Source organism: Pedobacter polysacchareus, from assembly GCF_019802255.1.
GTDB lineage: Bacteria > Bacteroidota > Bacteroidia > Sphingobacteriales > Sphingobacteriaceae > Pedobacter > Pedobacter polysacchareus.
Genome location: NZ_JAHYSS010000006.1, coordinates 173,015 through 230,685, shown reverse-complemented (window position 1 = coordinate 230,685; position 57,671 = coordinate 173,015). Strand labels below are relative to the sequence as shown.

General features: G+C 39.3%; 55 protein-coding genes, 1 other RNA gene and 1 pseudogene (1 of these 57 cut by a window edge). 45 read left to right on the top strand and 12 right to left on the bottom strand.

Annotated features, from left to right (window positions below):
- Positions 1-995: the 3' portion of an aldehyde dehydrogenase family protein gene (locus tag K7X70_RS18485; RefSeq protein WP_222538469.1), read on the top strand. Its footprint begins 424 nt before the window's first position; only the last 995 of its 1,419 coding nucleotides appear in the window; its start codon lies off the left edge, out of view; its stop codon occupies positions 993-995.
- Positions 996-1,091: 96 nt separating this feature from the next.
- On the top strand, positions 1,092-1,886 hold the full coding sequence (locus tag K7X70_RS18480; RefSeq protein ID WP_222538468.1) for a helix-turn-helix domain-containing protein: 795 nt from the start codon (positions 1,092-1,094) through the stop codon (positions 1,884-1,886).
- 36 nt (positions 1,887-1,922) lie between these two features.
- Here the strand turns inward: K7X70_RS18480 and K7X70_RS18475 are convergent, their stop codons facing one another.
- Positions 1,923-2,345: a DUF6266 family protein gene (locus tag K7X70_RS18475; RefSeq protein ID WP_222538467.1), complete on the bottom strand. Its 423-nt coding sequence runs from the start codon at positions 2,343-2,345 to the stop codon at positions 1,923-1,925.
- A 108-nt stretch (positions 2,346-2,453) separates the two neighbouring features.
- Between K7X70_RS18475 and K7X70_RS18470 the strand changes: the two genes are divergently transcribed.
- The 3 genes from K7X70_RS18470 (at position 2,454) to K7X70_RS18460 (ending at position 4,891) form a co-directional block, all read left to right on the top strand.
- Positions 2,454-2,789 (top strand): hypothetical protein, encoded by a 336-nt coding sequence (locus tag K7X70_RS18470; protein ID WP_222538466.1) that lies wholly within the window; start codon positions 2,454-2,456, stop codon positions 2,787-2,789.
- 238 nt (positions 2,790-3,027) lie between these two features.
- Complete coding sequence (locus K7X70_RS18465) at positions 3,028-3,477, top strand: SMI1/KNR4 family protein (protein ID WP_222538465.1); 450 nt, start codon at positions 3,028-3,030, stop codon at positions 3,475-3,477.
- Between the two features lie 934 nt (positions 3,478-4,411).
- Entirely contained in the window at positions 4,412-4,891 is a 480-nt protein-coding gene (locus K7X70_RS18460; protein WP_222538464.1) for a hypothetical protein, read from the top strand.
- 157 nt (positions 4,892-5,048) lie between these two features.
- Here the strand turns inward: K7X70_RS18460 and K7X70_RS18455 are convergent, their stop codons facing one another.
- The 3 genes from K7X70_RS18455 to K7X70_RS18445 form a co-directional block, all read right to left on the bottom strand.
- Positions 5,049-6,134: an alpha/beta fold hydrolase gene (locus K7X70_RS18455; RefSeq protein ID WP_222538463.1), complete on the bottom strand. Its 1,086-nt coding sequence runs from the start codon at positions 6,132-6,134 to the stop codon at positions 5,049-5,051.
- Positions 6,135-6,222: 88 nt separating this feature from the next.
- Entirely contained in the window at positions 6,223-6,864 is a 642-nt protein-coding gene (locus K7X70_RS18450; protein ID WP_222538462.1) for a GntR family transcriptional regulator, read from the bottom strand.
- Between the two features lie 82 nt (positions 6,865-6,946).
- Positions 6,947-8,035 (bottom strand): NAD(P)-binding domain-containing protein, encoded by a 1,089-nt coding sequence (locus K7X70_RS18445; RefSeq protein WP_222538461.1) that lies wholly within the window; start codon positions 8,033-8,035, stop codon positions 6,947-6,949.
- 342 nt (positions 8,036-8,377) lie between these two features.
- Between K7X70_RS18445 and K7X70_RS18440 the strand changes: the two genes are divergently transcribed.
- The 12 genes from K7X70_RS18440 to K7X70_RS18385 all read left to right on the top strand — a co-directional run bounded on the left by K7X70_RS18440 (position 8,378) and on the right by K7X70_RS18385 (position 18,506).
- Entirely contained in the window at positions 8,378-8,689 is a 312-nt protein-coding gene (locus K7X70_RS18440) for a hypothetical protein (RefSeq protein WP_222538460.1), read from the top strand.
- A gap of 254 nt (positions 8,690-8,943) precedes the next feature.
- Positions 8,944-10,107 (top strand): glycoside hydrolase family 16 protein, encoded by a 1,164-nt coding sequence (locus tag K7X70_RS18435; protein WP_222538459.1) that lies wholly within the window; start codon positions 8,944-8,946, stop codon positions 10,105-10,107.
- Positions 10,108-10,283: 176 nt separating this feature from the next.
- Positions 10,284-10,442 carry a helix-turn-helix domain-containing protein gene (locus K7X70_RS18430; protein WP_222538458.1) on the top strand — a complete coding sequence of 53 codons (159 nt, stop codon included), beginning with the start codon at positions 10,284-10,286 and terminating at the stop codon, positions 10,440-10,442.
- Between the two features lie 372 nt (positions 10,443-10,814).
- Positions 10,815-11,174 (top strand): hypothetical protein, encoded by a 360-nt coding sequence (locus K7X70_RS18425; RefSeq protein ID WP_222538457.1) that lies wholly within the window; start codon positions 10,815-10,817, stop codon positions 11,172-11,174.
- Between the two features lie 16 nt (positions 11,175-11,190).
- On the top strand, positions 11,191-11,991 hold the full coding sequence (locus K7X70_RS18420; protein ID WP_255607409.1) for a helix-turn-helix domain-containing protein: 801 nt from the start codon (positions 11,191-11,193) through the stop codon (positions 11,989-11,991).
- A gap of 43 nt (positions 11,992-12,034) precedes the next feature.
- Positions 12,035-13,324 carry an amidohydrolase family protein gene (locus tag K7X70_RS18415; RefSeq protein WP_222538456.1) on the top strand — a complete coding sequence of 430 codons (1,290 nt, stop codon included), beginning with the start codon at positions 12,035-12,037 and terminating at the stop codon, positions 13,322-13,324.
- 120 nt (positions 13,325-13,444) lie between these two features.
- Positions 13,445-14,275: a helix-turn-helix domain-containing protein gene (locus K7X70_RS18410; protein WP_222538455.1), complete on the top strand. Its 831-nt coding sequence runs from the start codon at positions 13,445-13,447 to the stop codon at positions 14,273-14,275.
- Between the two features lie 218 nt (positions 14,276-14,493).
- A complete protein-coding gene (locus tag K7X70_RS18405; protein ID WP_222538454.1) occupies positions 14,494-14,967 on the top strand; it encodes a Dps family protein in 474 nt (157 codons plus the stop codon).
- Positions 14,968-15,080: 113 nt separating this feature from the next.
- Positions 15,081-15,902, top strand: coding sequence for an alpha/beta fold hydrolase (locus K7X70_RS18400; RefSeq protein WP_222538453.1), 822 nt, complete (start codon positions 15,081-15,083; stop codon positions 15,900-15,902).
- Between the two features lie 112 nt (positions 15,903-16,014).
- Positions 16,015-16,926 carry an alpha/beta fold hydrolase gene (locus K7X70_RS18395; protein ID WP_222538452.1) on the top strand — a complete coding sequence of 304 codons (912 nt, stop codon included), beginning with the start codon at positions 16,015-16,017 and terminating at the stop codon, positions 16,924-16,926.
- An 80-nt stretch (positions 16,927-17,006) separates the two neighbouring features.
- On the top strand, positions 17,007-17,441 hold the full coding sequence (locus K7X70_RS18390; RefSeq protein ID WP_222538451.1) for a RidA family protein: 435 nt from the start codon (positions 17,007-17,009) through the stop codon (positions 17,439-17,441).
- A gap of 270 nt (positions 17,442-17,711) precedes the next feature.
- A complete protein-coding gene (locus tag K7X70_RS18385; RefSeq protein WP_222538450.1) occupies positions 17,712-18,506 on the top strand; it encodes a methyltransferase, TIGR04325 family in 795 nt (264 codons plus the stop codon).
- 73 nt (positions 18,507-18,579) lie between these two features.
- Here K7X70_RS18385 and K7X70_RS18380 read toward each other — a convergent pair whose 3' ends face one another.
- Positions 18,580-20,001: a DNA/RNA non-specific endonuclease gene (locus tag K7X70_RS18380; RefSeq protein WP_222538449.1), complete on the bottom strand. Its 1,422-nt coding sequence runs from the start codon at positions 19,999-20,001 to the stop codon at positions 18,580-18,582.
- Between the two features lie 296 nt (positions 20,002-20,297).
- On the opposite strand from K7X70_RS18380, the gene K7X70_RS18375 reads away from it, so the two are divergent.
- From K7X70_RS18375 to K7X70_RS18345, 7 genes are all read left to right on the top strand, one after another.
- Positions 20,298-21,014, top strand: coding sequence for a DUF4397 domain-containing protein (locus K7X70_RS18375; RefSeq protein WP_222538448.1), 717 nt, complete (start codon positions 20,298-20,300; stop codon positions 21,012-21,014).
- On the top strand, positions 21,014-23,830 hold the full coding sequence (locus tag K7X70_RS18370; RefSeq protein WP_222538447.1) for a TonB-dependent receptor: 2,817 nt from the start codon (positions 21,014-21,016) through the stop codon (positions 23,828-23,830). Before K7X70_RS18375 ends, K7X70_RS18370 begins: the two co-directional genes overlap by 1 nt.
- A 14-nt stretch (positions 23,831-23,844) precedes the next feature.
- Entirely contained in the window at positions 23,845-24,624 is a 780-nt protein-coding gene (locus tag K7X70_RS18365) for a DUF4249 domain-containing protein (protein ID WP_222538446.1), read from the top strand.
- A 143-nt stretch (positions 24,625-24,767) separates the two neighbouring features.
- Positions 24,768-25,841 carry a sensor histidine kinase gene (locus tag K7X70_RS18360; protein WP_222538445.1) on the top strand — a complete coding sequence of 358 codons (1,074 nt, stop codon included), beginning with the start codon at positions 24,768-24,770 and terminating at the stop codon, positions 25,839-25,841.
- A 23-nt stretch (positions 25,842-25,864) separates the two neighbouring features.
- Entirely contained in the window at positions 25,865-26,572 is a 708-nt protein-coding gene (locus K7X70_RS18355; RefSeq protein ID WP_222538444.1) for a LytR/AlgR family response regulator transcription factor, read from the top strand.
- Positions 26,573-26,690: 118 nt separating this feature from the next.
- Positions 26,691-27,161 carry a DinB family protein gene (locus tag K7X70_RS18350; protein WP_222538443.1) on the top strand — a complete coding sequence of 157 codons (471 nt, stop codon included), beginning with the start codon at positions 26,691-26,693 and terminating at the stop codon, positions 27,159-27,161.
- A gap of 224 nt (positions 27,162-27,385) precedes the next feature.
- On the top strand, positions 27,386-28,459 hold the full coding sequence (locus K7X70_RS18345; protein WP_222538442.1) for a serine hydrolase domain-containing protein: 1,074 nt from the start codon (positions 27,386-27,388) through the stop codon (positions 28,457-28,459).
- A 113-nt stretch (positions 28,460-28,572) separates the two neighbouring features.
- Here K7X70_RS18345 and K7X70_RS18340 read toward each other — a convergent pair whose 3' ends face one another.
- Both K7X70_RS18340 and K7X70_RS18335 read right to left on the bottom strand, forming a co-directional pair.
- Positions 28,573-28,707 carry an alanyl-tRNA synthetase gene (locus K7X70_RS18340; protein WP_222538441.1) on the bottom strand — a complete coding sequence of 45 codons (135 nt, stop codon included), beginning with the start codon at positions 28,705-28,707 and terminating at the stop codon, positions 28,573-28,575.
- Positions 28,708-28,709: 2 nt separating this feature from the next.
- The gene (locus K7X70_RS18335) at positions 28,710-29,735 is read right to left on the bottom strand and encodes a hemin-degrading factor (protein WP_222538440.1); all 1,026 of its coding nucleotides are present in this window, start codon (positions 29,733-29,735) and stop codon (positions 28,710-28,712) included.
- 401 nt (positions 29,736-30,136) lie between these two features.
- On the opposite strand from K7X70_RS18335, the gene gatB reads away from it, so the two are divergent.
- From gatB to K7X70_RS18310, 5 genes are all read left to right on the top strand, one after another.
- Positions 30,137-31,600 carry an Asp-tRNA(Asn)/Glu-tRNA(Gln) amidotransferase subunit GatB gene (gene gatB, locus K7X70_RS18330; protein ID WP_222538439.1) on the top strand — a complete coding sequence of 488 codons (1,464 nt, stop codon included), beginning with the start codon at positions 30,137-30,139 and terminating at the stop codon, positions 31,598-31,600.
- A gap of 11 nt (positions 31,601-31,611) precedes the next feature.
- Complete coding sequence (locus K7X70_RS18325) at positions 31,612-32,718, top strand: AhpC/TSA family protein (RefSeq protein ID WP_222538438.1); 1,107 nt, start codon at positions 31,612-31,614, stop codon at positions 32,716-32,718.
- Positions 32,719-32,823: 105 nt separating this feature from the next.
- A complete protein-coding gene (locus K7X70_RS18320; protein WP_062549537.1) occupies positions 32,824-33,513 on the top strand; it encodes a response regulator transcription factor in 690 nt (229 codons plus the stop codon).
- A gap of 29 nt (positions 33,514-33,542) precedes the next feature.
- Positions 33,543-34,265 carry an RluA family pseudouridine synthase gene (locus K7X70_RS18315; protein WP_222538437.1) on the top strand — a complete coding sequence of 241 codons (723 nt, stop codon included), beginning with the start codon at positions 33,543-33,545 and terminating at the stop codon, positions 34,263-34,265.
- Positions 34,266-34,275: 10 nt separating this feature from the next.
- Positions 34,276-36,069 carry a chloride channel protein gene (locus K7X70_RS18310; RefSeq protein WP_222538436.1) on the top strand — a complete coding sequence of 598 codons (1,794 nt, stop codon included), beginning with the start codon at positions 34,276-34,278 and terminating at the stop codon, positions 36,067-36,069.
- Between the two features lie 64 nt (positions 36,070-36,133).
- On the opposite strand, the gene K7X70_RS18305 is transcribed toward K7X70_RS18310, so the two are convergent.
- From K7X70_RS18305 to K7X70_RS18295, 3 genes are all read right to left on the bottom strand, one after another.
- A complete protein-coding gene (locus K7X70_RS18305) occupies positions 36,134-37,537 on the bottom strand; it encodes a sigma-54-dependent transcriptional regulator (RefSeq protein ID WP_222538435.1) in 1,404 nt (467 codons plus the stop codon).
- 171 nt (positions 37,538-37,708) lie between these two features.
- Positions 37,709-38,084, bottom strand: an RNA gene (gene rnpB / locus K7X70_RS18300) — RNase P RNA component class A.
- Positions 38,085-38,179: 95 nt separating this feature from the next.
- Positions 38,180-38,335, bottom strand: a complete 156-nt coding sequence (locus K7X70_RS18295; RefSeq protein ID WP_222538434.1) for a hypothetical protein — start codon at positions 38,333-38,335, stop codon at positions 38,180-38,182.
- A 566-nt stretch (positions 38,336-38,901) separates the two neighbouring features.
- On the opposite strand from K7X70_RS18295, the gene K7X70_RS18290 reads away from it, so the two are divergent.
- Positions 38,902-40,275 carry a hypothetical protein gene (locus K7X70_RS18290; RefSeq protein WP_222538433.1) on the top strand — a complete coding sequence of 458 codons (1,374 nt, stop codon included), beginning with the start codon at positions 38,902-38,904 and terminating at the stop codon, positions 40,273-40,275.
- A gap of 9 nt (positions 40,276-40,284) precedes the next feature.
- On the top strand, positions 40,285-41,289 hold the full coding sequence (locus tag K7X70_RS18285; protein WP_222538432.1) for an SPFH domain-containing protein: 1,005 nt from the start codon (positions 40,285-40,287) through the stop codon (positions 41,287-41,289).
- Positions 41,290-41,446: 157 nt separating this feature from the next.
- Here the strand turns inward: K7X70_RS18285 and K7X70_RS18280 are convergent, their stop codons facing one another.
- A complete protein-coding gene (locus tag K7X70_RS18280) occupies positions 41,447-41,869 on the bottom strand; it encodes a c-type cytochrome (protein ID WP_062549530.1) in 423 nt (140 codons plus the stop codon).
- Between the two features lie 2 nt (positions 41,870-41,871).
- Positions 41,872-42,525, bottom strand: a complete 654-nt coding sequence (locus tag K7X70_RS18275; RefSeq protein WP_222538431.1) for an SCO family protein — start codon at positions 42,523-42,525, stop codon at positions 41,872-41,874.
- Between the two features lie 195 nt (positions 42,526-42,720).
- Between K7X70_RS18275 and K7X70_RS18270 the strand changes: the two genes are divergently transcribed.
- The 14 genes and pseudogenes from K7X70_RS18270 to K7X70_RS18205 all read left to right on the top strand — a co-directional run bounded on the left by K7X70_RS18270 (position 42,721) and on the right by K7X70_RS18205 (position 57,553).
- Positions 42,721-43,338, top strand: coding sequence for a GNAT family N-acetyltransferase (locus tag K7X70_RS18270; RefSeq protein WP_222538430.1), 618 nt, complete (start codon positions 42,721-42,723; stop codon positions 43,336-43,338).
- Positions 43,338-44,501 carry a M20/M25/M40 family metallo-hydrolase gene (locus tag K7X70_RS18265; protein ID WP_368388867.1) on the top strand — a complete coding sequence of 388 codons (1,164 nt, stop codon included), beginning with the start codon at positions 43,338-43,340 and terminating at the stop codon, positions 44,499-44,501. The genes K7X70_RS18270 and K7X70_RS18265 overlap by 1 nt, the downstream gene beginning before the upstream one ends.
- Positions 44,502-44,511: 10 nt before the next feature.
- Entirely contained in the window at positions 44,512-45,843 is a 1,332-nt protein-coding gene (locus K7X70_RS18260) for a sigma-54-dependent transcriptional regulator (protein WP_222538429.1), read from the top strand.
- A gap of 270 nt (positions 45,844-46,113) precedes the next feature.
- On the top strand, positions 46,114-46,191 hold the full coding sequence (gene kdpF, locus K7X70_RS18255; protein WP_082461871.1) for a K(+)-transporting ATPase subunit F: 78 nt from the start codon (positions 46,114-46,116) through the stop codon (positions 46,189-46,191).
- 9 nt (positions 46,192-46,200) lie between these two features.
- Positions 46,201-47,919 carry a potassium-transporting ATPase subunit KdpA gene (kdpA, locus tag K7X70_RS18250; protein WP_222538428.1) on the top strand — a complete coding sequence of 573 codons (1,719 nt, stop codon included), beginning with the start codon at positions 46,201-46,203 and terminating at the stop codon, positions 47,917-47,919.
- 92 nt (positions 47,920-48,011) lie between these two features.
- Positions 48,012-50,045, top strand: coding sequence for a potassium-transporting ATPase subunit KdpB (gene kdpB / locus K7X70_RS18245; protein WP_222538427.1), 2,034 nt, complete (start codon positions 48,012-48,014; stop codon positions 50,043-50,045).
- A 45-nt stretch (positions 50,046-50,090) separates the two neighbouring features.
- A complete protein-coding gene (locus tag K7X70_RS18240; protein WP_222538426.1) occupies positions 50,091-50,657 on the top strand; it encodes a K(+)-transporting ATPase subunit C in 567 nt (188 codons plus the stop codon).
- A gap of 231 nt (positions 50,658-50,888) precedes the next feature.
- Entirely contained in the window at positions 50,889-51,959 is a 1,071-nt protein-coding gene (locus K7X70_RS18235) for a porin (RefSeq protein WP_222538425.1), read from the top strand.
- 252 nt (positions 51,960-52,211) lie between these two features.
- Complete coding sequence (locus K7X70_RS18230) at positions 52,212-53,339, top strand: sensor protein KdpD (protein WP_222538424.1); 1,128 nt, start codon at positions 52,212-52,214, stop codon at positions 53,337-53,339.
- A 93-nt stretch (positions 53,340-53,432) separates the two neighbouring features.
- Positions 53,433-55,187, top strand: a complete 1,755-nt coding sequence (locus K7X70_RS18225; protein WP_222538423.1) for a HAMP domain-containing sensor histidine kinase — start codon at positions 53,433-53,435, stop codon at positions 55,185-55,187.
- 209 nt (positions 55,188-55,396) lie between these two features.
- A pseudogene (locus K7X70_RS24575) lies at positions 55,397-55,561 on the top strand (hypothetical protein); the annotation flags it as partial.
- 70 nt (positions 55,562-55,631) lie between these two features.
- A complete protein-coding gene (locus tag K7X70_RS18215; RefSeq protein WP_222538421.1) occupies positions 55,632-56,636 on the top strand; it encodes a beta-ketoacyl-ACP synthase III in 1,005 nt (334 codons plus the stop codon).
- 72 nt (positions 56,637-56,708) lie between these two features.
- The gene (locus tag K7X70_RS18210) at positions 56,709-57,095 is read left to right on the top strand and encodes an acyl-CoA thioesterase (protein ID WP_222538759.1); all 387 of its coding nucleotides are present in this window, start codon (positions 56,709-56,711) and stop codon (positions 57,093-57,095) included.
- 83 nt (positions 57,096-57,178) lie between these two features.
- Positions 57,179-57,553, top strand: a complete 375-nt coding sequence (locus K7X70_RS18205; protein WP_222538420.1) for a hypothetical protein — start codon at positions 57,179-57,181, stop codon at positions 57,551-57,553.
- Positions 57,554-57,671: the final 118 nt, after the last annotated feature.

The following is a 57,671-nucleotide window of genomic DNA, read 5'->3' as shown; positions in this document are numbered from 1 at the left end:
TTATCACTCCCTGGAACTCCAGCAATAGCTTTATCTGTAGTAAACTAGCCGCTGCAGTTGCTGCAGGCTGTACGGTAGTAGTGAAGCCCAGTGAAATGAGCGGCTTGCAGACCGCGCTGCTGATCGAATGTTTCCATGAAGCCAATTTACCAAAGGGTTTATTCAACCTGGTCAATGGATTGGGAAATGTAGTAGGTACAGAAATCGTCACACATCCTGATGTTGCCAAAATATCTTTTACAGGCTCTACGTTAACCGGAAAAAGAATTGCACAGATGGCAGCTGATACTGTAAAAAGAGTAACATTAGAGCTAGGCGGAAAATCACCTAATATCATATTGGAAGACGCAGATTTTGAAAAAGCCATTCCTCAAGCTGTATTTGGAGCTTATATGAATAGCGGACAGGCATGTATTGCACCTACGCGTTTGCTGGTGCCAAAAGCTAAATTAGAACTTGCGAACCAACTTGCCAAAGCGGCTGCCGAAAGTGTTGTAGTCGGCTTTCCTGCCCATGAAAATACAAATGTTGGGCCGATGGTTTCGGTAAAGCAATACGAACGTGTACAGCAATACATCGCGCTTGGTCTTGAGGAAGGGGCGAGTCTTTTAACAGGGGGAACAGGTAAGCCTGATGGCCTGGAAGAAGGAAATTTTGTGAAAGCGACCATCTTTACCAATGTGCGTAACGATATGCGTATCGCACAAGAGGAGATTTTCGGGCCAGTGCTTTCCATTATTCCTTATGAAAATGAAGCGGATGCGATCGCTATTGCCAATGATACGACTTACGGTTTGGCTGCCTATGTTAGTTCTGCGGATGAAAGCAGGGCATTGCGGTTGGCTTCACAGATTGATGCAGGCCGGGTTTGCATCAACGGTTTCAAGCACGATCCTTTAGCTCCGTTTGGAGGTTTCAAACAGTCTGGTATTGGAAGAGAATTTGGTGCTTTTGGTTTAGAGGAATATTTGGAACCTAAAACCATATTGATTTAAGTAAATGCAAAGATTCATATATTTAAGCATCTTGTCAGTTTTTAGGCAAGATGCTTTCTATTTAATGACGAAGGAATACAACTATGTGATATGATTATGGCAGAAACTATTAAATACATCAATTATTCCTGTCATTTCAATTCCTTTAGAGAAGGAGAGCAGTTTGTTTCTCAGCATAGCCTGGGAATGATTGTGTCTGGGGAAATGGAATTAAATGATGGTACAGTGCGTAGGACATTCAAAAAAGGAGATGTTTATCTGGCCAGGAAAAACCAGTTGTTAAAGTTTGAAAAGAAACCATTGGAGGAGGAAGAATTCAAATCGCTGTCGATTTTATTAGATGATGAATTGCTGCGTGATGCTAGTGTTCAGGAGGGTTTTGTATTCAAGCAGAAATTGGAAACGCCATCATTTATCGAGCTGTCTCAGGCTCAGCACCTGCGTTATTTTATGGAGTCCCTGTTGCAGTATCGTCAGCTTTTAGAGAATAATGCTCCTGAATTGCTGAAACTAAAGCAAAGTGAGGCGCTGCAGTTGCTATTTGCTTACGACAAGCAGTTAAAGGAGGTGCTTTTTGATTTATCAGCCCCCCATAAAATAAACCTGGAAGCATTTATGCAAAAGAACTACCATTTCAATGTGAACCTGGAACGTTTTGCTTTTCTTACAGGTCGTAGTTTAGCCACTTTTAAGCGAGATTTCCAAAAGATATTTCAGCTGTCACCTAGAACCTGGCTGCAAAAGCGAAGGTTAAAACAAGCTCATTATCTGATTACTCATGGTAAATCCCGTCCATCCGATATTTATATCGAACTAGGCTTTGAAGATTTGTCTCATTTTTCTTTTGCCTTTAAAAAAGAATTTGGAGTGGCACCATCACAGCTAGGATAGCCATTAACAACCAAAGTTCGTGAAATGATTAAGCGCTCAGGAGGGAGAAGCTAAGCAGGTGTAATTATAAATAGGCGCTGAGGAGATGAACTGACTACTGGTCCAGCGAAAGGATGTCAGTTCTTTCGGAGGTATTTGAGACGCTGGACTAAGGTCTGCTCGGGCTCCTGTTGTTCTGGTTCCTGTTGTGAGGGCATCCTGTTTTTGCGGAATCACAGGTGTTTTTAGTTTTTCTGGAGTTGTGGTTTTCTGGAATTCTGTTTCATTGTGGTTTAAAGATCCGGCAAGAACACTGTCTGAAATCTCAGTCCCATCCTCATTCATAAAGGAAATATAGGCCTCTATGCGGTTTTTAGTTTGGTTTTTTGGAATGTATACGACTTCTCGTCCTTCGTGTCTTCTCGCTCCGCTCAGCATATAGCTAGAGGTACCAGCTTCTGGAAAATAAATCAATAACATGGCGCGATCATTTCTACGTTCCTGCGGTAGATCTGCGGGAACTTCTATTTGAATTCATTGTAAAAGTTTTTATCTGTCCCGGCAGTGATGAGTTTAAAGCCAGAGTGGATGAAGTCTAAATTGGCTTTAAGGAAGTCGTTAACGACTGTCATCTGCTCACAATTGGCTTTCTTAGAATCAACAAATACTAATGATCTGACCGTCTTTTTTACGAATGAGTTATCTAACTCATCTATATTTACAAGTGAACAAGCTTTGAAAATCAGTAATGGCAAAAGAGATCAGTTTATCTTTTATGATTATGATCTGAATAAGAAAAGGTTTGATCAAATCTTATATAAGCCAGAGGCTAAAAAGGCTAGTGATATAAAAGATAATGCCAAATTGATGAATATATATATTCTTGAAAATTATGCTACTGATAAGCAAGGTAGGGTGTTATAGAAGGAAAACCTGGTTATTCTGTTTTTTTTATCTGTATGTCTACCTAGTTTTTGCGTCTTTGAATAAGTTATCCAATCTTGACCCTCATGGAAGTCAAATTATTCTTTATAACGGGATTAATTCACTTACTTTTAATGAATATGAAAAGAATGGAAGTTTGTTTGCCCCGCTTTAGCCACTTAATGTAAGTGTCAGCCATTAAATAAATAAAATATGAATCCGTCTGAATTACAAAAAAATGTGGAAGCAGTCTGAAATTGAGGTACTTGATTTAGCAACAAATGAGGATGTTTTGTCTTTTCAGAATAGAACGAGTTTAGTTTTTCCCGATGATCTACGAGATTATTTCAAAGAAATTAATGGTACTAATGAAGAGTATGAGCATAATTTTTTTAAATTCTATTCCTTAAATGGTTTTAGAAGTGTGAAAGATGAATTGTCTGATTGGGGTGGCGTGCCGGATTATAGAAACATTATAAATACAATGAACTTTCATTCTAGCTGTTATGTTTTTTCAGATTATTCTTGTCATCTGTTTACTTATTGTATAAGACTGTACGAACGAAAATCTTCACACAATGAAGTTTACATCATTGCAGGGGATAAGTTCAAATTAATTGCTAATTCTTTTTCAGAGTTTTTAGACCTATACTCCGAAAATTCAGAAACTCTTTATTTTTCTGATTAATAGAGCAGTGTATGTTGGTGCTCCCACTGATATCAAAAATGAGGATGAAGTGATTGTTGACTCCATAAAAATAGCCTCTTATCATTATAATAACCGAATAAAATGGCATATATAAAAGATAATACATTGTTGAAATGAAATTTCAGGTATTAGGCAAAAACAAAAAGTTATTGATTTTACAATAAGTGGGGTTACAGAAGTTAAGGATAGGCTATGAGAAAAGTTATTATCAAAAAATAACCCGGACTTCTATTTAAACCAACGATGGAAAAATAACCGAATGGGATAATACTCAGTAAAATGAAGATTCTAGGACTCGTATTTACTTTCGAGTTTTCATAGCTTAAGAGGACAGAACAGGCAATCAAAGCGCTGATGAAATAAACATTGAGGGGGCTTTATGGAGCCAGAAAACTTCTGGTCAACAGTTTAGTAAAGATGGAAAGTTTTCTTTAAAGCCTTTAAGCGAGTTGGTCGATCAATTGAAAACTGGTAAGGTAAGCGTTGCAGATGTTACAATTGATGTAATTTCTAGAAATGGTCAGACTTTGATTCTTAATACAAGATCATCAATTGCACTAACACAAGCTGGAATTCCAAGAAGCGCTTGGGCAGTGATAAATAGGACTGGTGACGGTTTTTATGAGTCAATGCTTAGTGGCCAAATGCTCAGGAATAGTTTGTTAAACGGGGTAAATACGGTAAGACAAACAGGTACAGAGATCAGGTTTTATACTCCCAAATAAAAAGACTGAAATATGCCATAACAGCCCTTTAGCTTGCCGTAAGATTTTAATTATTTTGTAATTTATTTCACTCGTTGAAAACTAATTTGATAGAGGTGATTAATAATGAAATGGTTCCTTTCAATGACCTGGAAATATATTAACAAATAAGGGTGGTTTTTTTAAAGCTACCCTTTTTTAATAAACATATGAAATTAAACGAAATTACAAATCTTTTTAGAATGGATTATGGAGGTCCAAATCCTCATGTTATAATAAATGAGGGTCATACATACGTTTCTTTCTACACCGATCTTGATGAGGATCAGCTTGTGAAACCAGATTTCTCTTCTTCTGAAGGAAGGATTGTTATTAAATTTAATAGTTGTACTTTTTCGAGATTTGGCCCTCCTTCGAATGAAACTATTTCCGGTCATCCTTATTATAAATATGGAATGAACTCAGGTGGTTTTTATGAATTAGAGGACTCAGATTTGATACAATCTTTAGTAAATGTAGATAAGATACATCCTTACCATAATTCAGAGAGGTGGAAGACCTATAAGCATTTTATCCTGACGTTTCATGATAATATTTTTGAATGTGTAGCTACTGAGTTTGAAGTAAATAATATGGATCTTTATAAACATGAAGAATCATTATTTGATAAGTTGAGTGAAAAATTCTAACAATTTTAAATGTGATTAACCCGATAAAATATCGGGTTAATCATTCTTTCATAGTCGAAAGAGAAATCTTCAGACTATTTGCTGTGTCTAGTCAATTCGGTGGAGTTTTGATGTTTTGTGCAAAGTTGGAAAGACTGGGAATGGTAAGCAATATTATTTAATTATGCTTCTTAAAAAAAGCTGTTAATGACTGATATAATTCTTCGGGAGCCTCATGTGGTACATTATGGGAAGCATTTTTAATATATACTAGTTCTTTATCTTTTTTGGGAATGTTTTTCAATGCTTTATAAATCATTTTGCCAGATTCTACGCCAATTGCATAGTCGAATTCTCCTTGAATAATTAAAATTGGTGTTTTAATAATAGCAATTTCATTTAAAACATTAAGATTATTGTAGGCTTCCTGACCGTGGAATACTTCATTAATGTACTCAAATCTTGCCATCGATTTTTCTAAAAGTTCGGGTGTATAGTTATTTCTGGTATAAAACCCTGGATCTTTTAATAAGGCATCAATTTTCTCTTTCTTTTTAGGTTGAGCCCAATAAACATCAAATCCTAAGTCTTTTGGGAATTCATATCTGATGGTATTCATATCGGCAAAGAAGTTTTTAAATCCACTTCTTTCTATAGTATCTAACTTTTTCAGAATTTCTTTATATCTGTTTGCTTTGTTGGAATCATTGGTTTTCTTGAGCAATTTTTTCGCTAATTGTTGTTCGTGTTTGATCAAAGCAAGACTATTGTGTTGGATATTTGCAGAACCTGAATTGCTAATAAATGAATTGATTTTTTCCTGATGTTTTATCAAATAAAGGAAGCCATACATTCCACCCCAGGAAGCGCCTAAAAGATTTATTTTTCGGTTTGGATATTTGTTTTTAATGTAGTCTACCACCTGGTCTAAATCTTTCACGAATTGTGTGGTGTTGAGCATTGTTTTATCCTTCCATTCCTCAGATTTACCACTTCCTCTTTGGTCAAAATAGACCATCAGGTAATCTTTTTCAAAAACATTTCTATAAAATTCGTGGTCTACATTAAAAGCACCTGGGCCCCCATGAAGTGTTATAATTATAGGTTTGTCAGGATTGCCAACAACTCTTGCATGTAGGTTTGATTTTTCAATAGGTATAAAAAACTCAGTGTCGATCTGCTCGTTTTGAGTTTGATTTTGTGCGTCACAAAAATTTGAAAATGCGAAAGAGAATATTAAGGAGAGTAAAAAGATTTTTTTCATTTTGGTTTGTTGTTATTTAGGGCGTGTTGGTTTTAGGAGATAGTGGAGAACAGTAGGTTTGATGTACCATGGATAGGAAATTATCGTGCTATTTTTCGGTAGATTTTAGCCAATTAATAAGCGCATCAATCCCGACTAAATTATTTTCAGCAAGCAGTTCTGTTGCTTTTTGGAGCTGTCCATTTTGTAAATGAAGAATAATACTCTCGTGTTGATTGCTGGATTTCTGAACCATTTTGTTCATGGACATATATGCATATTCATAACGCTGCGATTGGCGATGCAAAGTTCTTATGGATTTTAGTAATCTTTGATTGGGACATTTAGAAATTAATAATACGTGCCAACGCTCATCTAATTCAACCAGGTCTTTGGGCGATTTTGACTGAAGAATTTTTAAATTAATTTTATGGAGTTCATCCAAAACTCTTTTATCCGGAAGGCCAGATAACTCTAAGGCAAACGATTCTAACTTTGCTCTCAATGGATAAATTTCAAGAATATCAGCTTCTGAAAATGGCGCTAATCGATATCCTTTCCGAGGTTCAGATACTACAATTCCTTCCCATTCTAATTGCTGAAGGGCATCTCGAAGTGGCGTTCGACTAATGTTTAGCAATTCTGTCAATTGTATTTCACGCAAAGGTTCGTTGGGTATTATTTTGCCTTCAATGATCAATTGCCACAATGCTTTTATGATTTGACTTTTTAGTGATTCTGGTGATATCATATTATGTTTGCATATTGTATACAATATGCAAACATAGTTATTTTTAATGTTATTATACGATTTCTCGTAGTAACCATTCTCTTTACAATTCAAGAAATTCGATCAGCTCTATAGCTGCGGTTCGGCCGGCTCGGTTTGCACCAATAGTGGAGGCTGATGGACCATAGCCTGTGAGGTGGATACGCGGATCTTTAGCGACCTGTGTGGCTAATTTTCCAGACATTTCAATCCCATTTTTATCATTCATTAACTTTAAGGGGCCAAGGTGATTTAATGAATGACGGAAGCCCGTATTCCAAAAAATAACATCAGCATCTAGGGTCGTTCCATCTTCCCATCGAACGCCTGTTTCCATGATTTCCTTGAACATAGGTTTTCGATCTAAAACGCCTTTGTTCAACATTTCTTCAATAGCAGGAGTAATGGGCAAGCCTGTTACAGAAACCACTGATTCAGGTGGCAAGCCTTCTCGTACTCTTTTCTCTACTAAAGCTACAGCTTCACGGCCTATTTCTGGCGAAAATTCATATTCCCTAAAATCAGGAGATCGACGAGCCACCCAGGTAGTTTGGGTTACTGCTGAAATCTCCCCGAGTAATTGAATCGCTGAAATGCCACCACCCACAACGATCACATGCTTGCCGATAAATTCTTCAGCATTTTTGTATTCAGCAGTGTGCAGTTGCCTCCCTTTGAATTTTTCCCAGCCGGGATATTTAGGGCAGTGCGGGGTTTTCCAGGTACCGGTAGCATTGATCAATCCGCGCGCACTAAATTGAATTCCGGTTGTTCGGATAATAAACCGTCCGTTTTGTTCAGTAACATCAATCACTCTTATGGGACGAATGATTGGAAGGCCAAAGGTTTTCTCATATTGTTCATAATATTTGGGAATTGCAATATTCGCTTGTAACGCTGTTTCCTTAGTGTTTACAACATCCGAAAAGGCCATTCCAGGTAAATCATTGATGCCGTTTACGTTGCTTAGTGTTAGAGAATCCCAACGATGCTGCCAGGCGCCACCCGGACTAAATTCATCGTCTAAAACAACAAATCCCTTTCCAGGTTTTATGCCTTCACGTTGTAAATTGTAGGCTGCTGATAAACCAGCTTGTCCTGCCCCAATCACGACAATGTCTACTTTGTAAAAAACATTTTTGTCAGGAATCATAGCTTAACTTTTATAGGTTTTACTCCAGCAACGCTGATGTTAGGCTAAAGTTAAGGAAGCTTTTAAAGTATTGAATTGATCTATGATAAATAAACCTAAAGCCATTTCAGAATTTGATTTAGTACTAGCTTTAAGAAGTATAATGTTAGCATAAAAACTCAATGTTTGGCAATGATCTGCTTCTTTACTCAGCAAACTGTGGCGGATCTCTACAGTTAAAATCGAACCTGATTTTGTAATGGTCTCTTTTTCAGGTGGGTGCCAGAAATGATCATTCCTGGCACCATTATGAACCATCTCTAAACATAATTCACAAGAATATTTAACACTAATATATAAGTTATGAAAAAGATCATTTTATCAGCAGCATTTTTAGCATTCGCATCCATCACAGCAGTAAACGCATCAGAAGTAAAAAATCCAGTAGCTATTACAGTGAAACAAGATAGTACCACTAAAGTTCCGGTTGAATTGAAAGATCTTCCAGAAGCAGTAAAAACTACATTGCAAAGTGAACCAGTTAAAGCATGGACTCCAGTAGCCGCTTTCTTGGTCACCAATGCAGATAAAACTACGTATTATCAGGTTGATGTTAAAAAAGACGCAGAAACCGCTTCTATCAAAATCGCTGAGGATGGTAAAGTAGTTCAATAAGTTTAAGATTCATCAAAGCATTAAAAAAAGCTTTATTCAGTCAAAGTCGGAAGAGAAATCTTCCGACTTTTTTGTTTCTATAAATAATTGATGATCATGAAAAAATGTTCATTCTGGAGTACAAAGGATGGTTGATTATCAATACGGTGAGTTATATTAAAATGATATCTGCCTGTACACCCAAACAGAAAAGATGGAAATAACTGTATATTCCCGATGTTAATAGTAAAGTATATAAAACAGAAGGGAAGTCAATGATAGCAGCTATAGAAATTACCCAATTAGCACCCGAGCAGTCTTTAACATCACAGGGGTATTTAAAGACAGTAGCCTGGGAAGATGTAGTAAATAAACCTGATCCATCTGTTATTGGATCCCAATATAAATTCAGTCCATCTATAACCTGGGGGGATGAATTTAACTATATGGGTACTCCTGATCCAAAGAAATGGAATATGAGTACCGGTAATGGATACTATGGCTGGGGTAATCATGAGCTTCAATATTTCACTGGCAGATCAAAAAATGTGAAAGTGGAAGATGGTAAATTAAAGATTATTGCTTTAAATGAGTCATACAGTGGGTTCAATTATACATCAGGAAAAATTGTTTCCAACAAAAAGCAACGTTACGGCAGATATATTATCAAAGCAAAAATGCCATTAGGCGCTGGACTTTGGCCGGCAATTTTTGGCTTCGGCGAGCGTCACAAAGACTATGATCTGAAAACCTGGCCCAATTGCGGCGAATTTGATATTGTGGAAATTAAAGGGCAAAATGATCGTCAAGTAAACTATAATGTACATTCAGCAAATTCCTCTGGTGCATCAAATATGGTTATGCTGCCCACTCAAGTTACCCTGAACCAGTTCAATGAATATAGAATGGACTGGACCCCTGATTATATCAAATGGTACTTTAATGGTGTGCTGATGCGTACTTTCAACAACAATGGTAAAGGATATGATGGATGGCCGTTCAATGATTACTTCGATCTAAATATTTGCCTAAGCGTTGGCGGTGATTTTGTTGGAAAGAATATCAATAAAACTGCTATGCCAGCGGTTATGGAAATAGAATATGTGAGATACTATGGCTTGATCAATGTAAATAAAAAGAGTCAGTATGTGCAAAATCCGATTCAACCCCATCTTTCCCCTGTATCAGCACAGATTGTAAAAAACGGATCGCAAACCTTTACAGTGACCAATGTGCCTGCCAATACAACCGTACATTGGTATGCCTTAGGGAATGACCTGGGAAGTTTTGGATTATCAGGTCCTAAAATTACAATCACACCAGACATGTTGCAGGCAGGTGGTTATAAATCAGGATCATCTTTTGAATTTTTCGTGGATTTTATTGATAAAAATGGGGTGTCGAGTAAAGCAACAAGGGGAACTTTAATCATTCAGTAACTATTAATGTTGTGCTTTGAATACAGCCAGTAAAAGATAATAAAGTAGTTTAATCTCTACTTTATGTCTATTTAATAGGCCTAAATTTGGAAAAACACGACTTGTTGATTTGTTTGTTGAATATCTGTGTTTATGTTGGAAAATACCGACATTAGTTGAGTTTTTAATAGTTAAAGATGGATATATCTGATTTTGAAGTAAATGCCAAGAGTGATCTGGAATACCTAAACCAGATTGGGGAATTTTTGAAAGGGACAAGGCTTGAACTTGATCTCACGCAAAATGTTGTGGCTGAAAGGGCTGGTGTAGATAGGACGACCCTAATAAAAGCATAAAGGGGAGACTCTATTCATCTCCTGTCGCTTATTCAGATTCTGCGTGCTCTAGGAAAGCTAGGTGTTTTGGAAAATATGAAATTTATAAGGCAGGTCAGCCCAATAAAAATGGCAGAATTATCCATGAAAAAGAAGAAAAGGGCAAGTGGAAACAAACCCTCGGAAGATAAGTTACAATCTGACTGGTAATGACAACAGCAATAATAAATCTTTGGAATAAACGCGTGGCTGCGGTACTTTGGGATTAAAATACTCAATTGGCAGGCTTTGAGTATGATCCAGATTTTATAAGTGAGGATCTGGATATTGCAGTATGAATCCAGTAGAAATGCTCTGTTTTGTTGGTAAAAGGGGGGATGGGAGCCTTGGAGTTTGAACCGGCAGCCAAAGGCACCGGAAGGGTTTGCCCATTGGCTGATCAAGTTTGATGGTGCCTACGACAGCCAGTTTGGTGCTACTTATGGTTTTGGTAGTGTTGAGTATGCCTATCACCTCATGGCAGTTGATGATCATTCTAAGAATTTTGCCTTTATAATGGATAAAAAAAGGGGAATGGATGGGATTATGCGTGCAGATTTATTGGAAGTGGCACGGAAAATGAATATCAAGTCAGCTGACTCGATAGTAGACGAGATCCAGGATAAGGTCGATAATTGGGAGGCTTATGCAGATAAGGCAAAGGTTAGTGAAAAATTAAAAGAAAGCATAAAGTCAACACTTTTAAAGCTATAAGGGCAATATGTCCGGTATGGGAGGCACTCTCTCGGGAATCCCTAAAACAACAGTACTGCGAACAAAAAACATGATTAAAGATCTAAATTACGAAATCATCAAACCCGATAAAGCGCTTAACGAATTTGTAGAAAGCTTTTGGTTGTTACAAAATCTGTCAGAAAGCGACAAAGAAATGATGGTGTTGCCAGACGGAAGAATTGACTTAATTTTTTTTAAATTAGATAATAAGCAATGTCAAACTATCCTTGTAGGAATTGGAACGCATCCTGAAAAAGTAATTCTTGCCAGTAAAACAACAATGTTTGTCGTTAGTTTCAAGCTACTGGCAACTGAATATATTTTTCAAAATTCTATTTCTAATCTGTTAGACAATACTCAGAATTTATCTTGTGATTTTTGGGGTACTAGTTTAGGTGAATTAAATGATTTTACCCTTTTCTATAAAAAAGCGGCGCAAATAATTCATTTACGTTTACCACCTAAAATAGATAGCAGAAAGAGAAAACTGTTTGACTTAATTTATTCTTCAAATGGAGAAATGACAGTAAAGGAACTTTCGGAAAAAGTATTTTGGACTAGCAGGCAAATCAACCGTTATTTTAATCAGCAATTTGGACTTTCATTAAAAGCTTATTGCAATATTCTTCGTTTCCGTGCTTCCTTTCAACATATCAAAGAGGGGAAAGTATTTCCAGAACAGAACTTTGTAGACCAATCTCATTTTATAAGAGAAGTGAAGAAACTTTCCGGTGCATTGCCTAAAGAATTGAGGCAAAATCAAAACGACCGATTTATACAATTTTCTACCCTGTGAAAGAAATAGTTTTGCGTCATAAATTTTAAACTCATTAAAAAAGATGCAGAATAAAAAAACAGCAATTGTCAACGCAAATGTGTTTGACGGTACTGAAATGTCAGAGGGAAAAACTGTAGTATTTCAAAATGGAAAAATCATAAGTATTTTAGAAGAAATACCATCTGACGCAGAAGTTATTGACGGAAAAGGATGCACATTACTGCCCGGATTAATAGATGCACATGTCCATACTTCTGAAGAGTCATTAAGAGACGCTATAATGTTTGGAGTAACTACCGAATTAGAAATGCAAGGTGGTATGACAAAAAAAGGACGTGAACTGCAAATAAAAGACAAAAGTAGTGTTGCCGATGTGCGTTCATCCGGTATGGCTTTAACTGCTCCCGGGGGCCATCCAGATGAATTAATTCCCAAAGAAGATGGCATTCCAGGCTTTATCTTGAGAAAGATGGAAAAAATGACAGCGCAAGAAAAAAAGGAATTTCTTGCAGCTTTTGAAGAAAGGGAAAATCAGGATGGTAACAAACCTGATGTTACAACCGTAGAAGGTGCTGTCCAGTTTGTGCAACAACAAATGGAAAATGGTGCAGATTATTTCAAAATAATGATTGAAGAAGGAACTGTAATGAATGCGCCAGGTTTACCGATGATAAAAACCGAAGTTTTAAAAGCAGCCGTTGAAGAAGCTCACAAGTTGGGTAAGATAGTCATAGCACATGCATTAACAGCAGAAGCAACAAAAACAGCAGTTGAAGTTGGCGTTGATGGTTTAGCTCATTTATTTATTGACAGGCCTATTTGGACAGCTGAACTCATTAAATCTATTGCGGACAAAGGAATTTTTGTAACACCCTGTTTAGTACTTAATTCATCAATAATCGGAAAGTCTGCTTGCCATGTAGCACACGATGAACGAGTAGGTTACAAACTAAATGAAGATTGGAAAATGACGATGTGTTCTTGTTTTAATACTTTTCCATCAGGGAAAATGGAAGACAGTTTCAATAATGTAAAAGATCTACATGATGCAGGAGTTGATATACTTGTCGGAACTGATGTATCAGTCCCAATGGCACATTTGGGGGGGCTGGCTCATGGGGTAAGTGTCCATCATGAAATGCAATTATTGGTAGAAGCGGGGCTGAGTCCAATTGATGCTTTAAGATCCGCAACATCAGTAACCGCAAAAAGATTTAGTTTGTCAGATAGAGGACGAATTGCCGAGGGGTTGAGAGCGGATCTGGTTTTGGTTAAAGGCGACCCTTCTAAAAATATTTCAGATACTTTATCAATTGTGGGGGTTTGGAAAGAGGGAGTTTCTTGCTTATAATAGCATTCATGAAGTTTATCCTTTTCAAGGATTTCCGTAGGGAATAAAAGTCAAAGCATTGTTTAAACGTCTTCAGAATAATCGAGGAATGGAATAACATAAAATGAACAAACAACAATAATGATTAAAGAATTTTCATACAAACAATTCGGGAATTTAGAATTTACTCAGTCAAACCTTGATGAGCATAAACTTTTGTTGGTGCACGACCATATCAAGATACTCTTTATTCCCAAAGGCAACAAGATCAAGGTTGATTTTCGAGAATTCACAATAGAAAAAGATTCATTGCTATTTATTAATCCAAAAGTAGTGATCAAGCCAAATGAAGATAATGAAACTGGTGGATTGTTACTGCACTTTAATAAAGATTTTTATTGCATTGAAATTCACGACCAAGAACTTTCTTGTGATGGTATTTTATACAACAATGTATTTGAAGTTCCATTTATTGAATTAGATGAAAATAAATCGGCAGATATACAGAAAATAATCCGCGATATACAGCTTGAAATGCTTAATGAAGATACCAGTACTGAGGAAATGTTACGGATTTTATTAAAACTAATTATTCTAAAATCAACACGAATTTGGAAAGAAAAGCATCAACTATCACAGCAAGAGCAAAAATCGGATGTTCAGTTTTTAAGAAAATTCAGTAAACTTGTAGAACAGCATTATAAAACTCACCATACTGTAGCTGACTATGCAGATATGCTTTGTCTTACACCAAAAAATCTTAGTAAAAAAATAGGGTTGCTCAGTAAGGACACGCCTAATGATATTATTAAAAATAGAATTATCCTCGAAAGTAAACGCCTTTTGGCCCACACGACAATCACTGTTAAAGAAATAGCCTATAGCTTAAATTATGAAGACGATGCCTATTTTGTGCGTTTCTTTACAAAAAACGCAGGTATTTCCCCACTTTCATTTCGCAAACAATTCTAAGATAATCTCTCTAAATATTCAAAAAAGCATGATTTCACAATCATGCTTTTTTTGTGCTGTTTGGTTTTTCCAAAAGGTGTTTTCTTCTTCTTCTGCACTTTAGTTTTAACCCTTTAGCTTTTAGAGGAAAAAAGTGCAATTGAATGAGAAATGTATCCATTGATATACTTTTCTATTTGCAAGATCTTTGTGATATCAAATAACAAATACGAATCAAAATGGATATAAACATAGGAATTTCAGAGGGAAATCGCCAAAAAGTGGCTCTTGAGTTATCAAAATTATTAGCAGATGAATATGTGCTTTATACAAAAACAAAAGAAGCACATTGGAACGTAGAAGGTGTTGATTTCTCCGATAAACACAAGCTTTTTGATGAGCAGGTGGAGCAGATATCAAGGAGTATAGACAGTGTGGCAGAGCGAATTCGTACCCTGGGATATTTGGTTCCGGCCACATTAAACTCTTTTCTTGAATTAACGCACTTAACTGAAAATTCAGTACTGAAAAGCGATAGTAGAGCGTACATGAATGAGTTACTTATGGCTCATGAAACAATAATTCGTCATTTAAGAGAAAATATAAGCCTTTTTGCTGATAAATATGGGGATTTAGGTACAAGTGATTTTATTACTAGCCTAATGCAAGAACATGAAAAAACAGCCTGGATCTTAAGAGCACATCTAAAATAATGGCAGGGGAGGAAAAAGTGCAATTCAAAGCGAAATAGGTCCATTGATAAGCTTTGATAATAACCTCAATTTTGTACTATCAAATTAAAAGAAACAATTAAAAAATTAAAGATATGAGCAGTTTAATACTTAAAGACGGAACAGAAATTTATTTCAAAGATCTAGGAACAGGACAACCAATTTTCTTTCACCACGGATGGCCATTATCATCTGATGATTGGGATGCACAAATGATGTTCTTCTTAAATCAAGGATACAGAGTTATTGCCCATGACAGACGTGGTCATGGTAGATCTACTCAAACATTTACAGGTAATGATATGGATACCTATGCATCAGATGTGGCAGAACTTACCGCATTTTTAGACCTTAAAAATGCTATACATGTAGGCCATTCTACAGGTGGCGGCGAAGCCATAAGATATGCTTCGAAATTTGGAAATGGACGTGTGGCAAAAGTGGTGCTCATTAGTGCAGTTACACCTTACATGATTGCGGATGCGAATAATCCTGAAGGCGTACCATTGGCAGTATTTGATGATATTAGAGAAAATACACTTCACAACAGACAACAGTTTTATCAAGATCTAACAGTTCCGTTTTACGGTTACAACAGAGAAAATGCCATTGTAAAAAAAGGCATCCAGGATAATTGGTGGAGACAGGGCATGATGGGAGGAATAAAAGCGCAATACGATTGCATAAAAGTGTTTTCAGAAACTGATTTTACTGAAGATCTTAAAAGTGTAGAAATACCAGTATTAGTGCTTCATGGAGACGATGACCAGATTGTTCCCTACGCTACTACCGCAGTAAAAGCAGCAGAACTTCTCAAAAATGGAAAACTTATTATTTATCCTGGTCTTTCACATGGGATGCCTACTATCGATGCAGAAGTAATTAATAAAGACATTTTGAAATTCATCAAATCTTAATAATAACTCTGAGAAAAAAGTACAATGCAAAGGGGAGAACATCCATTGATGAGCATTAAGAATAACCCCAACTTTGTATTATCAAATTAATTAATACTATAAAAACAACAAAATGAAAAATTTAATTTTAGCAATCGGACTTCTTACTATAATTTTTACAAGTAAGGTTTCTTTTTCACAAACCCAAAGAACTCCAGCAGCTTTAGGAAGAGAAGAATATATAGAAGTTGAAAAAAATGTAAAACTTCATGTTACTGATCTTGGACAAGGGAAAGCAGTTGTATTGATTCATGGCTGGCCACTAAGTGATGCCATGTACGAATACCAATATATGGATTTAATACAAAAAGGCTACCGAGTAATTGGTATTACATTAAGAGGATTTGGTCTTTCAGACAAACCTGCCGGCCAATACAATTATGATGTTTTTGCAGATGATATTAAAGTTGTGCTTGATAAATTGAATATCCAAAACGCAACAATTGGTGGGTTTTCAATGGGAGGAGCAACCGTTATTCATTATGTAGCTAAGTACAATGCTGCGCATGTTTCGAAAATGGCTTTGTTTGGAGCTGCAGCCCCAATCTGGACAAAAAGAGCTGATTTTAACTATGGTCTTTGGACAAAAGAAGATGTTGATGGTTTAATACACTTAAATAATACTAACAGACCACAATTATTTGAAAATTTCGGAAAAATATTTCCAGCAAACGCAACAAGCGTATCATCAGGACTTGGTGCATGGTTAGGAACAATTCAAGCTCAAGCATCTCCATACGCAATGGCCGAAGGTTTAAAAACACTAAGAGACAGTGACCTTCGACCAGACTTGAAAAAGATTAAGATTCCTACACTTATTCTACACGGTAAATTGGATAAAATTTGTTCTTATGATTTAGCCGAACAAATGCATGTACTTCTTAAAAACTCGAAATTGGTTCCATTAGAGAAAAGTGGTCATGCTTTATTCATTGAAGAGCTTTCAAAATTCAATGCAGAATTATTAAATTTTATTGAGCAATAAATTTACTCAACTTCACAAAAAAATGAGATATAGAATTGTATGGTTCTGTATCTCATTTTTTTTTGAAATATTTAATTATAATGAAGAAAATAATACTATTGGTTTTCACAGTGATAAGTTTAAGCTCCTGTGTACTGCATAAAAGGAGTTTAATCTATACGAACAATTCAGAAAACATACCCTACTCAAAATCAGTAAAGAATGGTAGTGGCTTAATTTTCACTTCTGGGCAATTGGGTATTAATCCTTCAACAAGATTATTAGCCTCTAATTTGGAAAGCCAAACAATTCAAATTATGGAGAATATAAAAGCCATATTAGAGCAGAATAATTCAGATTTTAGCCATATGATAAAAGTGAATATATATCTGACAGACATTACTCAATTACATTTTGTTAATGCAATTTATCTTAAATATTTACCAATGAATAAGCCTGCCAGAACCACAATTCAAGTTGTTGCCTTACCACAAAATGCCATGATTGAGATTGATTGCATAGCTGATTCGAAATAGTAAGACAAAAATAGCAAGACAGATCTTATTTTGACAGTTTGCACAATCTTTCCAAAGTAGAATTAAAAGAAAAAATAACGGACTTCTTACTCATCTAGGATAGGATAAATTTATGGTCAATAAAAATTCAGACAGCGATGATACAACATCCTAACTTAACGCCTATTTTTATTGTTTAAGCTCTATAATAAACATAGGTTTCATTAGATTAAAAACTACTATCTGTCAAAGTAAATTTCTATATTTCACCAAACAAATTATAGACTGTATATGTCATTTTTTAAGAGGAAAAAGAAAGCTGAGAACAATAGATATGGATGGTTTGGTGATTATAAAGATTGGAGCGAACTTGTAGCGCTTTCTGGAGGATATGAGTCAGATTTAATTTTAAATAAAACACGCGATTCATTATTGAAGATAAAAAATGGTGAGGCCGTTTACGAACGGGATTCTGTATTATTTGATGAAAAGATATATCCATATTCCATAATAACCGCTCTTCTATACGCTGCTATTAATTGCAATAATAATTTAAATGTAATTGATTTTGGAGGTTCATTAGGAAGCACCTATTATCAGGTTCGTGATTTTATTCCATCGGGACTAAAAGTGCATTGGAGTGTAGTGGAGCAAAAGGACTATGTGAATTGTGGGAAAACAATGTTTGAGGATGATGTTCTAAAGTTCCATCCGACAATTGCTGATAGCATGAGCACTAAGAAAGCGGATATATTATTGCTCTCAGGTGTCGTACAGTATTTGGAAAAGCCCCACGAATTTCTAAATGAATTGAAAAAAATCGACTTTAAATACATTCTGATAGATCGAACGGCTTTCATTTGCGATAACAACCCTGATAGATTGACTTTGCAAATTGTATCTCCAGAGATTTACGAAGCAAAGTATCCTTCATGGTTTTTTAATGAAAAGAACTTTCTTACGCATTTCGATAACTATGAGATCAAAACTGAGTTTGCCTCATACGTAGTTGGTGAGCAGCAAATTAACATTGATAATAGTGTACAGGGTTACGATAAAGGATTCTTCCTGGTAAGAAATTCTTAGAGGTTGAATTGACTTAAAAAAAAGAAGCGTTCGTAGGCATACGAACGCTTCTTTATAAATGCAATGAAGTCTATTAGTTCCCAGCGTCTTTCCTGGTTTCAATCACATCCTGAACTCCCTGAGGCAATGCAGAAAGCAAATTATAACCGGTAGCTTTTTCAATATCTCTAACGGTAACAATGTATTTTTTCCAATCCGTATCGATGGTATTCACGTTTGGTGTATTCAAAGCAATTACCCTGGTAGAAGTGCTCACTCTGGAAGCATCTCCGTTACCATTAGGGATGATCAATGCTACTTTCCATACATTACTTGGAACAGTTACTTTGCCGTTATCGATTGTAGTAGTTAGTGCTCCGGATTTACCGATACCACCAGTTCCATAACTTCCCATAATGATGTAAACTTCATTACCTGAAACTACTTGAGATCTTAGGTAATTTTCAAAGTCTGCCCATGGTTTTTGATTGTTATTTGGTGCTTGCGGGATCATATTGGTCATTAGGAAAGTTGCACCATTTGCTGCTGTTGAGCTGGTACGGTCTGCCGATGGACAATTGTGACCTCTATCAAAACCTGAATTGTAATAACTGGTGTTAGATACCTGGTAAAAATTACTTGGTAAACCTGAGTAACCTGCGAAATTGTCTAATCGCTTAGTGACTTGGGTAATGGTTTTTGGATCTAAATGCCAGCTCACCCAGTTTGGTGTACCGCGGCTGCTGCTGTAAGACTGAACATAATAGCTCATATTCAGCAAGTAGTTATCAGGAGTTAATCCATTGGCTTCAGATGGGTTTCCAAAAAGTGCATTGCTATCGTCACCAGTAGCAGGTTGTGCATCAGCACCTATAACAAGATCTCTTGAAGGATCAGAACTTGGAGGTGTAGAAGGATCTTCACCCGGGTCGGTGTCAGGAGTACCTACGATAATACCTGATTCTCCGGTTCCTTTGAAAATGATGTCATCAATATTAAGACGTACTGTTGCGCTTGTTTTTTTGATCTGGAAGCGCACTTTTCCTTTAGCATCAATTTTGAAGGAGTCAGTTACCAATGTGGTATTCTTTTCCTGAATTTCTGTACCAAGCGGCGTAAAGGTTGTTCCTCCATCTTCCGACATCAATAATTGCCAGGTGAAATCTGCGTCTTTTCCGTATTTACCGTGGCTGATGTATAAGGTTTTTAGTCCTGCAACGTCGAAATTCATAGTGATTTTTCCAGTTCTCATTCGGACACTTTTTTTTCCGTTTTTAAGATCTGCGGCTAGATCACCGACTAGGGCATCGTCAAAATTCCAGGATCCGGTAGAGATACTGATGTCAGCTGCAGCGTATCCAGTTTTAGTCACGTTCTCAAAATCTTCTGTGATTTTATAATTTTCGGGTAGCTTTTCTATTGGGGCTTCAATTGCGTCAGAGGTAATTTGTTTAGAACAACCAGCTAAACTAAAGATAACCAGTGAACTGTAAATAAGTAAGTGTTTTATTCTCATAAATTTGATTTGTGGCGCAAAATAATGAGTTTAATATTATTTAAACGTTAAATAATCAAGCAATTTTTTAATTGCTTAACATTAATTAGCGGTCTTCAAAAAACAGTTACCTAAATCATCACTTCCTATTATTTCGAGATGTTGATGACAGTAATATCCTCACAAACTTATTTTTCGCCAAAATCAACCTCTTGATCCTAAATATAACCCCGTTCGTCTCAATTAACATTTCTTAACATCATAATTCTCAAAATTCGCTGGAGTAAACAGATAATACACCGCTAAATTTTAAAATTATGATGAAGAAATCTACAAAAACAATCGGAACCAGATTAAAAAGTGTCAGCCTATGGGGGATGATGGGTTTATTTATCCAGTTGTCGACGGCTTGCATGAAGAACGACACCACCACCAGCAATACGTCCTATCTGAGCATCATCAATGCTGCTCCAACTTTGGGTACTTTTAATATTTACCTGGACGGCACACAGGTGAATACCGGGGCGATTCCCTTTGGTGGAGTATTAAACTATGTGCAATACACAGCAGGTGATCACACTATGAAATTTACGACCGCCAGCAGTACGGATGCCTTGCTCAGTAAAACCATTACGCTTTCAGAGAATACCGTCTATTCTTATTTCGCAATAGACAAAGGGGAAAATCTGAATGGCCTGCTGGTGAAGGATGTGATGACTGTAGCTTCCACAGAAAAAGCCTTTATCAGGTTCATTCATTTGTCGCCGGATACCAGGGCATTGGATTTTGCCATAGAAGACAAAGGAAACCTCATCAGCAATATTTCCTATAAGGGCGCCAGCGAATTTATCGCGGTAGATCCGGGCACTTTTAACCTGCAGCTCAAAGACCATGACACACAGGAATTGATAACCAGTTTGCCTGAGAATACCCTGACCGCAGGAAAGTATTATACCATTATTTCAAGGGGTCTGCAAAATGCAGCCGGGAACAACGATCAACCTTTTTCTGCGCAATTGATTACAAATCTATAATGGGGAACAGGAAATTTTTATGGATTATCCTGGTCTTTGCTTTGTGTTTTTCTAAAGCAAATGCGCAGCGCCCCCTGGATAGTAAAGCAACGATTTCGGGTTTTTACACCTGTTCATTGAGCCGTATGCTGGATCAGATCACGCTGCAATCAGGCGTTAGAATTGTGTACGACTTGCAAATGATCTCTGAATATAATGTGGTGGATCATTACGATAATGAAAATGTAAAAGACCTGCTGGATGGGCTTTGTAAGCAAAACCGGCTCCGTTACTGGATCGACGCAGATCAAACGGTTTACATCATCAGAACATCTGAAGATGTCAGCCGCTTAAAGAAAATCGGGAGAGAGCAGCGTCTGGAAAAAGATAAGATCCCCGCTGCAAGGCCTTTAGCGTATACTCAGCAGCTGGAAACAAAAGCGGTAAAGAAAACAGGGCCATTTAACATCAGTGGTAAAATCCTTGACAATGCAAATGGGGAATCCCTGCCAGCAACAATTGTGAAGGTGAGGAATACAAATATCAGTACCAAAACCAATACTGATGGCTATTTTACCTTATTAAATGTACCATCTGATACCTGTATCCTGGATGTTCATTATGTAGGTTATCAGCCGGAAGTTTTCTTTTTGAATCAAAATAATATCAAAGAGGAACTGGTCATTAAGCTCTTTGTCGCCGTCAGGGCATTGAATGAAGTGACCATTAATGACAAGAAAAGTGATGGGCTGATGTCAACCGACAAAAGGAGAATCAGTGTCCTGCAAATTTCTCCTGCCAAGCTAGACGAATTACCAAACATTGGCGAGAAAGACATATTGAGGTCCTTCCAACTCATGCCAGGAGTAAGTGGAAGTAATGAATCCTCCTCGGGTGCTTACGTAAGAGGTGGAACTCCCGACCAGAACCTGGTGCTGTTTGATGGTTTTACTGTTTATCAGGTAGACCATTTGTATGGTTTTTTTAGTGCCTTTAACAGTAATGCAGTAAAAGATGTGACGCTTTATAAAGGCGGGTTTTCTGCCAAATTTGGCGGTCGTCTATCCAGCGTAACCGATATTGTTGGGAAGGAAGGAAACATCAAGGAAGCCAATATCTCTGCTGACCTCAGCTTAATGAGCGCAAATGTTTTCCTGGAAAGTCCGTTAAATGATAAATCATCCTTGTTATTGGCTTTCCGCCATTCTTACCAGGGACCACTGTATAATAAGATTTTCAATAAGTTTAATGCCAGCAGTGCTGCGAGTACCGGTACTACCGGAGTTCCAGGACAGGGAATGGGCCGGCCGGGGGGCGGCGGAGGTGGTTTTGGAGGCGGTGCTGAAGTCACCGTTTCTACTCCATTCTCCTATTTCTATGATTTAAATGCGAAATACACTTATACTCCAGACGATAAGAATAAATTTTCCTGGAGTATTTACCAGGGGAATGACAACCTGGACAATACAAGGTCGATTTCGCTGCCTTCCGGAATTGGCGCTGGGGCTGGTGGAATCGGTATGACCGACAAAACCACCTATGGTAACCTGGGTTCCAGCTTGAAATGGTCGAAAAGATGGAGTCCTAAATTATATTCCAATACTTTAGTCAGCTATTCCAGATACCATAGCGATCGGGACAACACCAGTACCGTGAATTTTTCGGATACCGCCGGTGTGAGTCAGGAAATCAAGACTGGAACACTGGAAAAGAATAGTCTGGAAGATTTTAGTCTGAAATCTGACTGGGAATATCAGGCCACAGGAAAATTGAAACTGAACTATGGCATTTTTGCATCCAACCAGCACGTGTATTATGAAAATAGTCAGAATGATACCAGCAAGCTCATCGACCAGAATACTAAAGCGATCACTTCCGGTGCTTATGCAGAGTTGGAAAGCGACCTCGGAGATCATTTACAGGTAAAAGCTGGATGGAGGGGAACCTATTATGATCAGACCCGGAAATTCTATTCGGAACCTCGCTTTTCGGCCACTTATACCTTAACCGATCGCATTACCTTAAAAGCTTCAACAGGTAAGTTTTACCAGTTTGCCAACCGTGTGATCCGGGAAGATGTATTGTCTGGCAGCCGTGATTTTTGGGTGCTTTCTAATCATACCGCCATCCCGGTGAGCTCTTCGCTCCATTATATTGCCGGAGCCAGCTATGAGGCCAAAAACTATTTGATAGATATTGAAGCTTATTATAAAAAGCTAGATAACTTATCAGAGTATGCTCAAAGAATGACCGGAGGAAATAGAAGAGGGGGACTGCAGAATCTGGAAGAACATTTCTATACCGGAAGCGGCTATAGTAAAGGTTTAGAAGTATTACTGCAAAAAACAAGAGGAAAATATACGGGTTGGATCAGTTATACTTTGGCGGAAGCGATCAATAACTTCGATGTTTATGGTGGGGAATTTGCGGCCAATCAGGATACCCGACACGAACTGAAACTGGTGAACCTTTACCATCTCGGACGCTGGGCATTTTCCGCCACCTGGACTTTCGCTACTGGCAAGCCCTATACCGCACCTTTAACGAGTTATACAGTGGATGATTTTACCGGTCAAAGCCATTCTTATCTGACGATTAGTGATAAAAATGCGCTGCGGATGGCGCCATACCATAGAATGGATGTAGCCATTACTTACGATTTATTAAAAGTAGATAGCCGGAAGACAGGTAGTATCGGTTTTTCATTATTTAACGTTTACAACCGATCCAATATCTGGTATAAACAATATACCATCGTTAACAATCAGGTGATTACTTCTAATGTGAATTACCTCGGACTTACCCCTAATATAACGCTCAGTTTAAGATGGAAATAAAAAATATAATGCGATTGATGTACCTAAGTTTGCTACTCATTTGCTGCTATTCCTGTAAAAAATCGCAGGATGTAGAGAACGATTATTACGACAGGCCGGTGGTTCAGGCTTATCTCGTTCCCGGCGTACCTATACAGGTAAAAGTGTCCTACCAGAAATTTATGGAAGATACCATCACACACGGCTATCCCATCACCAATCTGAACTTAAAAATCAGTAATGGAACAGATGAGGTACTGTTATCGGAAACCAGCCCCGGGGTTTACAATTATGCAGATGCAAGTTTTGTGAAAGACCACCAACATTATGCGCTGAGTTTCGAGTATCTGGGTAAAACCATTACTGCGGAGACCAGTGTTCCCGGGAAACCAACAGGATTCAGGGTTTCCAGTACCACACAAGTTGTCCCTGAGTTTTCTTTTGGGACTACACCGGCAGCCTTTATACCGCTTGTTTTCAATTGGAATAACCCTGGGAAAGATAACTATATGATGGTGTTTAAAAATACAGACTTATATAAAACGCCTACTGATTCCAGGTTTAACCGTACCTACCAGGATATTGAAAGTATCCTGGGTACGGTTGCCACTCATCAAACACAGCAAATGACGTTTAACTATTTAGGGAATTATCAGGTATTGCTTTTTCATATCAATGAAGAATATAGCAAAGCGATCAGCAGCAGCAGCTCCAATTCCTTAAACTTAACTCCTCAATATACCAATGTTCAAAATGGCCTGGGGATATTTACCGCGATGCGCGCCGATACCTTAAATGTTCTGGTGACACATTAACATACCTTAACATTCATTGACACTCATTTTTATACTTCGAAGCTTACATTTGAAGATCAGATGAAACCATCCTAAACTTAGCATTTATAACCCTGATGAATAGTTTAGGATGGCATCATCAAGATAGAAAACCATAATATCTAATGACAAAATCGACCTACAGCAAAGTCTTTAATTTCCTGATTCCTCTTTTTATTGGACTGCCATTACTGAGTCTGCCATTTCTGCTTCGTGGCAATGATTTTCCTGCGGAGAGGAGGGCAGAAATGTTAAAGCATGAGCTCTGGTTTAACATCCTGCTGGTTCTTGTTTTTTATATACATTATTACCTGATTTATCCTTTAAAAGACCGCAAATTCGGTTCCTGGATTTATAGTGGTTTATTAGTGCTTTGTCTGATGGTATTTATCGGGTTAAATAGTTTGATGATGCCTGCCAGGCCGCAATTCAGGGAGCGCTTAGCAGCAGAAAGCCATGTGAATCAGGAGCGGGGAATTCGCAAGCCAGGTCCTGCTAATCCCCGGTTATGGATCTCCTTGATCCCTTTCGCTTTTGTGATTACCATCGGTTTTTGCTATCGGTTATACCATGATAAAATAGCTCGGGAAGGCTTAATTAAAGAGCTGGAAAATGTAAACCTTAAAACGGAACTGGCCTTTCTTTCCTCACAGATCAGTCCTCATTTTATGTTCAATGTATTAAATACGCTGGTTTCTATGGCCAGGAAAAAATCGGAGTTGCTGGAACCTTCTTTAATCAGTCTTTCGCAATTGATGCGCTATATGCTGTACGACCATGATGGCGCCAGAATCAGCCTTGCCAATGAAGTAGAATACCTGAAAAATTACATCAATTTACAATTGCTCAGATTTGGGGATGATATCCAGGTAAACTTATACCTGACCGGCCCTTATGAACACTTTACAATTGCACCGATGCTCCTGATTCCATTTGTAGAGAATGCGTTTAAGCACGGGATAGGGGATTTGAATGATCCTATTATTGATGTGTTTCTGAAAATAGAAGAGGGGGAACGAAGGTTACACCTGATAGTGATGAACGGCCTTGCTGAGCAGGTCCATGCGGTGGAAAAGGATTCCGGAATCGGATTACCTAATGTGTGCAGAAGATTAGCGTTGCTTTATCCCGACCAGCATCAGATCAATATCGAAAAAAATGATCAAACGTTTACGGTGAAGCTCCAAATCGCTTTATAGGCCGTTTCAAATTAATTTATACTATGAATTGTTTACTCCTTGATGATGAGAAACCAGCTTTAGATTTGCTGGAAGACAATGTCCGTCAGCTTCCTTATTTAAATATTGTGGCCTCTTGTCGGAAGCCAGCGGAAGTGATGGAAACCCTTAAAACCCAGCAAATCGACCTGATGTTTCTGGATATCCAGATGCCTGGAATCAACGGTTTGGAATTATTAAGGGCTTTAGAGCATCCACCAATGGTGATTATGGTGACCGCTTATGGAGAACATGCTCTGGATGGCTTTGACCTGGATGTGGTGGACTACCTGATTAAGCCAGTGCCCTTTCCGAGGTTTTTAAAGGCAGTACAAAAGGCCCATGTTTTATACCAAAGTAAACACGTACAAAAAAAGCTGGTATTGGACGAAAATGATCACTTCTTCGTCAATGCAAATTACGCATTGGTAAAAGTGAAAGTGCAGGAGATTACTTTTATTGAAGGCATGAAGGATTATGTGAGAATTAACAATACTGACGGAAAACCTGTCACCACAAGAATAGGACTTAAAATAGTTGAAGAACGGCTAGGTTCAGGAAATTTTATGAGAGTGCACAGGTCCTTTATAATAGCCTTGAATAAGATCGAGTCTATCCAGAAATCACAGATCACCGTAGCTGGAGTAGATATTCCCATTGGAGAAGCTTATCGTCAGCAATTTCAAAATTACATTGCTCAATTGAATTTTTAGGTAAAATATGATCCTAAACTTACCTCATTCTCTCCATGCCTATTTGTATTCTGAATATCTTTTTCCAAATTTATAGGAGTCGACTATGAGTATTTGATTTTTAACAGGAATTTAGGATATGGATTCAATTCAGCAAATCGCAAAACATTTTAGAGATGTTCATTTTGGTGGAAACTGGACAACAGTAAATCTAAGAGACACTTTATCCGATGTAAGCTGGCAGCAAGCAACTGCAAAAGTCTACGATTTGAATACTATTGCAACCTTGGTTTTTCATACGAATTATTATGTGAGTGTGGTATTAAAAGTATTAGAAGGAGGACCTTTGGACGGCAGTGATCAATTGAGTTTTAATGCGCCAGCAATAAAATCTGAAGCAGATTGGAGAAAATTAGTAGACCAGGCTTTGATGGAGGCGGAGCGCTTTGCGCTACAGATAGAAGGGTTAAAGGAAGAGCAACTTTTTGAAGATTTCACAGATCCGAAGTACGGAAACTATTTTAGGAACCTTCATGGAATTATTGAACATACCCATTACCATCTTGGACAGATTGCGCTGATCAAAAAGATACTAAATGTTAGAGAATAGCTCAATTTGATCATTAATTAACAGGTGTGTAGATCGCGTCCGCATCCCAGGTGAAGTCAGGCCAGTTTTTTAGCTGATGTATATACATGTTCTCCGCATACCTCTGTTTTTAATTGATAGTTTGAATAATATAATGCTTTATTTTTCAGATTATTGGGAGGTAATTCAGCTGCTGCGGTGTATAATTATATATTTGCAATCACGTAAACCAAACCACCTCATTCATGAAAAAAACATTGCTCTTGATGATTGCATTGTTCCTTGTGATCGCTAGCACGGGAGTGTCCAGTGCCCAGATCGCAGCCTCAAACACAAATCTGAATAAAGATCTGGATGAATATATCGAAGAAATTCAACAGCAGTACCATATTCCTGGCCTCGCTTTAGCAGTGATAAAAGACGGAAAAGTAATTCATAAAAAGAGCTATGGGATCGCGAACATTGAGTATAATATTCCATTAAATGATCAGGTGATCTTCCCTTTATTTTCTACTACTAAAGTGTTTTCTGTGGTGGCGGCTTATCAATTGATCCAACAAAAGAAGCTTTCATTAGACAGCAAAATAGCAGAATTTATCAGCGATCTTCCAGATACCTGGAAAGCGATAAAAATAGAAAACCTCCTCACACACGCTTCTGGTTTGCCCGATATTGTAGACTATGAAACGGAAAGAGAGGAATCTGTTGCAAAAGCAAAAGTCTACAAGGATGCTATCAAGTTTCAACCAGGAAATCAGTTCGATTACAACCAGACGAACTTCTGGCTTTTGAATCGCATCATTCAAAAAATCACTGGTAAAACCTTAGCCCAATACATCATCGAGAATCAGTTTTCCAGTTTTAAAAATGCTGCAGTTTTTGAAGGAAATAACTTGCGGGTAGTCAAAAATCTAAGCTATGGTTATGTATATGAAAATGAGCAAACGATGCTGAAGCGCAACTGGTTTTTTCCAGTGTATATGTATGGTACGGCTGCTTTAAACCTCAGTCTAAACGATTTTATCAATTGGAATAAACAATTTGATGATGGTGTGCTGATTAAAGAAAGTACAAAGCAGCAGCTGCTGAAACCTTACCATTATCAGCAGGAAAGAGATTTCACCTATGGCTTGGACCTGATCAAAACAGATGGGAAAATCTCTTATGGTTTTTCAGGTGGAGTGGCTACGGCATTTAGAAAGTTTCCTGGCAGTAAGATTACCGTTATCTTTTTGGCAAATGGAATGTTAATTCCTACTGGAAAATTGAGAGGAATTAATGAGGTGATCAATCAGATTGAAAAGTTGAGTTCTAAATAGGAAAGAAGATCAAGATTGAGCAGGTGATCAAATAGGAAAACTTCCAAAATAACAAAGGGGTATTTTGTTAAGGTTCAAACCTCAACGAAATACCCCCTCTTATTAAAATTAGCCTATTTGATCACCCAGTAACCAAGTGCCAGCCAGAGCAGGCCTTTGATGAGGAAGAATAAAAATCCCCAGAAACCAAATTTCTTTACCCATTTAATAATGGCGGCTTTTTTTTCTGATGTGGGTGTATTTGTCATATTTAAAGCGATTCTTTCAGGATTTTACGCCAGCCCTCTAATTCAGGAATTTCAGGCTTGCGTTTACCAAAAAATTGAACGATCATTTCTCCGTTTTTGTCAAACAATTCGATAGAGTTGACATCGCCATCGGTAGAAGGTTTTACCACCTGCCATACGCTGTGAACTTCATCTTCACGAAGGTGCAAATTAAATTCTGGATCTAAAACATTAAACCAGGGACCCATTTCCACCAGTTTTGTAATATTTCCGCTGTGAATCTGAATACAACCCGCATTTGCGGTGAAAACCATGACTGGAACCTGTTTTTCTGAGCAGGAGGTCATTGCTTTTCTAAACCCTTCAACAGTAGTTTCTTTTGCTCTTCCTGCTGGTGCAAGACGTAGGGCCTGAGTTCTGGTTACTTTGAATTTTCTTAGCAGCATGAAAAATTCATGGCTGTCGCCCATTTTGTTCCAGGCTTCCTGAAAACCAGCTACATCGATTTCCGAATCTGGAATTTCTGCGATTGGGGCAGCTGCCGGCGCTGGTTCAATTAGGACAGCTTTTTGTTCAGCGTTCAGGAATTGCGCAACTAAAGCTTCATATGCTGCCACATTGCTGCGGTCAGTCAGGTAGATCTTGTGTATGGCGTTACCATTGGCATCAAAAAACTGTAAACTCTGGCGGTTATTTTCCGCGACTGCGAACGCATATTTCCATACACGGAGGAACAAGCGAAGATCGATATCGGCACCTAAAACCAGGCCTGCATGCGGTGTGAAAGAAATTTTTTCATAAACACCTTTTCTTTCGTTTACGCAATATTCATTGCGGGTTAAGGCCATTACATAACCTAAAGAAGGTACAGATTCCAGAATCTTCTCGAAATCAGGTTGTAAAAAGGTAACCGTAGTACCCAGGCCAGTCATTAATAATTCTGCTTCGGATACCGCTAAATCCTGTGCTGCTGCTCTGATGCGTTTCTTAGGATTGGCTATTTTGTAGGCTTCGTATTTTTCTATAAGTGGATTGGTTGCGGCGATCATAAAGGGTGCTGGTTAAAATAATTATGTTTTCATTGCGAACATATTGGTAAATGTAAGCATATTTGTTTGTTATTTAGAATGATTAAAAATAAATACCCGGCATAATTGTCTTTCTTTTAACGCTGGGAAAAAACACTTATTATCCCTGTTCAGCTTCCTAATCAATGATCGACAGGATTTATGATGCTGTGAAAAGAAAATTAAGCTTATAACATGTACGACCTCTCGCATAATAATTTGCTGCTGTCACAATCACCAAAATCCTGTGGTTTTAGGGAATTAAAGGATCAAAGTTTTACTCTACTGTATAATTATGGATGGAAACTACCCTGTTAATGCTCAATTCCGTTATATTTGTCTATAAAATATATCGAAAACCAAGTTTTAATCATTGCCTATAAATGAGTACGAATACAGCAGTTTCTCCATCAGAATTTGAATTGGTATCTGGTTTAGAAATCCACGTACAGCTAAATACAAAATCAAAAATTTTCTCCTCAGACAGTGCTTCTTTCGGGGCTAAACCCAATGAACACATCTCTGCGGTATCCCTTGCTCTGCCCGGTGCTTTGCCTAAACTCAATAAAGAGGTAGTAGCTAAAGCCGTTAGAATGGGACTGGCGCTAAATTGTACCATCAATGAAATCAATTATTTTGACCGTAAGAATTATTTCTACGCAGATCTTCCGAAAGGATACCAGATTACGCAAGACAATAAGCCCATCTGTCAGAATGGTTTCCTGAATGTGACTTTAGCAAATGGCGAGGAAAAAAGAATAGGAATCAACAGGATCCACCTGGAAGAAGATGCAGGGAAGAGTTTACACGATCAGGATGATAGATTTTCCTTTGTAGACCTGAACCGGGCAGGAGTTCCATTGATAGAAATCGTAACTGAGCCCGATATCCGTTCTGCGGAAGAGGCCGCAGCTTTGCTATTAGAAATCAGGAAACTGGTACGTCACCTGGATGTGAGTGATGGAAATATGGAAGAAGGCAGTTTGCGCTGCGATGCGAACATCTCGATCCGTAAATTTGGAACCAGTGAGTTCGGTACACGCTGCGAAGTGAAAAACCTGAATTCTATCCGCAATGTGCGCAGAGCGATGGAATTTGAATTTAACCGTCAGCAGGAAGTAATTTCTGAAGGGGGGAGGATCATCCAAAGCACCTTAAACTTTGACGCAGATCAGGGGACAACTGCCCCAATGCGAACCAAGGAAGAGGCCAATGATTACCGTTATTTCCCTGATCCTGACCTTGCCCCGATCCATATCTCTGCCGAATGGCTGGCGCAGATTAAGTTCGATATGCCCGCATTACCAGCAGAAATCTCCAAACAATTAGTTGCCGACTTTGGCGTTAATGCTTCTGAGGCTGCTATGCTTTCTGAAGATCGTGATTTGCTGACCTATTTTAACGCCGCTTTACCGATTGTAAGTAATAAGAAAAGTCTGGTAAACTGGCTTACGGGTTCGATTAGAGCGTTATTGAGCGAACAGGAAATCAGTATTGCTGATTTTAAACTCCAGCCTCAACAGCTGGCCGAACTGATCAATCTCGTAGACGATAAAAAGATCACCCAGCAGATTGCTTTACAGCAATTACTTCCTGAGCTGATGAAAAATCCAGCAGCGGAAGCCATGAGCACAGCTGCTGCTTTGAATCTATTAATAGTAGAGAACAGCGATGAATTATCCGGTTTTGTAGAGGAAGTACTGGCGAAATTTGAAGCCCAGGTACAAGCTTATAAAAAAGGCAAAAAAGGGGTGCTTGGCTTGTTTGTTGGAGAAGTGATGAAACTGGCCAAAGGAAAAGCAGATGCCCAGAAAATAAACGAATTGTTACAAGATAAATTAAAGTAAAAAGAATACAAATGAAGAAACTCGGATATCTGTTATTGATCTGTTTTGCATTTACTGCATGTAAAGACACCAGTAAGTTTACCATTAGTGGAGAATTTAAAAACGCAACACCTAAAAGTAAAGTTTACTTATTTGGTCTACAAAAAGAAAATGTGCTTCCTTTGGATTCTACAGTGCTTTCTGAAAAAGGAGAGTTTAAATTTTCACACAGTACACCTGGCGTAGATTTCTTTAGAATCTCTGCCGGACATAATGAATATATGATCATCGCCAAAAATGGTGATGACATTAAGATTGCTGCCGACTTAGCGGATAAGAACTTAGCTTATACGGTTTCTGGTGCAATGGAAGCAGATAAACTACAAGAATTGAACACGGTTAAAAACCAATACATGGCTAAACTTGGTACAATTCAAGCGAAGTTTGAAGAAGCAGTAGCCGCTCAACCTGATAAAAGAGAAGCGATCATGGAGCAATTCAGACCTGAATACACAAAAGAGATCGATGGCCTGAATAAAGCGGTATTGAAATTCGCTCAAGACAACAGCAGCTCTTTAGCTGGATTCTATGCAATTAACCTGTTAAATCCTGCTGAATACGAGAAAGAAATGGTAGAATACTCAGATAAAATTAAAAGTAGCTTCAATGACAATCCTTCGGTAACAGAGTTTTTAACAAAAATGTCTAAGCTGAAAGCTTTATCTGTAGGTGCTCAGGCACCAGAATTTACCATTGCAGGTTTAGATGGTAAACCAGTGAAATTGTCAGATTTTAAAGGGAAATATGTGCTGATCGACTTCTGGGCATCTTGGTGTATGCCTTGTCGCCAGGAAAATCCAAACCTGGTAAAAGCTTACGATACTTTCAAAGATAAGAACTTTACCATCCTTGGAATTTCATTAGATAAAGACGCTAGCGCATGGAAAAACGCAATTGCTGCAGATCATTTAACATGGACGCATGCTGGCGAATTGAAAGATTTTGATGGCCCGGTAGTGAGGCAGTATGAGATCGAAGCGATCCCAAGTTCCTTTCTATTAGACCCTAACGGAAAAATTATTGCAAAGAACCTACGTGGTGAAGAGCTGGATGCTTTCTTAAATAAAACTTTAAAATAATCCTAAATCCGTGTTAACACACTAGAGTTACTTAACAATTTGTTAACTTGGCTTTAACGGTATATTATAATTGATTACCTAATTTCGTAACAAATATTTAAAGCTATGAGCACCGTAAAACAAAAGATACTGATTGTGGATGATGAACCTGATATCCTTGAATTGATCGAGTACAACTTGAAAAAAGAAGGATATCAGGTTTTTTTGGCTAGTAATGGCCAGGAAGGAATTACGGTAGCCAAGAAAGTTCATCCTGATTTGATCATCCTGGATATCATGATGCCTAAAATGGATGGAATTGAGGCTTGCAGGTTAATGCGTGCCATTCCAGAATTTAAAAATACGTTCATGGTGTTCCTAACCGCCAGAAGTGAAGAGTACTCAGAAATCGCTGGTTTTAATGTAGGTGCAGATGATTATATCGCCAAACCAATTAAACCACGTGCATTGGTGAGTAGAATTAATGCCATATTAAGAAGAAATTCAAGTGCTGATGAGGTTTCTGATAATAAAGTAGAAATCGGAGATTTAGTAATTGACAGGGAAGCTTACCTGGTGTTTCAAGGCGGACAAAAGGTAGTCTTAGCCAAAAAAGAATTCGAATTATTGTACTTATTAGCCTCTAAACCAGGAAAAGTGTACACCCGAGAATCTATTCTTAAAAATATCTGGGAAGACTCAGTAGTGGTCACCAACCGTACAATTGATGTGCATATCCGCAAACTTCGTGAGAAATTAGGGGAGACTTATGTAGCAACAGTGAAGGGTGTAGGCTATAAATTCGAACTTTCTTAGTATTTTTGTGCAGTATTAAATTCACTGTATTGAAATATCCTTCTTTTAAAGATCTTATCCTATTCGAAAACGATGATTATATCGTCGTAAATAAACCTCCATTTGTAGCCTCGCTGGATGAGCGCGGCGGATCAGGCGAGGTCAATATATTACGTTTGGCAAAGCAGTATTCTGCTGATGCACAGGTATGTCATCGTTTAGACAAAGAAACTTCAGGCGCGATTATCATCGCGAAAACTCCTGATGCCTATCGCAACGTTGCGATACAATTTGAAAAGCGTAAAGTAAACAAAGTATACCACGCAGTGGTAGACGGACAGTTTACTTTTAACGAGCTGTTTATCGACCTTCCCATCCTTAACGACGGGAATAAGAGCGTTACCATCGACCGAAAAGAGGGTAAACGTGCAGAAACCATTTTTAATTCCATAAAACATTACCGTCATTATACCCTGGTAGAATGTAAGCCGATTACCGGCCGCATGCACCAGATCAGGATCCACCTGGCTACACAGCGCGCAGCAATTGCTGGTGATGATATGTACCGTGGAAAACCGGTATTCTTATCGACCATGAAAAAAGGTTACCGCATTGCAAAGGATGATGAAGAACTTCCGATTATGAAACGTTTTGCTTTACATGCCAGACATTTGGTGTTTAAAGGACTAGACGGCGCTGATATCGTGATTGATGCACCATATCCTAAGGATTTTGCAACCTTGATTAAATTACTTGATAAATTTGACGCTTAAACAGTAAGATATGTATGTACGGATGGTGAATTATGTAGACAGAATTAACCAGTACCGGAAGACTAAAATCTCAAACAGGAACTTTTTGGTAATTGCGGCATTGATCGTTGGGGTCCTTGCCGGACTTGCTGCTTCCTTGCTGAAAACCATTACACACCATATTGAGGATTTTCTGCAAACAGGTTTTCATTGGCAGTACAAATATTACCTCTTCTTCTTTTTTCCTTTCATCGGGATCTTGTTGTCGGTCATGTATGTCCGGCGTTTCATTAGAAGAGGGAAATTTGAAACCGGATTAACCCCTTTGCTATACACGATTTCCAGAAAATCAAGTAAGGTAGAACCCCATAATATTTATTCGCAGATCATCACAGCCGCCTTAACGGTAGGCTTTGGTGGTTCTACGGGTCTGGAAGCGCCCATTGTAACCAGTGGCGCCGGAATCGGATCTGTAGTCGGCCGTTTCCTGGGCTTGTCCTATAAGGAAACAACCATGCTTTTGGCTTGTGGAGCTGCTGCGGGTATCGCAGGAGCCTTTAATAGCCCGATTGCAGGGATTGTGTTCGCGGTGGAAATTCTGCTCCCCGAATTCAGTATTCCTGCCTTTATTCCTTTGCTGCTGGCTTCAGCCACGGCAGCGGTAGTGGCAAGGCTGTTTTACAATGAACAGCTGTTTTTCCTGGTCACAGAAGGGTGGAAGATGGATGCGCTGATTTATTATGTCATTCTCGCTGTAGTCATTGGTTTCTTTTCGATCTATTTTACTAAAGCCAGTGCCTATATAAAAGGCGCTTTTTATAAGATTCAGCATCCCTATAAGAAAGTAGCTTTAGGTGGATTGATGTTAGGTTTATTGGTGTTCCTATTCCCTACTTTGTATGGAGAGGGCTACATCACGATCAAAAATCTATTGGGTGGAAACTATTCCACAGTGATCAATAATAGTATTTTTTCTGAATATAGGCATTTGCCATGGCTGGTGCTCATTTTTACCTTAGCCACACTTTTTGCTAAATCTGCGGCAACGCTGATCACTTTAAGTGCCGGAGGTAACGGTGGGATCTTTGCGCCCAGTTTAATTATGGGTGGTTTGATGGGCTTTATGCTCGCCTTTACCGTGAATACCCTGGGTCTTGCAGAGCTGAATGTGGCCAATTTTATTGTTGCGGGAATGGCGGGCTCCTTAAGTGCGATCATGCATGCGCCACTCACCGGCATCTTTTTGATCGCTGAAATTACTGGTGGTTACGTATTAATGGTGCCGCTGATGATTGTTTCCGCAATTTCTTACCTGATCAATAGAAGTAAAAATAAATATTCGATCTATACCAAACCGCTTGCGGAAAAAGGAGAGCTGCTGTCTTATGAAGACAAAGACTCTACGGTCTTGAACATGATGAAGTTAAGGTATCTGGTAGAGAAAGATTACCTGGTTTTAAATCAGGATGATTTAATTGTAGACCGCTTACCTGAGATTCTACAATCTAAACGCAGTGTTTTTCCGGTGGTTGCTCAGGAAGACCACAGCTTTAAAGGCTTGATTTATCTGGAAGAACTCCTGAAAAAAGGAATCAATCAGGTAGACCATCTGGAAGTAAGGGCAAATGATTTAATTGAAGAGGCTCCTGATACCGTTCATATCAACGATTCCATGAGAACTGTGATGCAGAAGATGGAAAAGGAAAATGTATGGGCTTTGCCGGTACTGACAGAAGAAGACCGCTATCTTGGCTTTGTCTCCAAGACTGCCATCTTTAATAAATACCGCAAATTACTGGCCCGACAGGCAGATTATATGGAATAACAAAAAGCCAGCTCCTTAAAAGGAAGCTGGCTTTTTTATTGTTTTACTGTTGTTGAAATGCGGTTTATTCTGCAGTTCTTTTTAGTCCGAATTTTTCAATCTTACTGTAAAGGTGACTGCGCTGAATATCAATATCGTCTGCCGTTTTAGACACGTTCCAGTTGTTTTTCTCCAACTTGAACTTGATAAATTCCTTTTCCGCATGATCTTTATAATCCTGGAAATTGCTAAAGCTGTCATAATTCTGAGCTATACTACGAACTGCCTGCTGACCAGTAACAGCATGTGCCGCTCCGATGTTTGTGCCGCCGCCAGGGTTCGCAAACGCAGCTACGTCTTGTTCTGTAATAGCTTTATCACTCAGGATAATTAAACGTTCGATCATATTGTGCAGCTCACGTACGTTTCCTGTCCATGGTAAAGCCTGTAAGGCCGCCATAGCTGCATCACCGATCTTTTTAACCGGCATACCGTATTCTTTACAAATTTCCTCCAGGAAGTGCTGTGCGATCTCCGGAATGTCTTCAATACGTTCTGTTAAATGAGGTACATGAATGTTGATGACGTTTAGACGGTGGTATAAATCCATACGGAAATTGCCATCTTCGATTTCTTTTAAAAGGTCTTTATTCGTTGCTGCAAGTACTCTTACGTTCACTTCAAGTTCTTTTTCTCCACCAACACGGCTGATCTTATGCTCTTGTAACGCACGTAAAACTTTGGCCTGAGCAGAAAGACTCATGTCACCAATCTCATCCAGAAATAAAGTCCCGCCATTGGCCAGTTCGAATTTACCAATACGCTGCTTTACAGCCGAAGTAAAGGATCCTTTCTCATGTCCAAATAGTTCACTCTCGATCAGTTCCGAGGGAATAGCCGCACAGTTAACTTCGATTAATGGGCTGTCTGCACGGTTGGATTTTTCATGTAACCATCTTGCAACTAGTTCTTTACCACTACCATTTGCGCCGGTAATCAATACACGGGCATCAGTAGGGGCAACGCGCTCAATAGTTTCCTTGATTTTTCCAATACTCTCAGAACTACCCAATATATCTCTTGTCTTGCTGGCCTTTCTTTTCAGGACCTTAGTTTCGGTGACTAAAGTACCCCTGTCCAGCGCATTTCTTACCGTAATTAATAACCTGTTTAAATCCGGTGGTTTAGAGATAAAGTCAAAGGCTCCTTTTTTACTCGCTTCAATCGCTGTTTCTACGGTTCCGTGGCCAGAAATCATGATAAAAGGAAGGTCCGGACTATAGGCCTGTGCTTGTTCCAGCACTTCCATACCGTCCATTTTATTCATTTTAATGTCACACAATACCAGATCAAATTTCTTTTTTTTGATCAAATCTAAACCGTCAACACCATTATCAATATCTTCTACATCGTAATTTTCATACTCTAGGATTTCACGAAGTGTGCTCCTTATTGCGCGTTCATCATCAATTATTAATAATCTTGCCATAGGTATTGCTCATCAATTTTAATAGGAATACGAATATATTATTTTCATTTGAATATAATTGCTTTTAACATTGTTGATGCTCGATCCGGCAATTATTTCCATTGAATAAAACTTTTTTGTAACCAGGGGTAAAACGTATTTACCTGCTTTTTAGCACGTAGGGATTAAATAAAAAAATGCAAGCCTGTAAGCCGGGTTCTGTAAGCTGATTGCTCAGCCTTTCTACCATTAATCCAGTATAAATGTCACCATTTATCTCTAACGACCTACCCACTAACATCGGACGAGCAGCCCTACATGCGTTAGCCTATTTGGTCTTTCAACTCCCGGGGTTTACCAGCAATCCGGTTGCCCGGAATACTCGTGAGCTCTTACCTCACGTTTTCAACCTTACCTGTACTTAAAAAGCCATCGGCGGTATGTTTTCTGCGGCACTTTCCATAACTCAGGTATTCATTCCTAAGCCTCTTCCCGTTAGGAAGCGGGATGCTCTGTGTTGCCCGGACTTTCCTCTCCGATAAATCGCAGCGATAGAACAGCTTGCATTTTTTGTGCGACAAAGATATAAAAAAACAGCGTTGTTTGCTATAAGGCAGGTTCTTTATCGATTTAGGCTTCATTTGTTTTTATAGTGCTTCCAGTTTAAGGGCTGTACCAGTGATTTCTGTGGTTAAATGGTTCAGGAATAGTTTTTTCCGTTTCGTTGAGGAGCTGAATTTCAGCAAGAGCACCAGGTGTTTTGACCATTTTATCTTTGTTGAGTTCCAGCTGATGCTGGCCTGCCGCTGAAGGATCCAATGAAATTGTTTAGTTTAATTCGATCCTAAAGTAATCGTAGGTATAATTTTTAACATGAAGATTGCTGGAATCATCAAATTTTGATGTTTTTTTTTGAGAAATAAAATAGTTTATATGGAAAATAGTGTTTAATCATGAATTGAGTTGCAATCTCTTCGAAAAAGAGCATAGTGTATTTGATCGGTTTTAAAAACTCAAGAAAATGAAAGAAGATAGGTCGTAAGTGGCCGTAATTTGACTAGGTTGAATGGCCTATCTGTTTTGCTCTTGTTTTGCTCTTGTTTTGCTCTTGTTGTGTTTTTGTTTTGCTCGGACAAAAGGAGCGCAATACCAGAGCAAGTGTAAGCGCGGAAAATCTGTGAAAAAAATATAGCGTATGTCGGGGGTTAATTGCGAGTTAAATCTATCTCCAATTTAAAAGAGCTGCGTAGTAAATTAATTTTAAAGCGGTTTGTTGACCAAGGAAAAGAAAAGATATGCTTAAATTTAAAAAATTAAAGGGTCATTATTGATTGATAACTACTGATTTGTTGAAGGATAGAGGAGGCTCTGATGGATGATTACATATGTCGAAACAAATAAAAGCATTAAAATGTCCACAATGTGGCAGCGTTAAAAAACAGGAGGTTAAGGAAGATCATTATATCTGCAACAATTGTGGTACCGAATATTTTCTGGATAATGATGATATTAATGTGAATATTCGGCACAGCTATACTAATCATGGATCGACTGCTTTAAATCCAAAAGCAAGAAAAATCATTTTTAGCGTGTTAGGGGCTATCATTTTAGTCATTCTTTTGCAAACATTTCTCGGTATTTTTTTTGATGAAAAATCGAAATCAGGTGCAGGAAGCAGCAAAGCCAAGGAATACCATGAGCGTTTCGACTCTTTTATAGCCTATAGCATCAAAGATTCTCCATATCCAATACTGTTGTTTAAGATTATAAGGAGCACTTATGGAGATCGGGGGGCTGATCAGTATCTGATGCGTTTTTACGACCCCACCAAAAATAAGGTATTAAACGATGAGCCAATGACGGAGTGGAAGGATAGTTATTATTTGCGTTCTCAGCTGTTTAGCGATGGGCATATTTATATCTGCCCAGACAAAAGCAATCGGGTGTACCTGGTAAACCAAGAGCGCAACACACTGGAGGATATGACCTCCAGGTTTTTTGGGAATTTACCCGAATTGAGTTCAGGTATTGCCACGCTGGGATTTATTTCTGAGAAACAAGGAGATGGTTTTAAAATCATGACGAATGATGGTAAAGAATATTCTTATTATCCCTTGTCGAGGAAAATCTATTCTGGCTATCAGGAATTAAGGGAAGCAAAGGAAGGCTTAGAAAGTCTATATCCTGGTGCGGTAGAAACGGTACATTACATTTTCTCGGAAAAGAGTAATGAATATCCTGAGGAAAAGGTTCAGCTTATCAAATATTGGTACAAGAATAATCCAGGTTATCCTGTGCAGCATCCGTATAACCACGAGGTGAAGTGGCGTAAAGTCCGCATGGATCCCACAGGCTCTGGTAGGTATACAGGTACGTATACCTATGAAAAAAAACTGTTCGCTGAGCCACGTTTTACCAGGTTCATAGACCTTACACCTGATAGAATGTTTTTCGATGCTGATATTGTCTACCAGGACAGTGCAAATCTTTACATTAAAGGACTGCCGAATGCCAATCCTCAGGGTAATCCCTTTATTCAGAAAATCGACAGCAAAACAGGAAAAGTGATTTGGTCATATACGCCGCCTGTCGTAAAGTATTCTTTTGATGACCATAATTTTTATGGTTATCGAAATGGATTGGTTTTCAACTATTACAATTATGGATCACCAGGGCGTGTCAATAAAATAGTGATCATTGACAATGCTGGAAAAATGATTAAAGAATTGGATGCGGATAATTTGTTTGACCCAAAATAAAAAAAAGATATGGGATTTTTTAATTTTCTAAAAAAACAACTGGCCACCGTTATTGAGTGGCAGCCTCAACAGCCTGATGTGCTGCTCTGGAAATATCCCAGCGCTACAGATGAGATTAAGAATGCCAGCAAGCTCGTCATTGCACCTGGACAAGGCTGCATTCTGGTGTACGAAGGCCAGCTGACTGATGTACTTGATGTCGAAGGTGTATATGATATCGCCACTGATAATCATCCTTTTGTGACCTCATTACTCAAAGTAGCACAGCTATTCGAGTCTGAACACAAACTTGGGCTCTACTTTTATCGCAAAGCTGAAGTTGTGAATCAGGGATGGGGGACCTCATCACCAGTGAAATATATCGATGTGGAGTACCAGATTCCTGTACAGCTTTCTGCATTTGGAAACTTTTCTTATCGGCTGCTGGATGCGAAAAAACTTTTTACGGAATATGCCGGTACACAACAGGAATATACGACCGAGGTATTTCGTGAGTTGATCCAGTCTCGTATTCCTCAAATGCTTTCGTCGTATCTTTCCGGATCTAAAATCCCCTTTACGAGGATTGATGCAGAGCTAAATAGGATTACCCTGGAGCTGAAAACTCAGCTGGAAGCGGAATTTGCGAAATTAGGGACTGTACTGACCGATTTCAGGGTGGAAGGCAATTCCTTTGATGAAGCAACCGAACTTAGAATTGGTAGAGTTGCCGATGTGTCAGCAGATGCTATGGCTGCTGCTAAAGGTGGATTATCCTATTTTGAATTAGAAAAACTACGCGCCTTAAGAGATGCTGCCAAAAATGAAGGCGGTATGGCTGGTGCCGGAATTGCATTGGGTGCCGCGATGAATATGGGAAAAGTATTCCATGATAAAATAGATGAAGTGATCCAGCCTGCTGCTGGAAAAGATCCTGTTGAACAGTTGAAGACGCTAAAACTGTTGCTGGATGAGCAAATCATTACGCAGGAAGAGTTCGATCAAAAGAAAAAAGAGTATTTAGCGCACTTGTAAATAGTTTTGCTCGGCGTCATAAACTCCAATCTGCAAAACGTAGGTCAGAAGCGTTAAACCTATCTCACCATTATAGCTTTCTAAGCAAAAAGGCTGAATTTTCTAACGTTAGAAAATTCAGCCTTTACGATTAAAAACAGGAGTTATAAAAGAAAACCTATTTACACTTTTTAAGGTCTTCGTTGGCCTGTTCAAGAGGATACATCCCTTGTTTATTTCCAAATGAATTGGTGATGTAGACCACGATCTTTGCAATGTCTATATTGCCCAGCGTCTGGAAATCGGGCATTTTCTCTTCATACTTCTTGCCATGAATCGTAATGGGCTCAGACATTCCGTTTTTAATAAAACAAGCCAGCTTATTTCTATTTTCTTTTAGAAAAACAGTATCGGTAAGTGGTGGGGCAAGAGCGCCGAGGCCTTCACCTTTAGCACCATGGCAATTTTGACAATATTTGATATAATAGTCTCTTCCGCTCACATAATACAAATCTTGAGTAACCTGATCCGCACTTTGGCAGGAGTAAATCATCATGATGAACGTGAAAAGTACGGGGATTGAAATCAGTAATTTGCGCATGGTTATTTTTTATCTTCAGCAAGTAAAACGGCCACATCTTTCTTAAGCTGTGCAACTTGTTTATCGTCAGTGCCATCATAAGCACCACGAATACGTTTGTTCTTATCGATCAGCATCAGCCATCCCTGGTGAATATAACCATCTTTATTGGTGCTGTCTTCAATTACCGCTACCAAATAATCTTTTTCTGCAATTTTATAAATGCTGTCTTTTGAACCATATACAAACTGCCATTTAGGACCGTCTACCCCCAGCTTCTCCGCGTATTTTTTTAATACAGATGGCTTGTCGTATTTAAAGTCGATGGTATGAGATAGAAACATCACCTCCGGATTTTCTTTATACTCCTCAAAAATGGTTTTCATATTTCTGTGCATCGTCGGACAAATCGTAGTACAGGAAGTAAAGAAGAAATCAGCGATATAGATTTTGTCTTTGAAAGTATCATTATTGATCAAAACGCTATCCTGATTTAAGAAACTAAAGGCAGGAATAGTTTTATAAACCGTATCCACACCCATTGAACCATCTGCATTTTTTACAGTGACCGCTTCTCTGGGCCCGAGAATAGGCAGTTTTTTAGTATCCTGACAGGAAGAAACGAAGAGAGCAAGCGCAAATAGAAATGTAGTAGGAATGGAAAACTTTAGCTTCATAATTTTTTGATTATAGAATTTCGGTAAAGGTAACTAAAATGAAATTAACCCTTCCATTCTGGTAAGGTTTACTATTGACATCAGAACGTCATGAAATTAATATTCCTGCCTTAATCAACGTTAAAACCCAGTTTCGTTGATTTTTCCTGCTTAGGCACCGACTTTGAACAGGGCTTTGGTAAAATTAGAATACTAATGGAAAATCCAATGATCTTTGTGCGTATTGCTACCATAAATGATATAAAATACGTAGATGAAATAATTCAGGAAACGGAATCCTCTGCTATTGCCCGTGGATCGGGCATTTCAAAAAGAACGCCAGAATCGCTTGCACAGAAGATGAGGGATGAAAAAGCCGTGATCGCGGTAACCAGTACTGGGGAATGGGTAGGTTTCGCCTATTTTGAAACCTGGGAGAATGACCAGTTTATTTCCAACTCCGGACTAATTGTTGCCCCTAAATTCAGGAAGTCTGGCGTAGCCCGAGCTATAAAAGACCGTGTTTTCAAAATCTCCAGGAGAAGGTATCCTCAGGCAAAAGTGTTTAGCATCACCTCTGGAATGGCCATTATGAAAATGAATACCCAGCTTGGCTTTGAGCCGGTCACCTTTGCAGAGATTACCCATGACCCAAATTTCTGGGAAGGCTGTAAAAGCTGTGTCAACTATGACGTATTGGAAGGCAAGAAAAAATGCAATTGCCTGTGTACCGCCATGCTATTCGACCCTGAAAAGATAAAACAGGTACAGGAGCCGGAATTTCCCACCGAATCCTATCAACGATATTTTTCTAAAACTAATCTTCCTTCCTAATGAAATCAATGATGAACACCCATAACGAAAATCACAATGGCCAGATGCCAGACCTGTATACTTTAAGTGATGAGCCACTGGAGCTATTAAAAAAAATGATTGCCACACCTTCTTTTAGTGGTGAAGAGCAGGATACTGCCGACCTGATCGAGGCTTTCCTACACAAACACCATGTTTTTACTTTTCGCAAGCGCAATAACATCTGGTGCTACAATAAGAATTTTGATCCTGCAAAACCTACTTTGCTGTTAAATTCTCACCATGATACGGTTCGGCCAACGAAAGCCTACCATTTCAATCCTTTTCTTCCTTTTATGGAGGAAGGAAAATTATATGGCCTGGGCAGTAATGATGCAGGCGGCTGTCTGGTTTCTTTGATTGCTGCTTTCCTTCATTTTCATGAATTCGAAAACCTACCTTATAACCTTTGTCTGGCGGCAACAGCAGAAGAAGAGACGTCTGGAGAATATGGGTTAAAATCTATTCTCCCTGAACTTCACAACATTGCTTTTGCCATCGTTGGAGAACCTACACAAATGGAAATGGCAGTCGCAGAGAAAGGATCTATGGTATTAGATTGTACCAGCTTCGGAAAACCAGGACATGCTGCAAGGGAAGAGGGCGACAATGCCATTTATAAAGCATTGCAGGACATTCAATGGTTCTCGGACTTTATTTTTCCTATTGAAGGAGATCTGCAGAGCCCGGTTAAAATGACTGTGACCGAAGTTCATGCCGGTTTACAGCACAATATTGTGCCTGGGGAATGCGATTTTACTGTAGACATCCGTTTTACCCACAGCTGGACGCCAAAAGAAATTTTAACTACGATTCAAAACCATACGAACTGCCAGGTTAAAGTAAGGCCAAATGTGATGAAACCATCTTTTATTGATGGTTACCATCCTTTAGTCATGGCAGGTAAAGAAATTGGGAAATCAACGTATTGCTCTCCAACCAGTTCCGATCAGGGCTGGCTGGAAGTGCCTTCCTTAAAAATGGGACCCGGTGATTCTGCCAGATCGCATACCGCTGATGAATTTATTTATGTTGAGGAAATCAGGTCTGGAATTGTGACGTATATTTGGATGCTGGAAAATTTATTTAGCCACCATGACCGTAAGAAGAACTTAGTTGTGTCAGATAATTATTATAATTGCTGAAATTTACGATATGCAAGACACCGTCCTAATCATTGATGACGAGAAAAAGATCTGCAGCCTTCTGGCCAGGATTATTGAGCTGGAAGGATTTAAGGTGTTTCAGGCTAACACCGGAAAGGAAGGATTGAAAACCCTCTCCATGCAGGATGTGAATGTCGTGATCAGCGATGTGAAGCTACCTGATTTCAACGGCGTAGAACTGGTAAAAGAAATCAAAAAGATCAAACCTTACGTAGAAGTGATTAACCTGACTGCTTTTGGAACCATTTCGGATGGGGTCATGGCCATGAGGAACGGTGCTTTTGATTACATCACCAAAGGTGATGACAATGATAAGATCATTCCACTGGTTTATAAAGCAATGGACAAAGTGAAACTTCAGCGCAGGGTTTATGAGCTGGAGCATAAAATCAGCAAAAAATATAGCTTTAGCAGCATCCTGGGACAATCGAAGGCCATGAAAGAGGCGTTAGACCTGGCGCAGAAAGTTGCTGGTACAGATACCACAGTGCTTTTACTGGGTGAAACGGGTACTGGCAAAGAAGTTTTTGCACAGGCAATCCATTATGAAAGCCTCAGGAAAAATAAACCTTTTGTGGCGCTGAACTGCAGCGGATTTAATCCGGAGCTTTTAGAAAGCGAGCTGTTTGGGTACAAACAAGGTGCATTTACGGGTGCCAACAAGGATAAAAGAGGTTTATTGGAAGAAGCCCATGAAGGAACTTTATTCTTAGATGAAATCGGAGAGATGAACCTGGATTTGCAAGCCAAGCTTTTGAGGGTATTAGAAAATCAGACTTTCATCAAGCTGGGGGATACACAAACCAGTAAAGTTAATGTCAGGATTATTGCAGCTACCAACAGGGGCTTGAAAGAAGAAGCCGATGCAGGAAGGTTTAGATTGGACCTGTATTACCGACTTTCTGTGTTTTCTATCGAGCTGCCAAACCTAGCGCAAAGGAAAACCGATATCATGATGATTGCCAGGCATTATTTAAAGGAGTTCGCCGCGAAAGTGAATAAACAAGATTTTACGATGGATGAGCAATTTTCTGAGCTGCTGATGAAGCACGTCTGGAAAGGGAACATCAGGGAATTAAAAAACGTGATGGAAAGGGTCGTGATTCTCGCAGATGGGAATGTGGCTACCGCCAATTTGCTGCCTTATGAGTTCCACACAGAAGTTCAGGAAGAAGATTCTATGAAAATGCAGGTGATGGAAAAGCAGCACATCAATAAAGTATTAAAACATACCCGAGGTAATAAAACGGAAGCCGCCAGACTATTAGGGATCGGTTTAACCACCCTTTACCGCAAGATGGAAGAGTTTAAAATCAGCTAAACTGATCAATAACCAGCCATTCATTATGATAAAAAACCCTTCCATTTTGGAAGGGTTTTTTTATTTACAATATTTTTATTTTGCTGAAAAACCGTTTTATTTATTGATAATCAGCGTTTTGTGTGTTGGTCTGCTCTTTTGGTATATAGATTGGCATAGCCCGGTCAAAACAAACCATATGATGTTAACATTCGCATTATTACTTGCCCTGCTCCTGATGGTCTGGGTATTCTACAAATCAATCGACTGGTTCGAAAAAATCTAAAAATTATGATCGCATTATTCATTATCGCAATCGCAGTATTTATCTACATGGTATACGTGCTGATTAAACCCGAAAAATTTTAATTAATTGTTATGAACACTGAATTACTAGGTATCATTGCCACCTACGCCCTAACCTTGCTGATCGGAATACCTCTGGGTATCTATTTGGCAAAGATGTTTGCAGGTGAGAAAGTCTGGACTGACTTTCTAAAACCCCTTGAAAAAGGAATCTATAAATTATCCGGAATTAACCCGGATGAATCAATGAATTGGAAACAGCACATGAAAGCGCTGTTGATGATCAATATGGTCTGGTTGGTTTATGGTTTTTTTGCACTGATCTATCAGGATAAATTGCCATTAAATCCAGACGGCAACCTTGGCCAATCACCGGATCTTGCCTTTAACAGTATCATTAGTTTTGTGGTGAACTGTAACCTGCAGCATTATTCAGGGGAAAGCGGAGCCACTTATTTCACGCAGCATTTTGTATTTATGTTCTTACAATTTGTGAGTGCCGCTACAGGTATCGCTGCTGCAGTAGTCTTATTTAAAGCATTCAGAGATAAAACAACGACTAATCTTGGTAACTTCTGGGTATTCTTTACCCGCTCAATTACCCGTTTGCTATTGCCACTTTCTGTGGTTGTCGCCATTATTCTTGCCTTTAACGGTACCACTACCAGTTATGAAGGTAAAGACCAGTTTATTTCATTGCAGGGAGATACGGTACATGTTTCCCGTGGTCCGGCAGCAGGTTTTGTAGCCATTAAACATTTAGGTACAAATGGTGGTGGCTGGTTTGGGGTCAATGGCGCGCATCCATTGGAAAATCCAAACTACCTCAGCAATATGGTGGAAGTAATTTCACAGGTGATCATTCCAATTGCCATGGTTTTCGCTTTCGGGTACTTTATCCGCAGGAAGAAAATGGCCTGGGTGATCTTCGGGATCATGACTTTGGGGATGATGTTATTACTCGTTCCAACGGTCATTTCAGAAACTGGAGGCAGTCCGAATATTGCAAAAATGGGCGTTAGCCAGCTCACAGGAGCGATGGAAGGGAAGGAAGTCCGGTTTGGACCTACCGCCACAGCCTACTGGAGTACGGTAACAACGATTATTTCTACCGGCTCGGTCAATTCGATGCACGATAGTGCCATGCCTTTAACCGGGATGTATCAATTGATTGCCATGATGATGAACTGCTTTTACGGTGGTTGTGGTGTGGGGATACTGAACTACTTCATCTTTATCATTATTGCCGTATTCATTTCAGGATTGATGGTGGGTAGAACACCGGAATTCCTCGGACACAAAGTAGAAGCCAGGGAGGTTAAAATTGCTTCCATCATTGCGCTTTTGCACCCTTTTATTATCCTGGTAGGGACGGCACTTGCCGCTTATACGGTGACTAATTTTCCGGATGCGGATTGGCTGGTGAAACCGGCAAGCTGGTTAAATAATCCAGGTTTCCATGGTTTCTCTGAGATGCTGTATGAAAATACTTCAGCAGCGGCAAATAATGGATCTGGCTTTGAGGGTTTGGGTGATAACAACGTCTTCTGGAATGTGCTGACTGGTTTTGTGTTGATCCTTGGACGTTTCCTTCCCATCATTGGTCCGGTAGCTATTGCTGGATTACTGGCCTCGAAGAAATACATTCCTGAATCTGCGGGTACTCTAAAAACAGATACGTTAACGTTTGGGGTGATGACGTTTGTGGTCATCGTAATCATTGCTGCACTTGCCTTTTTCCCTGCGCTCACACTTGGTCCCTTAGCCGAACATTTTAGCATGGTCAAGTAAGCAAACCACATTAGGTCATCCATAAAAAACAAAAATATGGTGATGAAATGATCCTTTGATCGCCTTCTCACCATTGAAAACAAAAGATTGTAATGAAAAATAAATCCAACATATTATTTGAACCTGCTTTAGTGAATACTGCATTAAAGCAATCATTTATCAAACTTGATCCGCGTTTGATGATCCGGAATCCGGTAATGTTTACCGTAGAGATTGGAACATTTGTGATGCTGTTCGTCACCATTTATTCCATCAGTAATTCCAGTCAGGGTTCCTTCGGATATAACTTTGTAGTGTTCCTGGTACTGTTATTAACGGTTTTGTTCGCCAATTTTGCAGAGGCGATTGCCGAAGCCAGAGGTAAAGCACAAGCAGATAGTTTACGCAAAACCAGAGAAGAAACACCTGCAAAAGTGGTAATGAGCGATGGTACCATTGTAGTTCGCTCTTCCAATCAATTGAAAAAAGGAGATGTGTTTTTCTGTGAAACAGGAGATACTATCCCAACAGATGGAGAGATCATTTCAGGAATTGCCACTATCGATGAATCAGCAATTACAGGAGAATCTGCTCCGGTAATCCGTGAGTCTGGTGGTGATAAATCATCGGTCACTGGTGGTACAAAAGTACTGTCAGATCAGATTAAAGTGCAGGTGAGCACTGCTCCCGGAGAAAGCTTCCTGGATAAAATGATCGCTTTGGTAGAAGGCGCTTCCCGTCAGAAAACACCAAACGAGATCGCTTTGACGATTTTACTAGCCGGTTTTACCTTGGTATTTATCATTGTATGTATCACTTTAAAACCATTTGCTGATTACTCCAATACGCCGATTACGATTGCTTCTTTCATCGCACTTTTTGTATGTCTGATCCCAACAACAATTGGCGGTTTGTTATCGGCAATCGGTATTGCGGGAATGGACAGGGCTTTAAGGGCTAATGTGATCACCAAATCAGGTAAGGCTGTAGAGACTGCAGGTGATATTGACGTGTTATTATTAGATAAAACCGGAACAATTACCATTGGTAACCGTAAGGCTACGAACTTTTACCCAACTGCTGGGATCATCATTAAAAGCTTTACCGACGCCTGTGTGTTGAGTTCTTTAGCGGATGAAACTCCGGAAGGAAAGTCGATCGTTGAGCTGGCAGCAGCACAGGACCCTAAACTCATCACTACTGCTCCTGAAGGTTCGAAATTCATCAAATTTACCGCAGAAACGAGATCTAGTGGTTTAGATACTCAGGATGGCAGACGCATTAGAAAAGGTGCTTTTGATTCGATCAGAAACATCGTGCTTTCCGCGGGAAATCCTTTCCCAATGGACATTGAAGAGCAGGTGAAAAGAATTGCCAGCAATGGGGGGACGCCGCTTGTGGTTTCAGAAAACGAACAGGCTTTAGGTGTCATTGAACTGCAGGACATCATTAAACCAGGGATCTCCGAGCGTTTTGAGCGTCTGCGTAAAATGGGGGTAAAAACAGTCATGGTGACTGGTGATAATCCATTAACGGCGAAGTTTATTGCGCAGAAAGCGGGTGTAGATGATTTTATTGCGGAGGCTAAGCCTGAGGATAAAATGAATTATATCAAAGAAGAACAGGCATTGGGCAAACTAGTTGCCATGATGGGTGATGGTACCAATGATGCACCGGCACTGGCTCAAGCAGATGTAGGTGTGGCCATGAACAGTGGTACTCAAGCCGCAAAAGAGGCGGGTAATATGGTGGACCTGGACAATGACCCAACCAAACTGATCGAAATCGTTGAAATTGGAAAACAGTTGTTGATCACCAGAGGAACCCTGACTACTTTTTCTATTGCCAATGATGTGGCGAAATATTTCGCCATCGTACCTGCTTTATTCATCGTGTCGATTCCTGCTTTACGCAGTCTGAATATTATGAATCTGCACAGTCCGGAAACGGCCATCTTATCTGCTGTGATATTCAATGCAATCGTGATTCCTTTATTGATTCCGGTTGCTTTACGCGGGGTGTCCTATAAGCCAATTGGCGCTAGTGCTTTGTTACGCCGCAACCTGCTGATTTATGGAATTGGAGGCGTAATCGCTCCATTTATCGGGATAAAATTAATTGATATGGTGATTTCCCTGATGGCCTAATCGCATTTTAAAAAGATCACATAAAATATTAAAATACACATTGTCATGAAAAAATACATCATACAATCACTTAGATTAACCGGAGTACTGATGGTACTGCTTTGCATCATTTATCCATTAACTATTGCCTTCATCGGGAAGTTTACCCCTGGTGAAGGTGGTGGCGAAAAAATCACTAAAAACGGTCAGGTGGTGGGGTATGCTTTAATTGGCCAGTCCTTTACAAAACCAGAATATTTCTGGGGCAGACCTTCTGCTGTAGGTTACAATGCGGCAGGCTCGGGAGGTTCGAACAAAGGAACAACAAATGAGGAGTATCTAAAACAGGTCTCTGAGAGAATTGATACCTTATTGAAATACCATCCTTATCTGAAAAAAGCAGATATCCCTGCGGATATGGTGACCGCTTCCGGAAGTGGATTAGACCCTAATATTTCTGAAACCGGGGCCATTATGCAGATTAAAAGAATTGCGGCTTACCGTAAACTAAGCGATAGGACCGTAGCGGAATTGGTAGTGAAAAATACCGAAGGCCCATTGTTCGGTCTATTCGGTCCATCAAAAGTGAATGTGCTCAAATTAAATGTTGCCCTCGATGAGTTAAAGAAATAAGTATCCCTCCCGATTGTGCTGCCTGAACTAAACGCGTTTGCCAAACCACAAGGTTTGGCAGCCCGACGGGAAATTAGGCTTAGAAAATCTGGAGTTCATCAAAAAACAAACAAAACAAGAGGCGGAAAGGGGCCTATGTAAATCCCTTAAATGAAATTACAAATGAAGGCGATCAGCAGCTTTTACAATAAGCTGCTGAAAGCTTCATCACAGATAAAAATAGAGATATCAATGAAAAAATTAATAGCATTATCAGCTGTATTAGGCACTGCCATTTGTTCTTATGGTCAGGAAGAACCCAAGATTAAAGTCTCAGGTTATGTAGAAACGTCTTATGGTTATGATTTCAACAGACCTTCAGATCACAACAGACCGGGGTTTATTTATTCCCATAACCGCAGCAATGAAGTAGCCCTGAACTTAGGGTTCATTAAAGCGGCTTACGACAATGGTGCTGTACGTGCAAATATGGCCATTATGGCCGGTTCTTATGCCAACGCAAACCTGGCCGCTGAGCCTGGTGTACTGAAAAATATTTATGAAGCAAATGCAGGGGTTAAGCTGTCAAAAACTCAGAACTTATGGATCGATGCAGGGGTGTTCTCCTCACACATCGGTTTTGAAAGTGCCGTATCAAAAGATTGCTGGGTATTGACCCGGAATATCTCTTCTGAAAATACGCCGTATTTTGAGACTGGTGCGAAAATCAGTTACGGAACTGCCGATGGAAAGTTTAGCGCAACGGTGCTTTACTTAAACGGATGGCAGCGCATTACCCGTCAAGATGGAAATTCAAAGCCTGCCGGAGGGCTGCAGCTGACCTGGAAACCTACGGATAAGATCACGGTCAATTATAGCAATTACTTAGGGTCGGAAGGTGCAGATTCGATACGTGTTCAGCGTTTTTACCACAATGTATACGGGATCTTCCAGGTCACAGATCATTTAGGTCTGACGCTTGGATTTGATTATGGTACACAGCAAAAAGAGAAAGGAAAATCTGCGAAAAATGAAGTGCTTTCACCGGTAGCTATCGCTCAGTATCGCTTTAACCCAAATTGGGCAGTAGCAGGAAGAGTAGAATATTATGAAGATAGAAACGGAATGCTGATCGCTACCGGAACCGCAGAAGGATTTAAAACAACCGGATATTCTTTAAATCTTGACTATGCGCCGGTAACGAATGCAGTGGTTAGATTGGAAGGAAAACTGTATGATAGCAAAGATAAAATCTTTACACGCCGCTCATCCGCGGTAAATTATAATGCCGCAGTGACTGCAAGTATTGCTGTCGCTTTTTAAAATCAGAGTTGATTTGAATATGTTCATCATTTTGTTGCTCAAAATTGGCAGATTTCCCCTTCCTGTCCCTTTCGTGATTTCAAAATGATGAACGTGTTTATGAAAAATATAATGCAGCTATTCATGAGAAAAAGAAATTATAGTACCACCGCTGTTAAACGAATCCCCTTGCTAAGTGTTGCTTTGCTATTGGCGATATTGTTGTGGTATTTGATAGATCAAGCCTACGTGATTATTAAATGGTAAGCCCAGATGGAAGAGCATAAACCTAGCGCAGTAAAAGATTTTATAGACCTCGTAAAGCGTTCCCGGACGGGGAAATTTAAGGTCTATATCGGTATGAGTGCAGGGGTAGGAAAAACCTATCGGATGCTGCAGGAATCTCATGCATTGTTAAAAAACGGGATAGACCTGCAGATTGGCTATGTAGAAACGCATAACCGCGCAGAAACACAGGCCTTGCTGGAAGGTATTCCCATAATTCCGAGGCGTAAGATCTTTTATCGAGGAAAGGAGCTGGAAGAGATGGACCTGCAATCTATCTTGAATATCCATCCCGAAGTGGTGATTGTAGATGAACTGGCACATACCAATGTGGAGGGGAGCAAAAATACGAAACGCTGGCAGGATGTAATTGATATTTTAGAAGCTGGAATCAGTGTGATCTCTGCTGTCAATATTCAGCACCTGGAAAGTATGAATGCGGAAATTGAAAAAATTACCGGCATTGCCATTACCGAAAGGATCCCTGATAAAATATTAGAATTTGCTGATGAGGTGGTCAACATTGATTTGACCGCTGATGAACTGATTGACCGTTTAAAAGCCGGTAAAATATATGATGAGAGTAAGATTGCCCGGGCATTGGGGAATTTTTTCCAGTCGGAAAAGATACTGCAGCTTCGGGAAATGGCTTTGAAAGAGGTGGCTCATCGTCTGGAAAGAAAGATTAATCTGGAAATTCCTAAACAAATCAAATTAAGACCAGAGCGATTTCTGGCCTGTATATCCAGCAACCATGAAACGGCGAAGACGGTGATCCGGAAAACCGCAAGACTGGCTTCTTATTACAATTCTCCCTGGATTGTGCTGTATGTGCAGAATAGCAGCGAGGGCGGTAATAGAATTAAGTTAGATTTGCAGCGGCATTTGATCAATAATTTTAAGCTGGCGACAGAGCTTGGCGCAGAGGTGATCAAAGTGAAAAGTGAGGAGATAACGCAAACCATCATGCGGATTGCAGATGAAAAAGAGGTGACCACAATTTGTATTGGAAAACCGCATTTAAATATTTTTCAGATCGTATGGAGAACAGCTATTTTTAACCAGCTTTTAAAACACATTTCAACCACAGAAACTGATCTTGTGATTTTGTCTTAATGGGGTAAGCCCCATTCCATGCAGGTCACTGGCACAATATAAAATAGAAGGACAATTTAAACAGCATATCATGCTTTATAACAACAAACAGTCATGAAAATTAAAACCAAACTCCGCCTTGGATTCGGATTCCTATTCCTGGTGGTACTCTTTTTTGGGGCAATTTCTTTGTTTTACATGAATCAGATTTCATTGAGTTCAAAGGTGATCCTGAAGGATAATTATGAAACATTGAGCTATACCAGTAGAATGCGAGCGGTACTGGACGAACAGCCTTTGCCGCTTACCGGTGCTACCAGGCAGGAGTTTGAGCGTTACATGGCTATGGAGGGAAAAAATATAACGGAAAAAGGAGAGGGAGCTGCAGTTTCCGCTCTGGGGCAGGCCTATCAGGCAATGATGCTTCCAGGTGCTACTGAAGATCAGGTTCATCAGGCCGTTACCGCATTAAGGGCGGAATTGAGAAAGATTGATCAACTGAATATGGCGGCGATTGTGCGTAAAAATGATGCCGCCCAAAAAGCCGTGGAAAAAGCCGCGCTGTATGTGATTTTTACCGCTTCTATCTGCTTCCTGATCCTATTCTCTTTTATCGTGAATTTCCCCGGTTTCGTAGCGAATCCTTTGAAGGAATTTTCTGAAGCCATCCGCGAAATTTCACGTAAAAACTACAAACAGCGCCTGGAATTTAATGGCACTGATGAGTTTTCAGAACTGGCAGTTTCCTTTAATGCGATGGCCCAGGAATTGAATAAATGGGAGAATAGCAACCTCTCCAAAATCCAGTCTGAAAAGCTAAGGATTGAAGCGATTATAGAGCAGATGCAGGACGCCATTATCGGTTTAAATGAGAAAAAAGAAATCCTTTTTTTCAATAAGGTCGCTGCTGAACTCTTAAACCTGAATGGGGCGGAAGTGATCGGTAAAAATGCGCAGGAACTGATGAAAAAGAATGACCTGCTCAACCGGATTCTTCAGGATAAACCAGCAGAGAAAACCATGAAGATTTATGCAGATCAGAAAGAGTCCTATTTCCAGCTGGAAAAAAGAGAAATTACTGTTCCCAGCTACGAAGCGGATAATGATGTGGCGATGTCTCAAACGGGAAAAACAGCGGGAGAGGTGTATATCTTAAAGAACATCACGCAGTTTAAAGAACTGGATGAGGCAAAAACCAATTTTATCGCTACGGTGTCCCATGAGCTTAAAACGCCCATCTCTTCTATAAAAATGAGCTTGAAATTGATGGATGATGAGCGGGTAGGTGTGATGAATGTGGAGCAAAAAGAACTGGTGCAGCACATCAGGGAAGATTGTGGAAGGTTATTGAAAATCACCTCTGAACTTTTAGACCTGGCACAGGTAGAAACGGGCAATCTGCAATTGAATTTTGTGAAATCTGATCCGCGTAAGATTGCGATTTATGCTATGGATTCGGTACGCTTCCAGGCAGAGCAAAAAACTATTGAACTGGAGCTGATCAGCAGGAATAACCTGCCGAAAATCTATGTAGATGTAGAAAAAACAGCCTGGGTATTGGTCAATTTTCTTTCTAATGCACTCCGCTATAGCTCTGAGAAGTCTAAAGTGGTAATTCAGGTGATTGAAAATGCGGGACATATTGAATTTTCTGTACGTGATTTTGGAAAAGGAATTGAAGAGGTTTATCAAAAAAGATTGTTCGATAAGTACTTTCAGGTACCTACAGACGGCAATAATAAATCTGGATCAGGATTAGGCTTAGCAATTTCTAAAGATTTTATAGAGGCAGAAGGGGGTAAGATCTGGGTGGAAAGTGCCTTAGGAGAAGGCAGTAGGTTCTGTTTCTCTCTGCCTGTTGCACTTTAACCTATTAAATGAGAAAAAAATCATAGACTAATAGGTTATTTTGAATTTAATGACCGTATTCAGAAAATGAGGAATAAGAATGCGGAGCTGAACACCAGATAGAAGCTCGCGCTTAGGTCGGCTTATTCGGCGTGTGTACTGGTTTTAAATGGCTAAGTGGCATATCGTCAGTCGTTTGTGGTTGTGTTTTGTAAAGGCTTTCATCAAAAGAAGAGCCGGTTTTACTGCTTAAAAAAGTGCTTGTACTGCGTATTGCAGACCAACTTTGCGGGAATCCGGATTGCGGTTTGCAGACCAGACCCGGGGAGGAAACAAAAAAAGCACGAATAGAAATGCCCGCAGCTGCAAAAGTACTGCGGGAATATGTTGGATAAGCCGTAACTTTGCAAAAAAAATATAACAGGCATCGGTATACTTGCCTGTTCAATACATACAGCACACAGAATGAGAATACGTAAAAATGCGGTGATAACCGGAGTTGGTGGTTATGTTCCGGAAACTGTTTTGAGCAACCATGATCTGGAAACAATGGTGGATACCAACGAAGAATGGATCGTGTCCAGAACCGGAATCAAGGAGCGGAGAATAGTAAATGATGCGAGTATAGCCACTTCGGATATGGCTACAAAAGCCTTGATGAGGTTAATGGAAGATGGGAATGTGAATCCGGATGATATAGACTGTGTGATTGTATCTACATCCACTCCGGATTACGTGATGGTTTCTACGGGGAGTATGGTGTGTGAAAAAGCAGGATTGAAAAATGCCTGGGGTATTGATACCAACGCCGCCTGCAGTGGTTTCCTTTATGCCCTGACCTTAGGTGCAAGTATGATTGAAAGTGGCCGATGCAAACGCGTAGTGGTCATTGGTGCTGATAAAAACAGTTCGATCGTAAACTATAAAGACCGCAATACCTGCATTCTTTTTGGTGATGGTGCCGGAGCGGTTTTATTAGAACAAACAGAAGAAGAAGTAGGATTAATTGATAGTTATTTCAGAACTGATGGCAGCGGTAAGGAAAATCTTATTGTTACTGCTGGTGGATCTAAACACCCTGCATCACAGGAAACCTTAGATCAGAAATTGCATTATGTGCGCCAGGATGGACGTGTGGTGTTTAAAGCCGCAATCCAGGGCATGACAGATACTTGTAGGGCAATCTTAAAAGCAAATGATCTGGACATCAAACAAATCAACTACCTGATTCCTCACCAGGCAAATTTAAGAATCATTCAGGCCGTAGGAGATCAGCTGAACTTAACGGAATCACAAGTAAAAGTAAATATTGAGCGTTACGGAAATACTACTGCTGCTACTATTCCATTGGTTTTATGGGATTTTAAAGATGATTTCAAGTACGGTGATAAGCTATTGCTAACCGCATTTGGCGCTGGATTCTCATGGGGTGCTACCTATTTAAAATGGGGCAAACTGAGAGGAAAATAGGATCTCCCTGCGGGGAAAATGATTAAAGAAAATCAAATGACAGTACAAGATAATATTACCACAGAAAATAGCATTACCGTAGAAGATAGAATTAAGGCTTCTGAGACACGCATTTTTAAAGCGGTGTTTCCCAATACCACCAACCACTACGACACCTTATTTGGCGGAACAGCCATGCACATGATGGACGAGGTGGCTTTTATCACCGCTACGCGTTTCAGCAGGCAGATTATGGTGACGGTAAGCAGCGACAGGATTGACTTTAAAAAGCCTATTCCTGCCGGAACCATTGTGGAGCTGATAGGCACCGTTACACATATCGGAAATACGAGCTTGAAAGTGAGAGTCGAAATATATATAGAGCAGATGTACTCCGAAGAACGTGAAAAAGCGGTGACTGGAGAATTTTCATTTGTAGCGATCGATGAACATAAGAAACCGATTAAAATATTAAAATAATTCATGGAAAAGCAGGCTCTGGTCTGCTTTTTTTATGCTTTTAATGGGTAAATCCCCGGATTTGTTCCTTATCTTTGCGCCAGATGTTAATCAAACCAACAGCCATATTGCTTTTGTTCAGTTTACTGACTGTAAACTTTGCCAATGCCTTTGTATTTGCTGGCTTTGAGATGAATCAGCGCTATATTGCTGCTGAACTCTGTGTGAATAAGGATAAACCCCAGCTGCAATGTAATGGGAAGTGCTATTTAATGAAAAAGTTAAAACAAGCACAAGACAAAGAACAAAAGCAGGAAAGACAAGCACAGAAAACACAAATTCAAGATGCACTCGTGGTGAACCCATTTGTGTTCAAACAATATGCTTTTGCGGAAATTACCTTACATATTCCCCTTTCTACGGGAATGCCGCAAGAACTGCGAAACGCCATTTTTCACCCTCCACAATTTCCAGGATAATTAACAAATTTTAGGATAAAAAGCGAATACTGGTTTTTGATAATCGGGTTTACTGCCTTTTTATGCCTTTTTGGGAATGCGCTGTTTTTGACGCGCTTAATATTTTGGTGTCTTTTAA

What these genes read in the sequence shown, in the direction of transcription:
- K7X70_RS18275 (WP_222538431.1), bottom strand. Translation starts at nt 42,525, where the DNA reads ATGAAGCTAAAGTTTTCCATTCCTACTACATTTCTATTTGCGCTTGCT.
- K7X70_RS18285 (WP_222538432.1), top strand. Translation starts at nt 40,285, where the DNA reads ATGGGATTTTTTAATTTTCTAAAAAAACAACTGGCCACCGTTATTGAG.
- K7X70_RS18260 (WP_222538429.1), top strand. Translation starts at nt 44,512, where the DNA reads ATGCAAGACACCGTCCTAATCATTGATGACGAGAAAAAGATCTGCAGC.
- K7X70_RS18415 (WP_222538456.1), top strand. Translation starts at nt 12,035, where the DNA reads ATGCAGAATAAAAAAACAGCAATTGTCAACGCAAATGTGTTTGACGGT.
- K7X70_RS18280 (WP_062549530.1), bottom strand. Translation starts at nt 41,869, where the DNA reads ATGCGCAAATTACTGATTTCAATCCCCGTACTTTTCACGTTCATCATG.
- K7X70_RS18440 (WP_222538460.1), top strand. Translation starts at nt 8,378, where the DNA reads ATGAAAAAGATCATTTTATCAGCAGCATTTTTAGCATTCGCATCCATC.
- kdpB (WP_222538427.1), top strand. Translation starts at nt 48,012, where the DNA reads ATGAAAAATAAATCCAACATATTATTTGAACCTGCTTTAGTGAATACT.
- K7X70_RS18340 (WP_222538441.1), bottom strand. Translation starts at nt 28,707, where the DNA reads ATGACAAATACACCCACATCAGAAAAAAAAGCCGCCATTATTAAATGG.
- K7X70_RS18470 (WP_222538466.1), top strand. Translation starts at nt 2,454, where the DNA reads ATGAAGTCTAAATTGGCTTTAAGGAAGTCGTTAACGACTGTCATCTGC.
- K7X70_RS18215 (WP_222538421.1), top strand. Translation starts at nt 55,632, where the DNA reads ATGAGAATACGTAAAAATGCGGTGATAACCGGAGTTGGTGGTTATGTT.
- K7X70_RS18335 (WP_222538440.1), bottom strand. Translation starts at nt 29,735, where the DNA reads ATGATCGCCGCAACCAATCCACTTATAGAAAAATACGAAGCCTACAAA.
- K7X70_RS18225 (WP_222538423.1), top strand. Translation starts at nt 53,433, where the DNA reads ATGAAAATTAAAACCAAACTCCGCCTTGGATTCGGATTCCTATTCCTG.
- K7X70_RS18240 (WP_222538426.1), top strand. Translation starts at nt 50,091, where the DNA reads ATGAAAAAATACATCATACAATCACTTAGATTAACCGGAGTACTGATG.
- K7X70_RS18385 (WP_222538450.1), top strand. Translation starts at nt 17,712, where the DNA reads ATGTCATTTTTTAAGAGGAAAAAGAAAGCTGAGAACAATAGATATGGA.
- K7X70_RS18445 (WP_222538461.1), bottom strand. Translation starts at nt 8,035, where the DNA reads ATGATTCCTGACAAAAATGTTTTTTACAAAGTAGACATTGTCGTGATT.
- K7X70_RS18395 (WP_222538452.1), top strand. Translation starts at nt 16,015, where the DNA reads ATGAAAAATTTAATTTTAGCAATCGGACTTCTTACTATAATTTTTACA.
- K7X70_RS18465 (WP_222538465.1), top strand. Translation starts at nt 3,028, where the DNA reads ATGTGGAAGCAGTCTGAAATTGAGGTACTTGATTTAGCAACAAATGAG.
- K7X70_RS18205 (WP_222538420.1), top strand. Translation starts at nt 57,179, where the DNA reads ATGTTAATCAAACCAACAGCCATATTGCTTTTGTTCAGTTTACTGACT.
- K7X70_RS18405 (WP_222538454.1), top strand. Translation starts at nt 14,494, where the DNA reads ATGGATATAAACATAGGAATTTCAGAGGGAAATCGCCAAAAAGTGGCT.
- K7X70_RS18430 (WP_222538458.1), top strand. Translation starts at nt 10,284, where the DNA reads ATGGATATATCTGATTTTGAAGTAAATGCCAAGAGTGATCTGGAATAC.
- K7X70_RS18345 (WP_222538442.1), top strand. Translation starts at nt 27,386, where the DNA reads ATGAAAAAAACATTGCTCTTGATGATTGCATTGTTCCTTGTGATCGCT.
- K7X70_RS18235 (WP_222538425.1), top strand. Translation starts at nt 50,889, where the DNA reads ATGAAAAAATTAATAGCATTATCAGCTGTATTAGGCACTGCCATTTGT.
- K7X70_RS18450 (WP_222538462.1), bottom strand. Translation starts at nt 6,864, where the DNA reads ATGATATCACCAGAATCACTAAAAAGTCAAATCATAAAAGCATTGTGG.
- K7X70_RS18305 (WP_222538435.1), bottom strand. Translation starts at nt 37,537, where the DNA reads ATGGCAAGATTATTAATAATTGATGATGAACGCGCAATAAGGAGCACA.
- K7X70_RS18265 (WP_368388867.1), top strand. Translation starts at nt 43,338, where the DNA reads ATGAAATCAATGATGAACACCCATAACGAAAATCACAATGGCCAGATG.
- K7X70_RS18380 (WP_222538449.1), bottom strand. Translation starts at nt 20,001, where the DNA reads ATGAGAATAAAACACTTACTTATTTACAGTTCACTGGTTATCTTTAGT.
- K7X70_RS18320 (WP_062549537.1), top strand. Translation starts at nt 32,824, where the DNA reads ATGAGCACCGTAAAACAAAAGATACTGATTGTGGATGATGAACCTGAT.
- K7X70_RS18420 (WP_255607409.1), top strand. Translation starts at nt 11,191, where the DNA reads ATGGGAGGCACTCTCTCGGGAATCCCTAAAACAACAGTACTGCGAACA.
- K7X70_RS18455 (WP_222538463.1), bottom strand. Translation starts at nt 6,134, where the DNA reads ATGAAAAAAATCTTTTTACTCTCCTTAATATTCTCTTTCGCATTTTCA.
- kdpA (WP_222538428.1), top strand. Translation starts at nt 46,201, where the DNA reads ATGAACACTGAATTACTAGGTATCATTGCCACCTACGCCCTAACCTTG.
- K7X70_RS18290 (WP_222538433.1), top strand. Translation starts at nt 38,902, where the DNA reads ATGTCGAAACAAATAAAAGCATTAAAATGTCCACAATGTGGCAGCGTT.
- K7X70_RS18230 (WP_222538424.1), top strand. Translation starts at nt 52,212, where the DNA reads ATGGAAGAGCATAAACCTAGCGCAGTAAAAGATTTTATAGACCTCGTA.
- K7X70_RS18310 (WP_222538436.1), top strand. Translation starts at nt 34,276, where the DNA reads ATGTATGTACGGATGGTGAATTATGTAGACAGAATTAACCAGTACCGG.
- K7X70_RS18350 (WP_222538443.1), top strand. Translation starts at nt 26,691, where the DNA reads ATGGATTCAATTCAGCAAATCGCAAAACATTTTAGAGATGTTCATTTT.
- K7X70_RS18435 (WP_222538459.1), top strand. Translation starts at nt 8,944, where the DNA reads ATGATAGCAGCTATAGAAATTACCCAATTAGCACCCGAGCAGTCTTTA.
- K7X70_RS18460 (WP_222538464.1), top strand. Translation starts at nt 4,412, where the DNA reads ATGAAATTAAACGAAATTACAAATCTTTTTAGAATGGATTATGGAGGT.
- K7X70_RS18360 (WP_222538445.1), top strand. Translation starts at nt 24,768, where the DNA reads ATGACAAAATCGACCTACAGCAAAGTCTTTAATTTCCTGATTCCTCTT.
- K7X70_RS18480 (WP_222538468.1), top strand. Translation starts at nt 1,092, where the DNA reads ATGGCAGAAACTATTAAATACATCAATTATTCCTGTCATTTCAATTCC.
- K7X70_RS18410 (WP_222538455.1), top strand. Translation starts at nt 13,445, where the DNA reads ATGATTAAAGAATTTTCATACAAACAATTCGGGAATTTAGAATTTACT.
- K7X70_RS18475 (WP_222538467.1), bottom strand. Translation starts at nt 2,345, where the DNA reads ATGTTATTGATTTATTTTCCAGAAGCTGGTACCTCTAGCTATATGCTG.
- K7X70_RS18325 (WP_222538438.1), top strand. Translation starts at nt 31,612, where the DNA reads ATGAAGAAACTCGGATATCTGTTATTGATCTGTTTTGCATTTACTGCA.
- kdpF (WP_082461871.1), top strand. Translation starts at nt 46,114, where the DNA reads ATGATCGCATTATTCATTATCGCAATCGCAGTATTTATCTACATGGTA.
- K7X70_RS18270 (WP_222538430.1), top strand. Translation starts at nt 42,721, where the DNA reads ATGGAAAATCCAATGATCTTTGTGCGTATTGCTACCATAAATGATATA.
- K7X70_RS18355 (WP_222538444.1), top strand. Translation starts at nt 25,865, where the DNA reads ATGAATTGTTTACTCCTTGATGATGAGAAACCAGCTTTAGATTTGCTG.
- K7X70_RS18400 (WP_222538453.1), top strand. Translation starts at nt 15,081, where the DNA reads ATGAGCAGTTTAATACTTAAAGACGGAACAGAAATTTATTTCAAAGAT.
- gatB (WP_222538439.1), top strand. Translation starts at nt 30,137, where the DNA reads ATGAGTACGAATACAGCAGTTTCTCCATCAGAATTTGAATTGGTATCT.
- K7X70_RS18370 (WP_222538447.1), top strand. Translation starts at nt 21,014, where the DNA reads ATGGGGAACAGGAAATTTTTATGGATTATCCTGGTCTTTGCTTTGTGT.
- K7X70_RS18375 (WP_222538448.1), top strand. Translation starts at nt 20,298, where the DNA reads ATGATGAAGAAATCTACAAAAACAATCGGAACCAGATTAAAAAGTGTC.
- K7X70_RS18390 (WP_222538451.1), top strand. Translation starts at nt 17,007, where the DNA reads ATGAAGAAAATAATACTATTGGTTTTCACAGTGATAAGTTTAAGCTCC.